Annotated in this window: 53 protein-coding genes, 4 tRNA genes and 1 other RNA gene (1 of these 58 running past the window's edge); 43 read left to right on the top strand and 15 right to left on the bottom strand. The window is 54.0% G+C overall.

The annotated features are described in order from the left end of the window. From rffA to DFO57_RS17300, 10 genes are all read left to right on the top strand, one after another. A protein-coding gene (gene rffA, locus DFO57_RS17345; RefSeq protein WP_015701298.1) for a dTDP-4-amino-4,6-dideoxygalactose transaminase crosses the window boundary here: on the top strand, positions 1-693 show its 3' portion. The gene continues 438 nt to the left of window position 1, outside the view; the window shows 693 of its 1,131 coding nt (coding positions 439-1,131); its start codon lies beyond the left edge, outside the window; its stop codon occupies positions 691-693. Continuing rightward, positions 693-1,943, top strand: a complete 1,251-nt coding sequence (gene wzxE / locus DFO57_RS17340) for a lipid III flippase WzxE (RefSeq protein WP_029570844.1) — start codon at positions 693-695, stop codon at positions 1,941-1,943. Before rffA ends, wzxE begins: the two co-directional genes overlap by 1 nt. Continuing rightward, complete coding sequence (locus DFO57_RS17335) at positions 1,940-3,007, top strand: TDP-N-acetylfucosamine:lipid II N-acetylfucosaminyltransferase (protein ID WP_015701296.1); 1,068 nt, start codon at positions 1,940-1,942, stop codon at positions 3,005-3,007. Before wzxE ends, DFO57_RS17335 begins: the two co-directional genes overlap by 4 nt. Continuing rightward, entirely contained in the window at positions 3,004-4,347 is a 1,344-nt protein-coding gene (gene wzyE, locus DFO57_RS17330; RefSeq protein ID WP_014606994.1) for an ECA oligosaccharide polymerase, read from the top strand. The genes DFO57_RS17335 and wzyE overlap by 4 nt, the downstream gene beginning before the upstream one ends. 36 nt (positions 4,348-4,383) lie before the next feature. Next, positions 4,384-5,124 carry a lipopolysaccharide N-acetylmannosaminouronosyltransferase gene (gene wecG / locus DFO57_RS17325; RefSeq protein ID WP_078829277.1) on the top strand — a complete coding sequence of 247 codons (741 nt, stop codon included), beginning with the start codon at positions 4,384-4,386 and terminating at the stop codon, positions 5,122-5,124. A 158-nt stretch (positions 5,125-5,282) separates the two neighbouring features. Continuing rightward, positions 5,283-5,359, top strand: a tRNA-Arg gene (locus DFO57_RS17320). 95 nt (positions 5,360-5,454) lie between these two features. Next, positions 5,455-5,530 (top strand) — tRNA-His (locus tag DFO57_RS17315). A gap of 16 nt (positions 5,531-5,546) precedes the next feature. After that, positions 5,547-5,633 (top strand) — tRNA-Leu (locus DFO57_RS17310). Positions 5,634-5,654: 21 nt separating this feature from the next. Further along, positions 5,655-5,731, top strand: a tRNA-Pro gene (locus DFO57_RS17305). 32 nt (positions 5,732-5,763) lie between these two features. Beyond that, positions 5,764-5,893: non-coding RNA, RtT sRNA (locus DFO57_RS17300), on the top strand. A gap of 687 nt (positions 5,894-6,580) precedes the next feature. Here the strand turns inward: DFO57_RS17300 and hemY are convergent. From hemY to hemC, 4 genes are read right to left on the bottom strand one after another with little or no spacing between them, the layout of a single operon-like run. Continuing rightward, positions 6,581-7,777 (bottom strand): protoheme IX biogenesis protein HemY, encoded by a 1,197-nt coding sequence (gene hemY / locus DFO57_RS17295; RefSeq protein WP_014606992.1) that lies wholly within the window; start codon positions 7,775-7,777, stop codon positions 6,581-6,583. Between the two features lie 2 nt (positions 7,778-7,779). Continuing rightward, positions 7,780-8,913: a uroporphyrinogen-III C-methyltransferase gene (hemX, locus tag DFO57_RS17290; protein WP_014595008.1), complete on the bottom strand. Its 1,134-nt coding sequence runs from the start codon at positions 8,911-8,913 to the stop codon at positions 7,780-7,782. A 24-nt stretch (positions 8,914-8,937) separates the two neighbouring features. Then, positions 8,938-9,666 (bottom strand): uroporphyrinogen-III synthase, encoded by a 729-nt coding sequence (gene hemD, locus DFO57_RS17285; RefSeq protein ID WP_014595009.1) that lies wholly within the window; start codon positions 9,664-9,666, stop codon positions 8,938-8,940. Then, positions 9,663-10,604 (bottom strand): hydroxymethylbilane synthase, encoded by a 942-nt coding sequence (gene hemC / locus DFO57_RS17280; RefSeq protein ID WP_110015564.1) that lies wholly within the window; start codon positions 10,602-10,604, stop codon positions 9,663-9,665. The genes hemD and hemC overlap by 4 nt, the downstream gene beginning before the upstream one ends. A 313-nt stretch (positions 10,605-10,917) precedes the next feature. Here hemC and DFO57_RS17275 point away from each other — a divergent pair, with 313 nt between their 5' ends. The 10 genes from DFO57_RS17275 (at position 10,918) to DFO57_RS17235 (ending at position 21,610) form a co-directional block, all read left to right on the top strand. Then, a complete protein-coding gene (locus DFO57_RS17275) occupies positions 10,918-13,476 on the top strand; it encodes a class I adenylate cyclase (RefSeq protein ID WP_019106245.1) in 2,559 nt (852 codons plus the stop codon). 136 nt (positions 13,477-13,612) lie between these two features. Beyond that, a complete protein-coding gene (locus DFO57_RS17270; RefSeq protein WP_013024069.1) occupies positions 13,613-13,828 on the top strand; it encodes a lipoprotein in 216 nt (71 codons plus the stop codon). A gap of 29 nt (positions 13,829-13,857) precedes the next feature. Then, a complete protein-coding gene (dapF, locus tag DFO57_RS17265) occupies positions 13,858-14,682 on the top strand; it encodes a diaminopimelate epimerase (protein ID WP_015701292.1) in 825 nt (274 codons plus the stop codon). Beyond that, positions 14,679-15,383, top strand: coding sequence for a DUF484 domain-containing protein (locus DFO57_RS17260; protein ID WP_013024071.1), 705 nt, complete (start codon positions 14,679-14,681; stop codon positions 15,381-15,383). The genes dapF and DFO57_RS17260 overlap by 4 nt, the downstream gene beginning before the upstream one ends. After that, positions 15,380-16,285 carry a tyrosine recombinase XerC gene (gene xerC / locus DFO57_RS17255; RefSeq protein ID WP_014595012.1) on the top strand — a complete coding sequence of 302 codons (906 nt, stop codon included), beginning with the start codon at positions 15,380-15,382 and terminating at the stop codon, positions 16,283-16,285. Before DFO57_RS17260 ends, xerC begins: the two co-directional genes overlap by 4 nt. Further along, positions 16,282-16,998, top strand: coding sequence for a 5-amino-6-(5-phospho-D-ribitylamino)uracil phosphatase YigB (gene yigB, locus DFO57_RS17250; RefSeq protein WP_014595013.1), 717 nt, complete (start codon positions 16,282-16,284; stop codon positions 16,996-16,998). Before xerC ends, yigB begins: the two co-directional genes overlap by 4 nt. Positions 16,999-17,052: 54 nt before the next feature. After that, positions 17,053-19,215 carry a DNA helicase II gene (gene uvrD / locus DFO57_RS17245; RefSeq protein WP_110015545.1) on the top strand — a complete coding sequence of 721 codons (2,163 nt, stop codon included), beginning with the start codon at positions 17,053-17,055 and terminating at the stop codon, positions 19,213-19,215. 67 nt (positions 19,216-19,282) lie between these two features. Beyond that, on the top strand, positions 19,283-19,339 hold the full coding sequence (gene ysgD, locus DFO57_RS23100; protein WP_349887138.1) for a YsgD/CorL family protein: 57 nt from the start codon (positions 19,283-19,285) through the stop codon (positions 19,337-19,339). A gap of 167 nt (positions 19,340-19,506) precedes the next feature. Beyond that, complete coding sequence (gene corA / locus DFO57_RS17240) at positions 19,507-20,460, top strand: magnesium/cobalt transporter CorA (protein ID WP_014606985.1); 954 nt, start codon at positions 19,507-19,509, stop codon at positions 20,458-20,460. Between the two features lie 97 nt (positions 20,461-20,557). Continuing rightward, a complete protein-coding gene (locus DFO57_RS17235) occupies positions 20,558-21,610 on the top strand; it encodes an AbrB family transcriptional regulator (protein WP_024471029.1) in 1,053 nt (350 codons plus the stop codon). Here the strand turns inward: DFO57_RS17235 and rarD are convergent. Further along, positions 21,581-22,480 (bottom strand): EamA family transporter RarD, encoded by a 900-nt coding sequence (gene rarD / locus DFO57_RS17230; protein ID WP_029569335.1) that lies wholly within the window; start codon positions 22,478-22,480, stop codon positions 21,581-21,583. The genes DFO57_RS17235 and rarD overlap by 30 nt on opposite strands. A gap of 120 nt (positions 22,481-22,600) precedes the next feature. Beyond that, positions 22,601-22,978 carry a helix-turn-helix domain-containing protein gene (locus tag DFO57_RS17225; protein WP_013024078.1) on the bottom strand — a complete coding sequence of 126 codons (378 nt, stop codon included), beginning with the start codon at positions 22,976-22,978 and terminating at the stop codon, positions 22,601-22,603. 234 nt (positions 22,979-23,212) lie between these two features. Here DFO57_RS17225 and DFO57_RS17220 point away from each other — a divergent pair, with 234 nt between their 5' ends. Then, positions 23,213-23,686, top strand: coding sequence for an ester cyclase (locus DFO57_RS17220; protein WP_014595017.1), 474 nt, complete (start codon positions 23,213-23,215; stop codon positions 23,684-23,686). 57 nt (positions 23,687-23,743) lie between these two features. Here DFO57_RS17220 and DFO57_RS17215 read toward each other — a convergent pair whose 3' ends face one another. Next, positions 23,744-24,214 carry a thioesterase family protein gene (locus DFO57_RS17215; protein WP_014595018.1) on the bottom strand — a complete coding sequence of 157 codons (471 nt, stop codon included), beginning with the start codon at positions 24,212-24,214 and terminating at the stop codon, positions 23,744-23,746. 190 nt (positions 24,215-24,404) lie between these two features. On the opposite strand from DFO57_RS17215, the gene pldA reads away from it, so the two are divergent. Genes pldA through rhtC form a run of 3 tightly spaced genes read left to right on the top strand, consistent with a single transcriptional unit; the run spans position 24,405 to position 27,766 of the window. After that, a complete protein-coding gene (gene pldA, locus DFO57_RS17210) occupies positions 24,405-25,280 on the top strand; it encodes a phospholipase A (RefSeq protein WP_014606982.1) in 876 nt (291 codons plus the stop codon). A gap of 23 nt (positions 25,281-25,303) precedes the next feature. Then, positions 25,304-27,130 (top strand): ATP-dependent DNA helicase RecQ, encoded by a 1,827-nt coding sequence (gene recQ, locus DFO57_RS17205; protein WP_013024082.1) that lies wholly within the window; start codon positions 25,304-25,306, stop codon positions 27,128-27,130. A gap of 12 nt (positions 27,131-27,142) precedes the next feature. Then, the gene (gene rhtC, locus DFO57_RS17200) at positions 27,143-27,766 is read left to right on the top strand and encodes a threonine export protein RhtC (RefSeq protein ID WP_013024083.1); all 624 of its coding nucleotides are present in this window, start codon (positions 27,143-27,145) and stop codon (positions 27,764-27,766) included. A gap of 76 nt (positions 27,767-27,842) precedes the next feature. Here the strand turns inward: rhtC and rhtB are convergent, their stop codons facing one another. After that, a complete protein-coding gene (gene rhtB, locus DFO57_RS17195) occupies positions 27,843-28,466 on the bottom strand; it encodes a homoserine/homoserine lactone efflux protein (protein WP_013024084.1) in 624 nt (207 codons plus the stop codon). A 114-nt stretch (positions 28,467-28,580) separates the two neighbouring features. On the opposite strand from rhtB, the gene pldB reads away from it, so the two are divergent. Then, positions 28,581-29,573 (top strand): lysophospholipase L2, encoded by a 993-nt coding sequence (gene pldB / locus DFO57_RS17190; RefSeq protein ID WP_014595021.1) that lies wholly within the window; start codon positions 28,581-28,583, stop codon positions 29,571-29,573. Positions 29,574-29,627: 54 nt separating this feature from the next. Then, positions 29,628-30,428, top strand: coding sequence for a sugar/pyridoxal phosphate phosphatase YigL (yigL, locus tag DFO57_RS17185; protein ID WP_013024086.1), 801 nt, complete (start codon positions 29,628-29,630; stop codon positions 30,426-30,428). Between the two features lie 40 nt (positions 30,429-30,468). Here the strand turns inward: yigL and glpT are convergent, their stop codons facing one another. Beyond that, the gene (gene glpT, locus DFO57_RS17180; protein ID WP_029569337.1) at positions 30,469-31,809 is read right to left on the bottom strand and encodes a glycerol-3-phosphate transporter; all 1,341 of its coding nucleotides are present in this window, start codon (positions 31,807-31,809) and stop codon (positions 30,469-30,471) included. A gap of 352 nt (positions 31,810-32,161) precedes the next feature. On the opposite strand from glpT, the gene DFO57_RS17170 reads away from it, so the two are divergent. After that, on the top strand, positions 32,162-33,022 hold the full coding sequence (locus tag DFO57_RS17170; RefSeq protein WP_029569338.1) for a carboxylate/amino acid/amine transporter: 861 nt from the start codon (positions 32,162-32,164) through the stop codon (positions 33,020-33,022). Between the two features lie 142 nt (positions 33,023-33,164). On the opposite strand, the gene DFO57_RS17165 is transcribed toward DFO57_RS17170, so the two are convergent. Beyond that, entirely contained in the window at positions 33,165-33,644 is a 480-nt protein-coding gene (locus tag DFO57_RS17165; RefSeq protein ID WP_013024089.1) for a DUF1456 family protein, read from the bottom strand. Positions 33,645-33,716: 72 nt separating this feature from the next. Next, positions 33,717-34,646: an HTH-type transcriptional regulator MetR gene (gene metR / locus DFO57_RS17160; RefSeq protein ID WP_022623771.1), complete on the bottom strand. Its 930-nt coding sequence runs from the start codon at positions 34,644-34,646 to the stop codon at positions 33,717-33,719. 138 nt (positions 34,647-34,784) lie between these two features. On the opposite strand from metR, the gene metE reads away from it, so the two are divergent. After that, complete coding sequence (gene metE, locus DFO57_RS17155) at positions 34,785-37,055, top strand: 5-methyltetrahydropteroyltriglutamate--homocysteine S-methyltransferase (RefSeq protein ID WP_029569339.1); 2,271 nt, start codon at positions 34,785-34,787, stop codon at positions 37,053-37,055. A 63-nt stretch (positions 37,056-37,118) separates the two neighbouring features. Here metE and DFO57_RS17150 read toward each other — a convergent pair whose 3' ends face one another. After that, positions 37,119-37,955 (bottom strand): dienelactone hydrolase family protein, encoded by an 837-nt coding sequence (locus DFO57_RS17150; protein WP_013024092.1) that lies wholly within the window; start codon positions 37,953-37,955, stop codon positions 37,119-37,121. A 303-nt stretch (positions 37,956-38,258) separates the two neighbouring features. On the opposite strand from DFO57_RS17150, the gene udp reads away from it, so the two are divergent. From udp to tatD, 9 genes are all read left to right on the top strand, one after another. Next, complete coding sequence (gene udp, locus DFO57_RS17145) at positions 38,259-39,020, top strand: uridine phosphorylase (protein ID WP_014606979.1); 762 nt, start codon at positions 38,259-38,261, stop codon at positions 39,018-39,020. 155 nt (positions 39,021-39,175) lie between these two features. Then, positions 39,176-40,675, top strand: a complete 1,500-nt coding sequence (rmuC, locus tag DFO57_RS17140; protein ID WP_029569341.1) for a DNA recombination protein RmuC — start codon at positions 39,176-39,178, stop codon at positions 40,673-40,675. Between the two features lie 76 nt (positions 40,676-40,751). Next, on the top strand, positions 40,752-41,510 hold the full coding sequence (gene ubiE, locus DFO57_RS17135) for a bifunctional demethylmenaquinone methyltransferase/2-methoxy-6-polyprenyl-1,4-benzoquinol methylase UbiE (RefSeq protein WP_029569342.1): 759 nt from the start codon (positions 40,752-40,754) through the stop codon (positions 41,508-41,510). 11 nt (positions 41,511-41,521) lie between these two features. Beyond that, positions 41,522-42,127, top strand: a complete 606-nt coding sequence (locus DFO57_RS17130) for an SCP2 domain-containing protein (protein WP_026021046.1) — start codon at positions 41,522-41,524, stop codon at positions 42,125-42,127. Next, a complete protein-coding gene (ubiB, locus tag DFO57_RS17125) occupies positions 42,124-43,761 on the top strand; it encodes a ubiquinone biosynthesis regulatory protein kinase UbiB (RefSeq protein WP_014606977.1) in 1,638 nt (545 codons plus the stop codon). Before DFO57_RS17130 ends, ubiB begins: the two co-directional genes overlap by 4 nt. Positions 43,762-43,870: 109 nt before the next feature. Next, positions 43,871-44,125, top strand: a complete 255-nt coding sequence (gene tatA, locus DFO57_RS17120) for a Sec-independent protein translocase subunit TatA (RefSeq protein ID WP_013024098.1) — start codon at positions 43,871-43,873, stop codon at positions 44,123-44,125. 3 nt (positions 44,126-44,128) lie between these two features. Then, positions 44,129-44,761: a Sec-independent protein translocase protein TatB gene (tatB, locus tag DFO57_RS17115; protein ID WP_029569343.1), complete on the top strand. Its 633-nt coding sequence runs from the start codon at positions 44,129-44,131 to the stop codon at positions 44,759-44,761. Beyond that, positions 44,761-45,519, top strand: coding sequence for a Sec-independent protein translocase subunit TatC (gene tatC / locus DFO57_RS17110; RefSeq protein ID WP_013024100.1), 759 nt, complete (start codon positions 44,761-44,763; stop codon positions 45,517-45,519). Before tatB ends, tatC begins: the two co-directional genes overlap by 1 nt. Before the next feature lie 99 nt (positions 45,520-45,618). Beyond that, positions 45,619-46,401 (top strand): 3'-5' ssDNA/RNA exonuclease TatD, encoded by a 783-nt coding sequence (gene tatD / locus DFO57_RS17105; protein ID WP_029569344.1) that lies wholly within the window; start codon positions 45,619-45,621, stop codon positions 46,399-46,401. Here tatD and rfaH read toward each other — a convergent pair. After that, on the bottom strand, positions 46,398-46,886 hold the full coding sequence (gene rfaH / locus DFO57_RS17100) for a transcription/translation regulatory transformer protein RfaH (RefSeq protein WP_014606974.1): 489 nt from the start codon (positions 46,884-46,886) through the stop codon (positions 46,398-46,400). The two genes, tatD and rfaH, sit on opposite strands and share 4 nt — an antisense overlap. Before the next feature lie 301 nt (positions 46,887-47,187). Here rfaH and ubiD point away from each other — a divergent pair, with 301 nt between their 5' ends. Then, positions 47,188-48,672, top strand: coding sequence for a 4-hydroxy-3-polyprenylbenzoate decarboxylase (gene ubiD / locus DFO57_RS17095; RefSeq protein ID WP_013024103.1), 1,485 nt, complete (start codon positions 47,188-47,190; stop codon positions 48,670-48,672). A 42-nt stretch (positions 48,673-48,714) separates the two neighbouring features. After that, positions 48,715-49,416 carry an NAD(P)H-flavin reductase gene (fre, locus tag DFO57_RS17090; RefSeq protein WP_014595029.1) on the top strand — a complete coding sequence of 234 codons (702 nt, stop codon included), beginning with the start codon at positions 48,715-48,717 and terminating at the stop codon, positions 49,414-49,416. A 66-nt stretch (positions 49,417-49,482) separates the two neighbouring features. On the opposite strand, the gene fadA is transcribed toward fre, so the two are convergent. Further along, entirely contained in the window at positions 49,483-50,646 is a 1,164-nt protein-coding gene (gene fadA, locus DFO57_RS17085) for an acetyl-CoA C-acyltransferase FadA (RefSeq protein ID WP_029569346.1), read from the bottom strand. 11 nt (positions 50,647-50,657) lie between these two features. Further along, positions 50,658-52,841: a fatty acid oxidation complex subunit alpha FadB gene (gene fadB / locus DFO57_RS17080; RefSeq protein WP_029569347.1), complete on the bottom strand. Its 2,184-nt coding sequence runs from the start codon at positions 52,839-52,841 to the stop codon at positions 50,658-50,660. 185 nt (positions 52,842-53,026) lie between these two features. Here fadB and pepQ point away from each other — a divergent pair, with 185 nt between their 5' ends. Genes pepQ through hemG form a run of 4 tightly spaced genes read left to right on the top strand, consistent with a single transcriptional unit; the run spans position 53,027 to position 57,013 of the window. Then, positions 53,027-54,358 (top strand): Xaa-Pro dipeptidase, encoded by a 1,332-nt coding sequence (gene pepQ / locus DFO57_RS17075; RefSeq protein ID WP_013024107.1) that lies wholly within the window; start codon positions 53,027-53,029, stop codon positions 54,356-54,358. Next, a complete protein-coding gene (locus DFO57_RS17070) occupies positions 54,358-54,975 on the top strand; it encodes an IMPACT family protein (protein ID WP_013024108.1) in 618 nt (205 codons plus the stop codon). Before pepQ ends, DFO57_RS17070 begins: the two co-directional genes overlap by 1 nt. 31 nt (positions 54,976-55,006) lie before the next feature. Then, complete coding sequence (trkH, locus tag DFO57_RS17065) at positions 55,007-56,458, top strand: Trk system potassium transporter TrkH (RefSeq protein ID WP_013024109.1); 1,452 nt, start codon at positions 55,007-55,009, stop codon at positions 56,456-56,458. A gap of 18 nt (positions 56,459-56,476) precedes the next feature. Next, positions 56,477-57,013, top strand: coding sequence for a menaquinone-dependent protoporphyrinogen IX dehydrogenase (gene hemG, locus DFO57_RS17060; protein WP_014606970.1), 537 nt, complete (start codon positions 56,477-56,479; stop codon positions 57,011-57,013). The last annotated feature ends 334 nt before the right edge of the window (positions 57,014-57,347 follow it).

Genomic DNA, 57,347 nt, shown 5'->3' with positions numbered 1-57,347 from the left:
CTGTTTGTTATTGAGGATGCTGCGCAGGGCGTGATGTCAGCGTACAAAGGCCGGGCATTAGGCACCATTGGTCATATCGGCTGTTTCAGCTTCCACGAAACCAAGAATTACACCGCAGGTGGAGAAGGCGGCGCGACGTTAATTAACGATGCCAGCCTGGTAGAACGCGCAGAAATTATTCGCGAAAAGGGCACCAATCGCAGTCAGTTTTTCCGGGGACAGGTAGATAAATATACCTGGCGCGATATGGGGTCCAGCTTTCTGATGGCTGACCTGCAGGCGGCCTATCTCTGGGCGCAGCTGGAGTCCTCTGAACGAATTAATCAACAGCGCTTGCGCTTGTGGCAACGTTACTACGATGCCCTGAAGCCGCTGGCGGAAAACGGCAAGATTACATTGCCTTCCATCCCGGCTGATTGTCAGCACAACGCCCATATGTTTTATATAAAGCTGCGTGATGAGAAGCATCGTCAGGCCCTGATCAACTGGCTTAAAGAGGCCGAAATCCTGGCCGTTTTCCATTATATCCCTTTGCACAGTTCGCCCGCGGGCCAGCGTTTTTCACGTTTTGCCGGTGAGGACCGTTTTACTACAGCAGAGAGTGAGCGCTTATTACGTTTACCGCTGTTTTATAATCTGTCGGATAACAATCAGAGCACCGTGATCGGCTCGCTACTGAGCTTTTTTTCCTGATGTCATTAGCCAAAGCATCGTTATGGACCGCCTCATCGACGATAGTAAAAATTGCGGTTGGGCTGCTGGTCGTCAAGTTACTGGCCATCAGCTTTGGTCCGGAAGGCGTGGGCCAGGCCGGTAACTTTCGCCAGCTCATCACCGTGCTGGGCGTGCTGGCCGGAGCGGGTATCTTTAACGGCGTTACCACATATGTTGCACAATATCAGCAGCAGCCCCGGCAACTCCGCGCGCTAATCGGCACCGCCTCGGCAATGGTAACGGGCTTCTCAGCGCTACTGGCGCTGGTCTTTTTATTGGCTGCGGCTCCCATCAGCACTGCGCTGTTTGGTCACGATCGCTATCAAAACGTGATACGTATCGTTGCCTTTCTTCAGTTTGGTATCGCGTGGGCAAACCTGCTTCTGGCGTTCATAAAAGGCTACCGTGATGCGCGCGGTAATGCGCTGGCCCTGATTTGCGGTAGCATAACGGGCGTGCTCGGTTACGTGCTGTGTTGGTGGCTGGGGGGCTATGCGGGCGCATTGACCGGGCTGGCTTTGGTACCCGCGTTACTCGTTTTTCCAGCGCTGGTGATACTGAAACGTCGTGTCCCGCTCCCCTTAGGCTGGCTGCGGCCCACCTGGCAGCCGGAAATGGCGCGTCATCTGGCAAAATACACGATTATGGCGCTGATCACCGCCGTCACCCTGCCGGTTGCCTGGGTGATGATGCGAAATCAACTGGCGGCCAGTAACGGCTGGGCGCAGGTAGGATTATGGCAGGGCGTAACCAGTATATCTGATGCTTATCTGCAGTTTATCACCGCGACCTTTAGCGTCTGGCTACTGCCGACACTGGCCCGGTTAGATAACAAAAAGGATATTGCGCGTGAGATCGGCCGGGCGTTACGCTTTGTGTTACCGGCGGTCGCGGCGGCCAGCCTGAGCGTGTGGATGATGCGTGATATCGCCATCAGCCTGTTGTTCTCCGCGGCATTTCACGACATGCGGGATTTGTTTGTCTGGCAACTCTGTGGCGATGTTTTCAAAGTCGGCGCCTACGTTTTCGGCTATCTGGTCATCGCGAAAGCCTCATTACGCTTTTATGTGCTGACCGAAATCAGTCAGTTTATTTTGCTGACGCTGTTCTCGCGCTGGCTTATCCCGTTACAGGGGGCCAGTGGGGCAGCGCAAGCCTATATGTTCACCTACGTTACCTATTTCGCGCTCTGCTGTGGCGCATTTATTCTTTACTGCCGAAAAAAATGACTTTAATTCACGTTTTGGGATCCAATATTCCCCATCACAATCTGACGGTGTTGCGTTTTTTTAACGACGTGATGAGCATCGAGCAGCCTGTTTCTGCACCGCGTCACTTTATGGTGGTGACATCGCAGCCTGAAAACCTCACCGGTTTTGGCGCTTTGCACATTGAAACCTTTAGCAGTAAGAAAGCGCTGGCTGAGGCGCTGTTGCAGCGGGCGAAAAATCGCGACCAACGCTTCTTTTGCCACGGGCAGTTTAACCCCTGGCTTTGGCTGGCGTTGCTGAGCGGCAGGTTACGCCGTTCTCAACTGTTCTGGCACGTCTGGGGAGCGGATTTGTATGAAGATTCACGCAGCCTGAAGTTCCGGCTGTTTTATTTCCTGCGCCGTGCTGCGCAGGGGCGCATTGCACACCTGTTCGCCACCCAGGGCGATCTGTATCACTACCAGCAACGCCACAAGTCTGTACCGCAGTCTTTACTGTATTTCCCTACAAAGTTACCTGCAGTCGCCATTACGCCCCATCCAGACAAGACGTTTACCGTGCTGCTGGGTAATTCTGGTGACGCCAGTAACCGCCATATTGAGGGGCTTGCAGCGATCAAGGCTCAGTTTGGCGAAGATGTGCGCATTGACGTGCCGCTGGGTTATCCGCCTGACAATGATGAGTATATCGGACAGATTCAGAACGCCGCCGACAGACTCTTTCCGCAGGGGCAGGTAAGGTTACTGCGGGATAATCTTGCTTTTGACGACTATCTGGCGCTGTTGGCACGCTGCCATTTGGGCTATTTTATGTTCGAACGGCAGCAGGGCGTGGGAACGCTATGTTTGCTGATTCAGGCTAATGTGCCTTTCGTCCTGACGCGTAAAAATCCGTTCTGGCGGGATGTTACCGCGCAGCAGCTTCCTGTCTTGTTCAACGACGATGCGCTGACGCCTGATATCGTCGCAGAGGCGCGTCGGCAACTTGTGGGATGCGATAAACAGCGCATTGCTTTCCTGGCCCCAGGCTATCTGGAAGGCTGGCGAACAGCGTTGCGCCTTTGCGAAGGAGAGCCCTCATGAGTCTTATGGCATTTAGTGGTCTGCTGATCGTGTATGTGCTGTCACTGGTGACCATTGTGACCCTGAACATGCGCGAACTTAAACAGGAACGATTTAACTTCCACCTGTTTTTTACCTTATTGTTTTTACTGACCTTCTACTTCGGTTTCCCGCTAACCAGTATTCTGGTCTTTCGGTTTGATACGCAGGTGGTTTCGGCGGATTTTCTGCTGCAGGCGATGCTGTCGGCCACGGCGTTTTATGCTATTTACTTTGTCAGTTACAAGGTGCGCCTCAGGCCGGCATCCGCAGCGCCGGCCCGGCCCTGGCTACAAATGAACCGGGTCGAAACGCATCTGACCGGTGGGCTACTGGCGCTGGTGGCGGTTGCAACCGTAACGGTGTTCTTTATCCATAACGGATTTTTGTTATTCCGGCTGACGGCCTATAACCAGATCTTTTCCAGTGAAGTGTCTGGCGTTGCACTGAAGCGGTTCTTTTATTTCTTCATCCCGGCGATGCTGATTCCCTATTTCTTGCATCCCACGCGCCGTAACTGGCTGCTGTTTCTCATCATCACGGTCAGCTTTGGCTTACTGACCTACGCGCTGGTTGGTGGCACGCGTGCCAATATCATTATCGCTTTTGCGTTATTTCTGTTTATCGGTATTACACGTGGCTGGATCACATTGTGGATGCTGGCCGCTGCGGGCGTGATGGCGATTGGGGGAATGTTCTGGCTGGCGCTGCGTCGCTACAATCTGGCTGTCATGGGCGACGAGGCTTTTTACACCTTTCTGTACCTGACGCGCGATACGTTTTCGCCATGGGAAAACCTGGCTTTGCTGCTGGAGAATTACCATAAGATAGACTTTCAGGGCTTAGCGCCCATGTGGCGCGATTTCTATGTGTTTATCCCAACCTGGCTGTGGCCCGATCGTCCTCTGTCAGTACTGAACAGCGCTAATTACTTTACCTGGGATGTACTGAACAACCATTCCGGACTGGCGATTTCGCCTACCTTAATCGGTTCGCTACTGGTGATGGGCGGCGTCTGGGCCATTCCGCCAGGCGCTGTGGCCGTTGGGCTGATCATTAAAGCTTTCGACACGCTCTATAAGCGCGGACGCAATGAATCGAATCGTTATACCGGGGCGATTCTGCAAAGCTTTTGTTTCGGTGCCGTATTCAACATGATTGTGCTGGCGCGCGAGGGGCTGGATGCGTTTGGCTCACGTGTTGTGTTTTTCTGTATTATTTTTGCCGCCTGTCTGGGGATGGCGAAATTGCTTTTCTGGTTACTGGATCATGTCGGCCTGATTCGCAGCCGACGTGAGCGGGCGCTTCATAGCCCATCCTGATTAACCTCTGGGATCTAAGGGAAGAATTAAAAAGAGATGAGTACAGTTTCCGAAACGCCACGCTATGTGATTCGCGGCATCACGCTGTACGGCTTTGACAGCATGGCTTCTTTTGTGGATTTCCTGATGCCGCATTCCGCTGTCCGGAGCGGCACGCTGGTGGCCATCAATGCGGAAAAAGTGCTGAATGCCGAACAGGATGCAGCGCTGCGTGCTCAAATTCAGCAGGCTGAATTCAAATATCCGGATGGCATCAGCATTGTACGCTCTGTTCGCAAGAAATATCCGCAGGCCTCAGTACAGCGGATTGCAGGGGCCGATCTGTGGGAAGCCTTAATGGAACGTGCCGGACGCAACGGAACGCCGGTGTTTTTGATCGGCGGTCGGCAGGCAGTGTTGGACGAAACCTGCGATAAACTGCGTCGTCAGTGGAACGTGAATATTGTGGGTGCACAGGATGGCTATTTTGTCCCGGCGGAACGCGATGCACTGTTTGCCAGGGTTGCGGCCAGCGGAGCCAGGCTGGTAACGGTAGCGATGGGCTCTCCGCGTCAGGAACTTTTAATGGCCGAGTGTCAGAAGCACTGGCCTGATGCGTTGTATATGGGCGTAGGTGGTACCTATGACGTGTTTACCGGTCATGTAAAGCGCGCGCCTGTAATCTGGCAGAAGCTTGGACTGGAATGGTTTTATCGCTTAATCAAACAGCCCAGTCGCCTACGCAGGCAGTTGAAGCTGGTGAAATATTTGCGTTATCACTGGCGTGGCGATCTGTAAGATCGCTGATTAACGCCAGGTTTTTCGCACGAGTAACGGCATAAATGCGTTAATTGTCGACGAAATGCACAAAGCGTAATCAAACGCGCTATTTTCTTTAAAAAGCACTAGACAGCGTGGGCGCTTATCTCTAGTATGCACATCCGCAACGGCGCTACGCGCCCGTAGCTCAGCTGGATAGAGCGCTGCCCTCCGGAGGCAGAGGTCTCAGGTTCGAATCCTGTCGGGCGCGCCATTTAGTTTGTGCGTAAGAGCTTCGGTGGTTTGAGTACCGCGTTAGTAACAAAGATTTAAATGCTGTGGGTTTGACTTGCAACATTCAGTACAGTGGTGGCTATAGCTCAGTTGGTAGAGCCCTGGATTGTGATTCCAGTTGTCGTGGGTTCGAGTCCCATTAGCCACCCCAGATTTTGCTGGGATACGCGAAGGTGGCGGAATTGGTAGACGCGCTAGCTTCAGGTGTTAGTGTCTTAACGGACGTGAGGGTTCAAGTCCCTCTCTTCGCACCAGGCAAAACAAAATAAAAAAATCGGCGAGTAGCGCAGCTTGGTAGCGCAACTGGTTTGGGACCAGTGGGTCGGAGGTTCGAATCCTCTCTCGCCGACCATTTTTAGAAACCTGTCTGCAAAGACAGGTTTTTTTTCGCCTGAATAAAAGTGGATGAGAACCTCCGAAGGAGGGTTGCGCCGAGCGCAGCGAGACAACGTTGCGAACGCAACGGCCCGAAGGGCGCGTCCCGCAGGGGCGCGTAATCCTCTCTCGCCGACCATTTTTAGAAACCTGTCTGCAAAGACAGGTTTTTTTTCGCCTGAATAAAAGAGGGTGAGCACCGCCGAAGGCGGTTTGCGCTGGCCGTCAGCGAGACAACGTTGCGCAGGCAGTGTCGTCTTTCAGGGGCGAAAATCCGCTCAGACGGGCACGTCATTTCTCCCGGAAGTGAGTCAGAGCGGAGTCATAGTAATGGCTGTCGCAAAAATGAGACGCTTAAATTACTGTTTTAACACGGATTGACAAGTCTTTACCTTGTTTGTCGCCTGTATGCGACATCCATTGTCTGGTTTGTCGTAATAACACGACGCTCATCGCAAAGAGAAAGAACCCCAAAAAAAGCATTAAGATATAAGTGACTGATTTATAAAAATAATTAAAATAATAATAACAACTGGCATGGATTATGCAATAATTAACGCGTAGATGCTCATTCCACCTCTTATGTTTGCTTCGGCTACATAAACCTGGGAATGACGCAGAGCCAATTTTGGGTACCTGTTGTCTGCCTGCCTGTATCGCGAAAGTCTTACAGGGTTATCAGACACCACGTTGAGTCGGGTACCTCTCGGTTGTCTAACCGACCTGATCTTACACCTGCTTTTAGCAGGTGTTTTTTTTTGCCTGAAAGCGCAGACACAAAAAAACCGGGCGAGCCCGGTTTTTTACTTAACGCGATGCTGTGCTATCAGGCATCAGGGTTATTTTTCAGCGTCAGCAACAGGCCTTCACGACGCATTTTTGCCGCCTCTTCCGGACGGCGAAGGCGATCGTAAACGTCCGCCAGCCACGCGTAGTCAAAGGCGTCAGGGCGCTGAGCCAGTGCCTGCTGAAGTGCTTCCGCTGCCTGCTGCCATTCACCGTGGCGCATTAACAACTGCCCCAGGGTACTGTGCAACAGGGGCGTCGCGCCATGCTGTTTGATTTGCTGACGTAAGGCTTTTTCCAGTGCCTCTGGGTTGCCGCTCTTAATACGTGGCATCAGCAGCACCAGACGATCATCGTAATGACGTTTAAGCCCATCCAGCAAGATGTCCTGCGCGGTATCGTGGTCGTCACACTCAATCAAATGGTCAATCATCGCTACCTGCAATGATGTCTCATGGCGAGTTTTACGGCTCAGATTGCCCCACCAGCGCTTCAGTCCCTCGCTGCCCTGATCGGCCATCGCCTGGTTCATCAGGCCCAGCCAGGCCTGTTGCTGCAGCAGGGTGCGTTGCTCTTCTGTCCCGACCTCGGATTTTTCCATGGCGGGAAGAATATCCAGCAGTGCGCTCCAGGCGCTGGTGCGGACATATGCCTGCTCAGCCAGACGAAGTACTTCCGGATGACGAGGCGCGACTTCGAGCAGGCGATCGATGCTGTGGCGCGCTGCATGATCTTCATGACGCGCCAATTGAATGCGGGTACGGGTAATTTCGACCGGAATCACATCATTGCCAGCCAGCTCAGCCGCCCGTTCTAGGTGCTGGTTGGCCCGCATTTCATCTCCACGCTGTTGTGCGGCTTCTGCAGCTAGCAGGTAGTTAGCGACAGGCACATCAGCATGCTCTGCGTCTTTAGACAGCAGTTTTTCTACCTGTCTGAAATCCCCTTCCGCCAGTTTCATCAGGGCATTTTGCGTATGGCGCTGGGCACGACGACGCTTACGGCCAGTGAACCAGCCGCGGGTACGCGCGCCGGTGCGAAATAAACGGCGCAGTATCCATTCCACAGCCAGGATCACAAGCAGGCTAATAATCAGGATGATGGACAGGCCCGTCACGCTGGTTTCAACGTTCCAGTTGTCGGTCTGAATCAGCACGTAGCCCTGATGACCCGCAATCATCGGCCCCAGTACAATGCCGGCAATCAGCAGAACAAAGAGGATAAATACCTTAAGCATGATTAGCCTCCCTGCTGATTAGCGGCGGCAGAAGGCTGTGCCATCAGATTACGAACGCGGGTTTGCATCAGCTTTTCAAGCAGCGGCTGGCTCTCCAGGCTGTCGGGCAGATCCATATTGATGTTCTGCTGGCTTAATTCATCCAACTGGGCCAGAAACGCTTTGGTTGAGGCATCATTGGTGTCATACCACGCGCGTACCCATGTTGAGACGGTTTCAAGCGACTGCTTGTAAATCTCTTCCTGGTGACGTGGTACGGCCTGAGCAGCGATGAGCAGGCGCGAGCGGATGTTCTCACGCAGATAAACATCCTGATTCGGTGCCAGCAGCGGCTGTGCGGTATTATCGCGACGGCGGATGGTAATAAAGTCATCCATAAAGTTATGCCAGCTCTTCACCAGATTCTGACGCCATTCACGAATGGAACTGGAAAGTTCACCGCTGTCGCTGTCCATAGGCGCATCATCGCTGTCGTTATCTGCCAGCCGCAGATTATCCACACCGTTTGATAACTGATTAAGTTTCAAAATGATGCCGTCATAATCCACCTGGGAGATGGCGGAGAGCGTACTGATATCCTGAGTTAACGCACGACGCACGTTCATGACGCTGGGATCGTTCATGTCTGCCAGGCTGGCATCTGCACTTTTCAGCAGCGCTGCAGCGGTGGTCACGTCCTGATCGCTCCACAATTTACGTCCGGCCAGCTTCACCAGGTAGTCAGCCTGGGCCACTAACCAACTGCGCACGTCATTACCTGAAATTGAAGCCATTTTTTCACGCAGCGTTTCCAGCTCTTTGGCCGATGCCGCCTGCTGTGACTGAGCGGTCTCTAATGCTTTTTCTGTCGCGCTCAACTGTTGGGCCAGCTGCTGTTTGTCGCTGTTTGCCTGTTTCTGCAGCGTGGACAGCTGATCACTCAGTTCCTGGTTGGTTTGTGCCTGCAGTTCGGCCTGGTGTTTATCGTTCAGGTATAACCCTGCGCCAATCGCCAGTGCGATGACAATCGCGACTGCTCCCAGCACCATGCCACCATTATTGCGATTGCGCGGTGATTTTTCCTGGGTAGAAGAGGGGCGATCAACCGCTGGTGTGGTTTCGTCAACCACGGCGGAGGTGTCTTTTTGTTCCGTCATATCTGGCACATCCCATTGTTAAGTTCAACATAACGCGCGCAACAGCGCATCGTTATCGGCACCATCGGCTACCTGAATAGTCTGCCAACCAAGATCGGCGGCCAGGGAAGCCAAACGTTCGCTGACGACGACTAGTCGACAGCGGAGCAGCCATTCCTCACGATCGACCTCGGGGAACAGCGAATACAGCTGATGCAGCATCTCACCGCTGGTCACGACCAGCGTGTGAATATTACGATCGCGCCAGCGACGGCCTTCGATGGCGCCGTCATAGTGTTTTTGGCAACGTTGATAGCACTCTGCATAGGTGACCTGCGCGCCACGTGCCACCAGCGTTTCTGACAGCAGCTCGCGGCCCTGATTCCCTCGAAGGATAAGCGCATGCTTACCCGCTATTTGCTGCAATGTCGCCAGTTTTATCAACTCTTCGCTGGTTTCATGCGCGTGAGGGTAGGTCACCTGCAGGCCGCTGATCGTATGAAAAGCCAAAGCGGTGCTGCGACCAATTGCATAATAGTCTACGTCAGCGGGCCATGCTTTGATGGCGTGCTGTGCAAAGTGAATAACCTGCTGCGAAAGGAGGAAAACGAGATCGCCGCGTTTCAACGTGGCAAGGGTGGCCGGTAACTGCAGGAGATCGTTACCCGGCGCGAATTCTATCAGCGGCAGGCTCCACGCCTGTTTACCCTGGGCGTGCAGGCGCGAGACCAACTCCGCCGCTGCGGGTTCCGGGCGCGTCACCAGAATCGTCATACGGGAGGTTGCCCCTGATAAACGTCGCGCAGAATTTCACGTGCGCCACCGTTGAGCAGCTCGTCTGCCAGCGAAATGCCCATTTGCTCTGCCTGATCGCGAGGCCCACGGCGTTCACCGCTCACCATGACGCTCCCATCGGGTGCACCCACCAGACCTCGAAGCCAGAGTTCGTCGCCTTCAAGTACGGCAAAGCTGCCAATCGGAACCTGGCAGCCGCCTTCAAGTCGGGTATTCATGGCGCGTTCCGCTTTCACACAGACCGCCGTATCATCGTGATTCAATGCCTGTAACAGCGCAATTAACGTGCTGTCGTCTAACCGACATTCGATGCCAACTGCGCCCTGACCCACGGCGGGTAAGGAAATATCCGCAGGCAGCGGTTGGCGAATACGATCGGCCAGGCCAAGTCGATTCAACCCGGCGGCGGCAAGAATAATGGCGTCATATTCGCCAGCATCAAGCTTACTTAATCTTGTGCCCACGTTCCCGCGTAGCGAGCGAATCACCAGATCGGGACGTCGCGCGCTAATCTGGCACTGACGCCGCAGGCTTGACGTTCCAATGACAGCGCCCTGTGGAAGTTCATCAATTGACGCGTAGTGATTGGAGACAAACGCATCGCGCGGATCGTCCCGCAGGCAAATCGTGACCAGGCCCAGGCCTTCCGGAAATGCCACGGGCACATCTTTCATCGAATGTACGGCCAGATCGGCACGGTTTTCTAACATTGCCTGCTCGAGCTCTTTAACGAACAGCCCTTTCCCCCCCACTTTCGCGAGCGGTGTATCAAGAATGATATCGCCCTTTGTCACCATAGGTACCAGCTCCACGCGCAGGCCAGGATGGGCACTGATCAATCGTTGCTGTACATATTGTGCTTGCCACAGGGCAAGTGGGCTTTGTCGTGTAGCAATTCTGAAAATTTTGTTTAACATGCCGTTAACCATTTAGATCGTTCATCGAATATCCTATCATCGTTGAGGGAATGCTGTCAGTTTCAACGGATTGAAAAGAACCGCCTGCGGATTAAACCTGATATATCAGACAGTAATCTCAGGCCAGGCGCAGAGTGAGCGAAAAGTAGACGAAACCGTGCTAAAATGCAGGTAGCGTAACTTTCTTTACGGTCAATCCAGCGAGTGATAGATTGATCACGTTTCCAGCAATTATCTGCACGACATCTCTCTTATTAAGCGGCAGAGACTGGAAACAGGGTGCTTAAACTCCAGGACAACCAGGCGAAACGTCTTGTACCTCTATATTGAGACACTAAAACAGAGACTGGATGCAATTAACCAGCTGCGCGTTGATCGCGCACTCGCTGCCATGGGGCCCGCTTTTCAGCGAGTCTACAGTCTGCTTCCGATCTTACTACATTATCAACATCCGCTGATGCCGGGTTACCTCGAAGGTAGCGTTCCCCACGGCATCAACGTCTTCACGCCTGATGAAAACCAACTGCAGCTGCTTGCAGAGTTAACGGGCAAACAGGAACTCTCCCTGGTCGAAGCCCCTAAAGGTGAACTGCCTATCACTGGCATCTACTCAATGGGCAGCACCTCTTCCGTTGGGCAAAACAGCGTGTCCGATTTGGATATCTGGGTTTGCCATCAATCCTGGCTGGATAATGAAGAGCGCCTGAATCTGCAGCGTAAATGTGCGCTGCTGCAAAAATGGTGTGCCTCGCAGGCCATCGAAGTCAGCTTTTTCCTCATTGATGAAAACCGCTTCCGCCACAACGAAAGCGGCAATCTTGGTGGTGAAGACTGCGGTTCTACCCAACATATTTTGCTGCTGGATGAGTTCTACCGCACGGCGGTAAGAATGGCCGGTAAACGTATTCTGTGGAATATGGTGCCAGGCGAAGAAGAGCATCACTATGATGACTACGTGATGTCGCTGTATGCGAAAGGCGTGCTCACGCCAAACGAGTGGCTGGATTTGGGCGGCCTCAGCACGTTATCAGCAGAAGAGTATTTCGGTGCCAGCCTGTGGCAGCTGTATAAAAGTATCGATTCGCCCTATAAAGCGGTGTTGAAAACGCTGCTGCTGGAAGCTTATAGCTGGGAATACCCGGATACCAAACTGCTCGCGATGGATATCAAGCAGCGTCTGCACGACGGAGAAATCGTCTGCTTTGGCCTTGATCCTTACTGTATGATGCTGGAACGCGTTACACGCTATCTCACCAGTATTGACGATCAGCCCCGCCTTGATTTGGTTCGCCGCTGCTTCTATTTAAAAGTTTGCGAAAAACTCAGCAGTGACGATCACCCGCAGCGTAGCGGCTGGCGCCGTGAGATCCTGTCGCAGCTGGTTAAAGCCTGGGGCTGGGACGACGAAAAGATTGCTATTCTGGACAACCGTGCCGAATGGAAAATCGAGCGCGTGCGCGAAGCGCACAATGAGTTGCTGGATGCGATGATGCAAAGCTATCGCAACCTTATCCGCTTTGCTCGTCGCAACAATTTAAGCGTCAGCGCCAGCCCGCAGGATATCGGCGTGCTGACCCGTAAATTGTACGCCGCCTTTGAGGCCTTGCCGGGCAAGGTGACGCTGGTTAATCCGCAGATTTCTCCCGATCTGTCCGAATCCAATCTGACCTTCATTCACGTGCCGCCGGGCCGTGCCAACCGGCCAGGCTGGTATCTGTATAACCAGTCGCCGGACATGAGCTCAATCATCAGCCATCAGCCGCTGGAATATAACCGCTATCTTAACAAGCTGGTCGCCTGGGCCTGGTTCAACGGACTGCTGACCAGCAAAACGCGGCTGCACATTAAGGGCAATGAGCTATGCGATCTGGCGCGCCTGCAGGAACTGGTCGACGATGTCTCCAGCCATTTCCCGCTGCGTCTGCCTGCGCCCACGCCCAAGGCGCTCTACAGCCCGTGTGAAATCCGCCATCTGGCCATCATTGTTAACCTTGAGCACGATCCCACCTCGGCGTTTCGTAACCAGGTGGTGCATTTCGATTTCCGCAAACTCGATGTGTTCAGCTTTGGTCAGCAGCAGCAGTGTTTAATCGGCAGTATCGACCTGCTGTACCGTAACTCGTGGAATGAGGTGCGTACGCTGCACTTCAGTGGCGAACAGGCGATGATCGAAGGCCTGAAAACCATCCTGGGTAAAATGCATCAGGACGCTTCCCCGCCTGATACCGTTGAGGTGTTCTGCTACAGCCAGCATTTACGTGGATTGATTCGTACCCGCGTACAGCAGCTGGTGTCAGAGTGCATCGAACTGCGCCTTTCCAGTACGCGTCAGGAGCCAGGGCGGTTCAAAGCACTGCGTATGGCGGGCCAGACCTGGGGGTTGTTCTTTGAACGCATGGGCGTATCGGTTCAGAAGCTGGAAAACGCCGTTGAGTTTTATGGCGCCATTTCCAACAACAAGCTTCACGGCCTGTCGATTAAAGTCGAGTCTAATCAGACGCCACTGCCGCCTGTGGTTAACGGCTATGCCAGCGAAGGGATCATTCAGTTCTTTTTTGAAGATACTACCGACGATCGCGGTTTCAACATTTATATTCTGGATGAAAGTAACCGCGTCGAGGTCTATCACCATTGTGAAGGCAGCAAGGAAGAGCTGGTGCGGGACGTCAGCCGTTTTTACTCCTCGTCGCACGACCGTTTTACCTATGGCTCAAGTTTTATCAATTTTAACCTGCCGCAGTTCTATCAAATCGTGAACACAGGTGAACGTTATCAGGTCATTCCATTCAGAAATCAGGTCCTCACCGATCTCTGTGCCTCGCAGCCTGATAACGACAATAACGATTATCAGCCACGCTATCAGGTACATTGAGTTCGGTAAGCCCGCAATGATGCTATCTTCAGGGCTTGCCACAGCGCTCACGTGATTAGCTGGCATTTCCTGTTGCTTTTCCAACTTCAACTGCGATGATAAGCATCCAGGTCACAGGACATGAAGAGCATAAAGAATGAAGAAAGCGATAAGCCTGTTAGCAATGACAATGGCATTAACAAGCCTTGCAGGCTGTGGATTAAAAGGACCGCTCTACTTCCCGCCGCAGGACACGCCAAAACAAGCTGCGCCAACGTCAGCACCCACGCAAAAACAGAAAGCCGACGCGTCTAAAGCGGATGTAGGTGGTCTGGTGACGGGTGGTTCAAGCTCAAGCTCACAAATGAAATAACACTTATGGCGCATCCGGCGGAGCAAAAAATGCAGTTCTCCAAAATGCACGGTCTCGGCAATGATTTCATGGTTGTGGATGCCGTAACGCAAAATGTCTTTTTTTCGCCGGAATTGATCCGCCGGCTGTCCGATCGCCATCTCGGGATTGGCTTCGATCAGCTGCTGGTCGTTGAGCCGCCTTACGATCCCGATCTCGACTTTCACTACCGCATTTTTAATGCAGACGGGAGTGAAGTCGCGCAGTGTGGGAATGGCGCCCGCTGCTTCGCCCGTTTTGTTCAGTTAAAAGGGCTGACGAATAAAAGCGATATTCGCGTGAGCACCCAGGCTGGTCGCATGGTTCTGAGCGTGACACCAGACGATCTGGTACGTGTGAATATGGGCGAGCCAAATTTCGAACCCCAGCAGGTGCCTTTCCGCGCCAATAAAGCCGAAAACCTTTACCTGTTACGCGTGGCGGAACAAACGGTGATGTTTGGTGCCGTCTCCATGGGCAACCCTCACTGCGTAATCCAGGTGGAAAGCACGAAAACGGCCCAGGTTGAGCTTCTGGGACCGGTCCTGGAAAGCCATGAGCGTTTTCCGGAGCGCGTCAATGTGGGCTTTATGGAAATTATCAGCCCTGAACACATCCGGCTGCGTGTTTATGAACGCGGTGCAGGGGAAACCCAGGCGTGCGGTAGCGGTGCCTGTGCGGCGGTTGCCTGCGGTATCCAGCAGGGTATTTTAAGTCAGAAAGTACGCGTTGATTTACCAGGCGGCACGTTACATATCGCCTGGAAAGGCGTCGGACAGCCGCTCTACATGACCGGTCCGGCCACACATGTCTACGATGGGTTTATTCACTTATGAAAAATATCGAAGAGCAGGTGGAAAATACTGTCCTGCTGGACGATCAGGCCGTCAGTGATTATCTGCGTCAGAATCCTGATTTCTTTATGCGCAACGCCCGTCAGGTGGAACAGATGGCGGTACCGCACCCGGTTCGCGGCAGCGTATCGCTGGTGGAATGGCACATGGCGCGCCAGCGCAATCACATCCAGCGTCTGGAAGAAGAAATTACGCTGCTGATGGAGCAGGCGACCGCAAATCAACAGTTATTCTCACGTCTGCTTTCACTGCAAAGTCACCTGGCCGCCGCCAGCTCACTCCAGGATATGCTTAATCGCCTGCATCGCTGGGCGCGCGATCTCGGACTGGCGGGAGCCAATATCCGCTTGTTTAACGACAAGTGGCGACTGGGTGCGCCGTCTGACTTTGTGCAGCTTGGCCTGGCCCGTCAGGCTTTCGAACCGTTACGCATTCAGCGCTTCGGTAATGAGCAGCACTATCTGGGGAATATCAATGGCCCGGAGCTGCTGCTGCTGCTGCCTCAGGCAAAGGCCATTGGTTCAGTCGCCATGTCCCTGATGGGTGATGAGGGCGAGCTTGGCATCATTATCTTCAGTAGCCGTGACAGCCTGCACTATCAGTCGGGCATGGGCACCTTACTGCTTCAGCACCTTTCGCAGATGATACCTGCGCTGCTGGAACGCTGGGTGGAGCGCGCATGAGCAGCGTGTTGCAGGAGACCGTTGACGGCTTTCTGCGCCACCTGAAGGTTGAACGCCAGCTCAGCCCGCTTACCCTGAGCAGCTACGCGCGTCAGCTTGCCGCACTGGTGACAATTGCCGATGAGATGAAAATCAGCGCGTGGTCACAGCTCGATCCCGCCATGGTGCGGAGCATGGCGGCCCGCAGCCGTCGTGCAGGTCTGGCTGCAAGTAGTCTGGCATTACGTCTTTCCGCATTACGCAGTTTCCTTGACTGGCAGGTGAGCCGCGACATGCTGGCGGCTAATCCGGCGAAAGGGATCGCCACGCCGCGCAACGGTCGTCATCTACCGAAAAATATCGATGTTGATGACGTTAACCAGTTGCTGGAGATTGATCTCACCGATCCGCTGGCGATCCGCGATCGTACGATGCTGGAAGTGATGTACGGCGGAGGGTTACGTCTTTCCGAGCTGGTCAATATGGACTGCCGCCATGTCGATCTTGAGGCGGGAGAGGTTTGGGTTTTAGGTAAAGGCAGCAAGGAGCGGCGCGTGCCGATCGGTCGCACCGCCGTCAGCTGGATCCAGCAGTGGTTGCCGCTACGCACCGCGTTTAACCCTGGGGATGATGCGCTGTTTCTCTCCAGCCGTGGCTCTCGTATCTCTGCGCGCAACGTCCAGAAACGCTTTGCCGAGTGGGGAATTAAGCAGGGTATTTCCAGTCATATACATCCCCATAAGCTGCGCCACTCTTTTGCCACCCATTTGTTGGAGTCGAGTGGCGATCTGCGCGCGGTGCAGGAATTACTGGGCCATGCGAATCTGTCGACCACCCAAATTTACACCCATCTTGATTTCCAGCATCTGGCATCGGTGTACGATGCTGCGCATCCCCGCGCCAAACGAGGAAAGAGTGAATGAAGTTTTATCGCCCTCTGCGTGACATCAAAGCGATCACTTTCGATCTAGACGACACGCTCTACGACAACTATCCGGTGATCCGTAAAACTACGGAAGCCTCTCATGCTGCGCTGCAGGCTTTCCACCCGGCGCTGCGAGCCATAACGCCGGAAGACGTAGCCGCCTCGCGCAGTCAGTTACGTGCAAGCGAACCTGAGATCTACCATGATGTCTCTGAGTGGCGTCGGCGTTCAGTAGAACATGTCATGTGCCAGGCCGGGTTAACGCCATCCGAAGCCGCGGCGGGCGCGACGCAGGTTATGGATGTGTTCCATCAGTGGCGCAGCCAGGTCGATATGCCTGCTGAAACCCATGACACGCTGAACGCCCTGGCGAAGAAAGTGCCGCTGGTGGCGATCACCAATGGCAACGCGCAGCCTGAAAAACTCGGGCTGGCACACTACTTCCAGTTTTCACTCCGGGCGGGGCCAGACGGGCGCGCTAAGCCGTGGCTGGATATGTACCAGCTGGCCGCGCAACGTCTTAATATCGCCCCGGAACACATTCTGCACGTTGGCGACGATCTCACCACCGATGTGGCAGGCGCGATTCGTTTTGGCATGCAGGCCTGCTGGATTAACCTTCGTGAGGGTAATCTCATGCAGATCGAGGATGCCCGTCTGCTGCCACACGTTGAAATTTCCCAGTTGGCATCACTCACCTCGCTGTTATAATGGCTGTAAATTTATCCAGTCTTGTGCTTCGCATTTTCTGACTTATTGGTGCTTATGGACGTTTCTGAACTGCTCGACGGTTTGAATGACAAACAGCGCGAGGCCGTTGCGGCGCCGCGCAGTAACCTGCTGGTGCTGGCGGGCGCGGGCAGCGGAAAAACACGCGTTCTGGTGCACCGCATCGCCTGGCTGCTGTCGGTAGAAAACTGCTCGCCGTACTCCATTATGGCCGTGACCTTTACCAACAAGGCAGCCGCAGAGATGCGCCACCGTATTGAGCAGCTCATTGGTACCAGCCAGGGGGGAATGTGGATAGGCACGTTCCACGGTCTGGCACACCGCCTGCTGCGCGCGCATCATCTTGACGCAGGCCTGCCGCAGGATTTCCAGATCCTCGACAGTGAAGACCAGCTGCGCCTGCTCAAGCGCCTGATTAAGGCGATGAACCTGGATGAGAAGCAGTGGCCAGCGCGCCAGGGCATGTGGTACATCAACGGCAAGAAAGATGAAGGTTTGCGGCCCAAGCATATTGAAAGCTACGGCAATCCGGTCGAACAAACCTGGCTGCGGATATACCAGGCCTACCAGGAAGCCTGCGATCGCGCCGGGCTGGTCGACTTTGCTGAACTGTTGCTGCGTGCTCACGAGCTGTGGTTAAACAAACCCCATATCCTGAATCATTACCGTGAGCGCTTCAGTAACATTCTGGTGGATGAGTTTCAGGATACCAACAATATTCAGTACGCCTGGATTCGCATGCTGGCGGGCGACAGCGGCAAAGTGATTATCGTGGGTGACGACGATCAGTCAATTTATGGCTGGCGCGGTGCGCAGGTCGAAAACATTCAGCGCTTTTTAAAGGATTTTCCCGGCGCGGATACCATTCGCCTGGAGCAAAACTACCGCTCGACCAACAACATTTTGAAGTCAGCGAATGCCCTGATCGCCAATAACAACGGCCGACTGGGGAAAGAACTGTGGACTGACGGCAGCGATGGTGAGCCCATTTCGGTTTACTGCGCCTTTAACGAGCTGGATGAATCCCGCTTTGTGGTCAACCGTATCAAGGCCTGGATGGAAAACGGCAATGTGCTGGCGGATTGCGCCATCCTGTATCGCAGCAATGCCCAATCGCGTGTGCTGGAAGAAGCCCTGCTACAGGCCAGCATGCCGTACCGTATCTATGGCGGTATGCGCTTTTTCGAACGTCAGGAAATCAAGGACGCGCTGGCTTATCTGCGACTGATGGCCAACCGCAACGATGACGCCGCCTTTGAGCGCGTGGTGAATACGCCAACGCGCGGTGTGGGCGACCGTACGCTGGATGTGGTGCGTCAGACGGCTCGGGAAAAGCAGATGACCTTATGGCAGGCAACGCGCGAGCTGCTTCAGTCGCGCGCCCTGGCCGGTCGTGCGGCCTCTGCGCTGCAACGCTTCTGTGAGTTAGTGGATTCGCTGGCAAGCGAAACCGTGGATATGCCGCTGCACGTGCAGACCGACAGAGTCATCAAGGATTCTGGCCTGTGGATCATGTACGAGCAGGAAAAGGGTGAAAAGGGCCAGGCCCGTATCGAAAACCTGGAAGAACTGGTGACGGCAACGCGCCAGTTCAGCTACCAGGATGAAGACGAAGATTTGATGCCGCTGCAGGCATTCCTTTCTCATGCGGCTCTCGAAGCCGGGGAAGGCCAGGCGGACAAATGGCAGGATGCGGTGCAGCTGATGACGTTGCACTCCGCGAAAGGCCTGGAGTTTAGCCAGGTGTTTATTGTCGGGATGGAAGAGGGCATGTTCCCGAGCCAGATGGCGCTGGATGAAGGCGGGCGACTGGAAGAAGAGCGTCGCCTGGCTTACGTCGGCGTCACGCGTGCCATGATGAAGCTGACCCTGACCTATGCGGAAACCCGCCGTCTTTACGGTAAAGAAGTCTACCATCGACCTTCACGTTTTATTGGCGAACTGCCTGAAGCCTGTATTGAAGAAGTCCGTTTACGCGCCAGTGTGACGCGACCGGTCAGTCATCAGCGCATGGGCACACCGATCAGCAAAAACGACACGGGATTCGCCCTAGGGCAACGCGTTCGCCACGCCAAATTTGGTGAAGGCACTATTGTGAATCTCGAAGGCAGCGGAGAACACAGCCGCTTGCAGGTGGCGTTTCAGGGCCAGGGGATCAAGTGGCTGGTGGCCGCCTACGCTAAACTGGAAACCGTCTAGGCGCTGGTTGACGACTTTTTCGTCTCAGCGTAACATGCGCGCACTATTATCATGAGAGGACAATGCCTTGGACACGCCCAGTCGATGCTGGCTCATTAACCTGGTTTTCAGGAATAACATCTAAGGCTATCTCATTACGCTGGTAGCCTTAGCGGTTATCAGCGACCTCCCTTTTTAATCCGTCGCACGAGTCAGCACTGATTTATCCTTTATCCGTGTTCAGGTTCGCGGGTCTGCATTCAGACCGGCCGACAGCGTTGTCCCATAAAGTCTGCAATGGGGAGTCTTGCTATGCTGAGCGCATTTAAACTTGATAACAGTCGCCTGACGCGTCTGGAACTGGAAGATGAAAGCGATAAACTGACCACGTCAGTGTGGGTTGACCTGGTCGAGCCTGAAGAAGGCGAGCGCGACCGCGTGCAATCTGAACTGGGCCAGAGCCTGGCAACGCGCCCTGAACTGGAAGATATCGAAGCCTCGGCGCGTTTCTTCGAAGATGAAGACGGCCTGCACATTCACTCCTTCTTCTTTTTTGAAGATGCCGAAGATCACGCCGGTAACTCCACCGTTGCGTTTACCATCCGCGAAGGGCGTTTATATACGCTGCGCGAGCGCGAGCTTCCCGCTTTTCGTCTTTATCGAATGCGTGCCCGTAACCAGACATTGATCGATGGCAACGCCTATGAGCTGCTGCTTGATCTGTTCGAGACGAAAATCGAACAACTGGCAGATGAAATTGAGAACATTTACAGCGCACTGGAAAAGCTCAGCCGCGTCATCATGGAAGGCCAGCAGGGTGAGGAATACGACCAGGCACTCTCGCGTTTAGCCGAGCTGGAAGATATCGGCTGGAAGGTGCGCTTGTGTCTGATGGATACGCAGCGTGCGCTTAATTTTCTGGTCCGAAAAGCCCGTTTGCCGGGTAATCAGCTGGAGCAGGCGCGCGAGATCCTGCGCGATATCGAATCTCTGCTGCCCCACAATGAGTCGCTGTTTCAAAAGGTCAACTTTCTGATGCAGGCGGCGATGGGCTTTATCAACATAGAGCAGAACCGCATCATCAAGATCTTCTCGGTGGTATCCGTGGTTTTCCTGCCACCGACGCTGGTGGCATCCAGCTACGGCATGAACTTTGAGTTTATGCCTGAACTGAAGTGGAGCTTTGGCTATCCTGGCGCCATTTGCCTGATGATGCTTGCAGGCCTGGCACCTTATCTCTATTTCAAGCGTAAAAACTGGCTTTAATCATCAGCACGGGCTGTTAATACGGCCCATTTTGCTGGCCTGCCGCCTTAATTCTGCTACTCTAGCCGCTCAATTTTCATAATTGATTAATCATTCTATGGACGCTCTTTCGTTGCGCTGGCAATGGCTGCTGCTGTTAGTGTCATCTGTATTACTTGGCGCAATCTTCCAGTATTTTCACGTGCCGGCCGCCCTGTTGCTGGGACCCATGATCGTTGGCGTGGTCATGGGCCTGTCCGGTGCCACACTGCGTATTAACAAGCGGTTATTTCTGCTGTCGCAGGCGGTGCTGGGCTGCATGATTGCGCAAAGCCTGTCACCTTCTATCCTGACGCCGCTGCTGCAGGACTGGCCAGTCGTGTTAGCGGTCCTGCTGCTGACGCTGGCCGCCAGCGGGCTGTCGGGTTTTCTGCTGGTGCGTTTCAGCCAGCTTCCGGGCCCGACGGGCGCATGGGGATCTTCCCCTGGTGGTGCCTCTGCGATGGTCGCGATGGCGGGCGAATTTGGCGCGGACGTCCGGCTGGTTGCGTTCATGCAGTATCTGCGGGTGCTGTTTGTGGCGGGCGCGGCGGCCATGGTGGCGCGGATCGGGCTGGGCGATGGCGGTCATGCCGGCTCGCTGGTGTGGTTTCCGGCGCTTAACAGCGGTTTCCTGGTGACAATGTGCCTGGTGGTTTGCAGCGCATGGCTTGGCCCATGGCTGCGTATCCCATCTGGCGCGTTACTGATACCTGCGCTGATCGGTGCAACCCTGCATTCAACCGGTACGGCGGTGCTTCAGATGCCAGAATGGCTGCTTGCCCTGGCGTACGCCATGATTGGCTGGAGCGTGGGGTTACGTTTCACCCGGCCGATCTTCAGGCTGGCGTTAAGCACGCTGCCGCAGATGCTGCTGTCCATTTTTGGCCTGATGCTGCTGTGCGGTGGGCTGGCATGGATGTTAACCCGCGTGTTGCATATTGACCTGATGACGGCGTATCTCGCCACCAGCCCAGGCGGGCTGGACACGGTGGCGATTATCGCTGCCGGAAGCCGGGTAGATATGGCTTTTGTGATGGCGATGCAGACCCTGCGATTATTCACCATCTTACTGACCGGGCCGGCAATGGCGCGCTTTCTTTCACGCTTTGCGCATTCGGCTCCGCGCTGAAAACGTCACGGCATCCAGAATAAAGACCAGCAGAGCCAGCCAGATAAAACCAAAGGTTACCATTTTATCTGGCGTAACGGTTTCACCATAAAACAGCACCGCCAGCAAGAACATCAGCGTAGGGCCCAGATACTGAAAGAAGCCCACCGTTGACAGGCGCAGTCGGGTACAAGCCGCGGCGAAGAACATCAGCGGAATCGTGGTGACTATGCCTGCGGCGATCAGTAACAGGTTCAGGCTCATGGGGTTCGCGCTAAGGTGGCTGGTGCTGCTGTCAGCAAAGCCAAACAGATAGAGCGCGGCCAGCGGAAACAGCCACAGCGTCTCTATCAGCATGCCGCTCTGAGCATCGACCTGGATTTTCTTCCTCATCAGGCCATAAAACGCAAAGCTGAACGCCAGCCCTAAGGCAATCACCGGCACTGAGCCAAATTTCCACAGTTGCAGAAGCACGCCGCCAGCCGCCAGGGCGACCGCCAGCCACTGCAGGCGACGGAAACGTTCACGCAGGAAAATCATGCCAAACACAACGTTAATCAACGGGTTGATAAAATAGCCCAGGCTGGCTTCAAGCATATGCTGATTGTTCACCGCCCAGATAAACAGCAACCAGTTTCCCCCTACCGTTACCGCCGTAAGGGCCAGTAGCAGCACTTTTTTTGGCTGGCGCAGCACGCTTCTGACCTGTCCCCAACTGCGACTCAGGGTAATCAGTAACACCATGAACAGTGCTGACCAGATCACCCTGTGGGTCATGATTTCAGTCGCCGGTACGGCCTTCACTAATTTGAAGTAGGCGGGCGCAATGCCCCAAATAAAGTAAGCGCCAAGCGCAAAGCCGATGCCCTGACGGGTGTGCTGGGTATCCATAATTCATCCTGAAATTTCGTACTGTACCGGAGGTCACTGAAATACAGCGGCGTGACAGAGGGCCGCAATGGTAACGCAGTCCTCGTTATCTCTGTAGCCCGATCTGGCGATAATGCTGGGTCAGTCTTTCTCCTGCTCCAGCGCGCGCTGGCGAGAAAGGCAGATGGCCTGATGATTGTTATCTGCCCATGCAATTAATTGCTGCATGGGTTCGAGAAATGAACGGCCTAAATCCGTCAGGCTGTACTCAACGCGCGGCGGCACTTCCGGATAAAGTGTGCGCAGGATATAGCCATCCATTTCCAGCCGTTTCAGACTGCGTGACAGCACCTGACGGGCAACATCGCCAATATGACGGTGAAGTTCATTGAAACGTAAGGTCTGTTCGGCCAGCGCTTCGAGAATCAATAAACTCCATTTGTCGCCTATCCGGTCAAGCACATCCCGGATGGGGCACGGTTGTTGATACGTAAAGGTTGCGGGTGAAGATTTGGGCATCGGGTCGGTTCCTGTGCATCGCTAAGCGTCACTTTCAGGTGATTAAGTCACTCTGGTGTGACTTCTTGTTATCCATTTTGCGCGAATGTAACATCCGTCACGACGTCAGTCTATTTTTGTGACCAGGTGTCCGAGCGAAACCCTGTATCGCATTCGACAGACGTCAGGCAATCCCTGTGTACTCAAAATCTGGTGCCTCGCGACCAGCGCTATGACGAACGATCAAGGAGAATAATGATGGTAGCTTTTCTGAAAACCCTGTTGCTGGCGGCAGGTATCCTGACCGCGGGTGCAGTTTACGCGGCACAACCTGGCGAAGGCCGCGATATCAAGGTGGAAGAGGCCAATCGTGCACTGGTGATCCATTTCTATGATCAATTTTTTAATCACCACAAGGTCGCTGAAGCGGCCCGGGTTATCGCGGATAATTACCGTCAGCACAATCCCGGCGTGCCAAACGGCAAGGCACCGCTTGTTAACTTTTTTACCGACTATTTCAGGAAAAACCCGCAGTCAAAAGCACGCATCGTCCGAAGTGCGACCGATGGCGATTTGGTCTGGCTGCATGTTCACTCCACCAACGGTGAACACGATCGTGGCCAGGCCGTTACGGATATTTTTCGCGTGAAAAACGGCAAAATTGTCGAGCACTGGGATGTGATTCAGGCTGTACCGGCGACGTCGGCGAACACCAATACTATGTTTTGATTCAGGCAGGATAACGCGTGGCAGTACTCAAACGCTGCCACGCGTTCAGTTCTGTGATCAACCTGTCAGATAGGTGGCTGTGGCGGTCGCGATGTAAACGCCCTGATCATTGTGTAACTCCACCCGCGCCACAGAGACTTTATTGCCGGCACGCAGTAAACGACTGGTGGCGATAAAACGCTCGCCGCGACCGGGACGCAGATAGTCTACCCGCATATCAATCGTTCCCATGCGAGACAGTCGCTGGCGGAGCATTTCCTCACTGATTGTTTCCTCACGCGTCAAGGCATGACTGACGCACACCATGCCTGCCGCCACGTCCAGTACGGCGGCGGTGACCCCACCGTGGAGAATCTGTTGAGCGGCATTTCCGACCAGCATGGTTTTGTTCACAAAACTGATTTCAGCGTAGTCGGCGTCAAGGTGATCCAGTTCCAGACCAAGTGCCTGGTTAAACGGCATATGATAAATAAAAATTTCACCGACCAGGCGGCGAGCGTCCTGCTGAGTCAATAGCACGGATGACATGGTGTTTAGTCCTGAACAGCTGACAAATGAACTGTAGATGTTAATGAGTTGTTTATTCTATGCTTCGCTCGACAGGGTTTCCAGTTTAGGAAATCAGCGCTGATGTTCGCTCACATTTGTGTGTAGAATGTCCTGCTTTTTACAACACCCATTCGCTTTTATGAATACGCAGTTTCCATTGGAGAATCCTATGCGTAAGCATCGCGCCTTGCTGGCGGCAATGTTACTTCCTGCTTTGGCGCAGGCGGACGAAGCCACGATCAAACACGTTCACGATGCACCCCAGGTTCGTGGCAGCATTATTGCCAACCTGCTGGAGCAGCATGACAACCCGTTTGTGCTTTATCCTTACGAAAATAACTATCTGCTTTACACGTACACTAGCGACATTAATAAAGAGGCGATTTCCTCTTATAACTGGGCGCAGAATGCCCGTAAGGACGAAGTGAAATTCCAGCTTAGTCTGGCATTTCCACTGTGGCGCGGCATCCTGGGTGACAACTCCGTGTTAGCCGCGTCCTATACTCAGCGCTCATGGTGGCAGCTATCCAATAAAAAAGAGTCGTCGCCCTTCCGCGAGACAAACTATGAGCCGCAGATTTTCCTGGGCTGGGCGACCGATTATTCGTTTGCCGGCTGGACGCTACGTGATGTTGAAGTGGGCGTGAATCATCAGTCCAATGGCCGTAGCGATCCCACGTCACGCAGCTGGAACCGTGTTTATACCCGCCTGATGGCGCAAAACGGTAATTTCCTCGCAGAGATCAAACCCTGGTTCCGTATTTCTGAGAGCGCCAGCACGGACGATAACCCGGATATTACAAAATACATGGGCTACTATCGGGCGAAAGTGGGCTATGCGATGGGTGACAGCATTTTCAGCGTGGAAGGCAACTATAACTGGAATAGCGGTTACGGCGGCGCTACGCTGGGCTGGAGTTATCCCATCACCCAGCACGTGCGTTTTTACACCCAGCTGTTTAGCGGCTATGGTGAATCTCTCATTGACTATAACCACCGTCAGACTCGTTTAGGCGTAGGTGTGACCCTTAACGATTTGTTCTAACCAACCATTAAGTCAGGAATACAGTGGCAACCTCGGCAGTTCTTAATCAGGAAGCGTTGGCGCAGCAGGTATTGCAGGATACCTTCGGCTACCAGCAGTTTCGTCCCGGTCAGCAGACAATCATAAATGAAGCGCTGAGCGGGCGGGATTGCCTGGTGGTGATGCCGACCGGCGGCGGTAAATCACTCTGCTATCAGATTCCGGCGCTGGTGCGCGAGGGGCTGACACTGGTGGTGTCGCCACTCATCTCTCTGATGAAAGATCAGGTGGATCAGCTCCTGGCAAACGGCGTGGCCGCGGCCTGTCTGAACTCGACCATGACGCGCGAGCAGCAGCAGGTTGTCATGGCCGATTGCCGCAACGGGCGCGTGAAGCTGCTCTATATCGCGCCAGAACGTCTGATGATGGACAACTTTCTTGACAGTCTGGCGCACTGGCAGCCCTGTATGCTGGCCGTTGATGAGGCGCACTGTATTTCCCAATGGGGACATGATTTCCGACCGGAATATGGCGCGCTGGGACAGATGCGCCAGCGCTTTCCCGATCTGCCCGTCATGGCGCTGACAGCGACCGCTGACGAAACGACCCGTCTTGATATCATTAACCTGCTGCATATGCAGGATCCGCTGATTCAAATCAGCAGTTTTGACCGCCCCAATATTCGTTACACGCTGGTGGAAAAATTTAAACCCACTGAGCAGCTGCTGCGTTACGTACAGGATCAGCGCGGTAAATGCGGCATTATTTACTGTAACAGCCGGGCAAAAGTTGAGGATACCGCCGCACGTCTGCAAAGCCGGGGGTTAAGCGTTGGGGCATATCATGCCGGAATCGACAGCGCCCAGCGCGCCCGCGTACAGGAAGCGTTTCAGCGCGACGATTTGCAAATCGTGGTGGCGACCGTGGCATTTGGGATGGGCATCAACAAGCCGAACGTGCGTTTTGTGGTGCACTTTGATATTCCACGCAACATTGAATCCTATTATCAGGAAACAGGACGTGCCGGACGTGACGGCCTGCCGGCAGAAGCCATGATGCTCTACGATCCTGCTGATATGGCCTGGCTGCGCAAATGCCTGGAAGAGAAGCAGCCTGGCCCGCTACAGGATATTGAACGTCACAAGCTGAATGCGATGAATGCTTTTGCCGAAGCGCAGACCTGCCGTCGTTTGGTGCTGCTGAACTACTTTGGTGAAGGACGTCAGCAGCCCTGCGGGAACTGCGATATTTGCCTCGATCCGCCAAAGCGCTATGACGGCCTGGTGGAAGCCCAAAAGGCACTCTCCAGTATTTATCGCGTCGGCCAGCGCTTTGGTATGGGCTACATTGTTGAAGTATTGCGCGGTGCCAATAATCATCGCATCCGCGAACAGGGACACGACAAGCTGCCCGTTTATGGGCTGGGTAAAGAAAACAGCCACGAGCATTGGGTCAGCGTCCTGCGTCAGCTGATTCATCTGGGGCTGGTGACGCAAAACATCGCCATGCATTCTGCGCTGCAGCTAACTGAAGCGGCCCGACCGGTATTGCGCGGTGAAGTTCCGCTGATGCTGGCGGTGCCAAGACTGATTACCGCCAGACCGAAAAGCAGCGGGTCGGCCAAAGTGTATGGCGGCAACTACGACCGCAAGCTGTTTGCCAAGCTGCGTAAACTGCGTAAAGCGATAGCCGACGAAGAGAATATTCCGCCCTACGTTGTGTTTAACGATGCAACCTTGCTGGAGATGGCAGAGCAGATGCCGGTGAGCGCCTCAGAAATGCTCAGCGTGAACGGCGTGGGGCACCGCAAACTGGAACGTTTCGGTAAGCCGTTTTTGCTGATGATTAAAGAACATCTCGATGAAGAGTAAAGAGGAGTTACCATGTTGATTTTGTTCGGCACGATTGCCCTGGTCCATCTTGTTGCCCTGATGAGTCCCGGCCCGGATTTCTTTTTTGTCTCGCAAACCGCCGCCAGCCGTTCGCGCAAAGAAGCGATGTTGGGCGTTCTGGGCATTACCCTGGCGGTCATGATCTGGGCCGCGGTAGCGTTGATGGGCCTGCATCTGATTTTGCAAAAGATGGCCTGGCTACACCAAATCATCATGGTCGGTGGCGGACTCTATCTACTATGGATGGGTTGGCAGTTAATTGGCTCAGCCCGTCAGCGCCACAAACAGCCCGTGCAGCAGGAACCTGTCGTCGAACTGCCCAGGAAAGGCATGAGCTTTATTAAAGGCCTGCTGACCAACCTGTCGAATCCCAAAGCGGTTATCTACTTTGGTAGCGTCTTTTCCTTGTTTATCGGTAACGATGTGGGGGGGCTGGAACGTTGGGGGCTGTTCGTCCTGATAAGCGTTGAAACCTTCGCCTGGTTTTCTCTGGTCGCGGCTGTTTTTGCCCTGCCGTGGATGCGGGATAAGTATCAACGTGCTGCGAAGTGGGTAGACGGTGTTGCGGGCGTGCTGTTTGCCGGTTTTGGCATTCATCTGATCCTGTCGCGCTGATAGCGGGTTACCGGACACGTCAGTCGTTACGGCAAGCCGCCGACAGCGTCACTGTCGTGCGGCAGCCTCCGCCGGGTCAGGCGATACGTCTGGCGCTGGCCAGCAGTCCTCCAATCGCGATGAATAAGCCGCCGAAAATGCGGTTCATTAGCTTCATCTGCCTGGGCCCTTTGATCCATCCTGCAATGCGCGTGGCTAATGTGGCATAGCCAATCATGACGATGATATCCACCAGAACGGTTGTGACGCCCAGCACCAGATACTGCAGCATCAGCGGCTGGTGAGGCAGGATAAACTGGGGAAACAGCGCCGCCAGAAACACAATGCTTTTGGGATTCGTCAGGTTCACCATTACCGCCCGCTTGAACAGGCGACGACGCGGCATGGCTTTCGACATAGCGTTGAGGTCAATCGCGCCCGCAGTGCGCCACTGTTGGATGCCCAACCAGACCAGATAGCCTGCACCGGCCCACTTTAAAATCTCAAATGCCAGCAGCGACTGGGAAAAAAGCGCCCCAAGACCGATCCCCACCAGGGCGATATGCAGGGCAAGACCAACCTGCAGGCCTGAAATAGACGCGACCGCACCACGATAACCGTGGCTGATGCCCGTGCTCATGGTGTTAATGGCACCAGAGCCGGGTGAAAGGCTAAGAATTGTGGTGGTAAGAAGATAAGTCAGCCACCATTCGATGGTCATGGGTTGTACTCCCTGTCACGTCTGAAGTGTGACACAATACGCCAGAATGCTGCGCAGGGCTATGGACATCATGCGGCCGTTCAGACTCTTTTTTTCCGGCAATCAGGAGGGCGGATGAAGCAACACAGAGCAAGCTGGCTGCAACGCGAAAAGGCCTTCGCTGCCTTCGCGACCGGCCCACTGCTTGATTTCTGGCACAGCCGTGAAGAGTGTGAATTTACCGGCGTTGAGAATCTGACCTTACGTTACGTTCGGTTCATTTCACCGCAACACAAGCGCGTGATTGTAATCGTTCCCGGGCGCATTGAGAGCTACGTTAAATATCCCGAGCTGGCCTACGATCTGTTTCACTGTGGGTTCGATGTGATCGTGCTCGATCACCGTGGTCAGGGGCGATCCGATCGGCTGCTGGATGATTCGCATCTTGGACATGTGGTGGAGTTTTCCCACTATGTCGATGACCTTGAAACGCTCTATCTGAAAGAGATTGTGAGCCGTCATTATCAACAACGTTATGCGTTGGCGCATTCAATGGGGGGCGCAATTCTGGCCCTGTTCCTGGCGCGTCAGCCTGGCGCGTTTCACGCTGCGGCTCTGGTTGCGCCGATGTTTGGCATCGCGCTGCCGTTACCCTCTTTTCTGGCGCATAAGATCCTCGACTGGGCAGAGAAACGACCTGCCGTTCGCGATGGCTATGCATTAGGCACGGGGCGCTGGCGGGCTCATCCCTTTGGCATTAACCGTCTGACGCACAGTCATGAACGTTATCGTCGCAGCCTGCGTTTTTATGCGGACGACCCGGCGATTCGTGTTGGCGGTCCCACCTATCACTGGGTACGGGAAGGCATTCATGCTGGACGCAACATATTCAGTCAGGTTGATAAAATAACGACGCCGCTACTGCTGCTACAGGCAAGCGAAGACAGCGTGGTGGATAACCGCTCACAAGATCTGTTTTGCGCCGCCATGGCGGCAGCCGGTCATCCCTGTGAGGGCGATAAGCCCCAGGTTATTAAAGGTGCACGCCACGAGATTCTGTTTGAAAAAGACAGCATGCGCGCCGAAGCATTGAATGGGATCGTCGATTTCTTTTTATCGCATCACTAGTTATCCGTTTACATTACCGGCTACGGCCAACCGACACAGATACCCGAGGTTTTCATGTACCACATTGTTGTGTCCGACCTGGACGGCACACTGCTCTCTCCCGAACACCGCCTCACGCCTGATGCCCGAGAAACGTTGCAGCAGCTGGTGGCAAAAGGCATTCACTTTATTTTCGCCACGGGCCGCCATCACATTGATGTTGGACAAATGCGCGACAAGCTGGGGATTCCGGCGTATATGATTACGTCAAACGGTGCCCGTGTGCATAATCCAGCCGGCGAACTGATTTTTAGCCATAACCTGGATTGGGATATCGCCCAGGACCTGTTCGGCCTGCAGTACCATCATCCGGAAGTGCTGACCCATGTTTATCGTGACGATGAGTGGTTTGTCAGCCGTTGCAGTCCGGCAGAGAAAGATTATTTTCGCGAATCTGATTTTCATTATCAGGTTTATGAACCGGGCATATTGCCCACTGACGGCATCAGCAAAGTCTTTTTCACCTGCGAAGAGCCTGAACACCTTATTCCAATGGAGCTGGCGATTGAAGCGCGTTGGGGAGACAGGGTCAACGTCAGTTTTTCACTGCCCACCTGTCTGGAAGTGATGGCGGGCGGCGTCTCAAAAGGCCACGCGCTCGAATCTGTGGCAAAACAGTTAGGCTTTACGCTGAAAGATTGTATTGCCTTTGGTGATGGTATGAACGACGTTGAAATGCTGAGTATGGCGGGCAAGGGCTGCATTATGGCTAATGCGCATCAGCGTCTGAAAGATACCTTGCCAGAGCTAGAAGTGATTGGCAGCAATGTTGAGGATGCCGTGCCGGCGACGCTCAGAAAGTTGTATTTATCGTAGTGCGCCGGAGCAGAAGGCCGGTTAACCGGCCTTCTGACGGCTAGGCCAGTTTTTGCTTGTGTTTATGCTCGCTGACCATAGTGAGCAGCAACAAAATCACTGCCAGCACACAGCCCACAATCATGACTAAAAATCCGCCATCCCAGCCAAAATAGTCCACCGTGTAACCCACAATGGCGCTGGCTGCAACCGATCCTCCCAGATAACCGAACAGCCCGGTAAAGCCCGCGGCCGTCCCGGCGGCTTTTTTCGGCGCCAGCTCCAGCGCGTGGAGTCCTATCAGCATCACCGGCCCGTAGATCAGGAAGCCAATAATAATCATACAGGCCATGTCCACACCGGGATGACCCGGCGGATTTAACCAGTAAACCACCGTTGCGATGGTCACCAGCGTCATAAAGAACACGCCCGTCGCGCCACGGTTTCCGCGAAACACCTTATCGGACATCCAGCCGCACAGTAGCGTGCCAGGGATCCCCGCATACTCATAGAAGAAGTAAGCCCAGGATGACTTATCCAGCGTGAAGTGTTTCACCTCTTTGAGGTAAGTCGGTGACCAGTCCAGAATGCCGTAACGCAGCAGATAAACAAACACGTTTGCCAGGGCGATATACCAAAGTAATTTATTCGGCAGAACATACTTCATGAAGATTTGTTTCGCCGTGAACTCTTCTTCATGGCTTTCGTTGTAGTCAGCCGGATAATCGTTTTTGTAGGCCTCGATGGGCGGCAGACCGCAGGACTGCGGCGTATCCCGCATCAGGGCAAAGGCCAGGATGGCGATGACAATGGCGCCAAAGGCCGGCATATAAAGGGCCGCCCTCCAGTCGTTAAACCAGGCCATTCCCAGCAGAAACAGCAGGGGAGGAATGCCGCCGCCGACGTTATGGGCACAGTTCCACACCGAGACAATGCCGCCGCGTTCCTTTTGCGACCACCAGTGCACCATAGTGCGTCCGCAGGGTGGCCAGCCCATTCCCTGAAACCAGCCACAAATAAACAACAGCACAAACATCACCATGATGCTGGAGGTCGCCCAGGGAACAAACCCCATGAACAGCATCACGAAAGCGGCCAGGATCAATCCTGCGGGTAAAAAGACCCGTGGATTAGAGCGGTCGGACACCGAGCCCATAATAAACTTGGAAAAGCCGTAAGCGATGGAGATACCGGAAAGCGCAAACCCCAGATCGCCTCGTGAGAAACCCTGTTCAACCAGATAAGGCATGGCCAGGGCAAAATTCTTTCTGACGAGGTAGTAAGCCGCATAGCCAAAGAAAATACCGATAAAGATTTGCCAGCGCAGGCGGCGGTAGAGTGGATCGATACGATCCTCTGCCACCTGAGGCTGGTGTGGTGCAGGTTTAAAAATACTTAACATTAGGGTGGCCCTCCGGGCGCATTATGGTTTTGATTCCCCAGCAGGTTGGGTCGAAAGAAAAAAGGGTGCTCGCAATGCACCATTTCGCGCAGAGAATAGACAGAGGCGGACTGGGTTACTGTGATGAATGACAAATTTGTTACAGTTTTATTACAGTAAAGCGCGAAAATGCCAGGCAGATGCGCTTTTTCGCCCATTTTTAACCTCATGCATGCTCTCCTGAGCGGATAAACGTCGGGCTGAGGAGGTGTTGCCTGATTGCCTGGTAAATAACCAGATGTCAACCAGATAATGCAGCTCTGATTCAGGACATTGTTTACACTGACGCTCTGTTTATTTCGGGGTTGTTACCGTGCTTTTATTGATTGTTACTACCATTCTGTGGGCATTCTCCTTTAGCCTGATCGGTGAATACCTTGCCGGGCAAGTGGACAGCTGGTTTTCAGTGCTGATGCGCCTGGCGCTGGCGGCCATTGTGTTTCTGCCGTTCCTGCGCTGGCGCGGCTATCGGCCTTCGACGCTCTTGCTCTATATGCTGGTAGGGATGTTGCAGCTGGGCATTATGTATTTGCTGAGTTTTGAAGCCTATCTGTATCTGAGCGTGTCAGAATTCCTGCTGTTCACCGTGATGACGCCGCTGTATGTCACCTTAATCTACGACCTGATAAGCCGAAGGCCCCTGCGCGTGGGCTACATTTTCAGTGCGCTGCTGGCCGTTGCTGGCGCGGCAATCATTCGTTATGACAAAGTCAGCGATAACTTCTGGTTTGGTCTGCTGCTGGTCCAGTTGGCGAATATCTGCTTCGCGGCGGGGATGGTGGGCTACAAACGTTTGCAGGAAACCCGTCCAATGCCGCAACATACGGCGTTTTCATGGTTTTATCTGGGCGCGGTTCTGATTGCGATCGTTGCCTGGGCAGCCTGGGGCAATCCCCATAAATTGCCTACCACGACGCTGCAATGGGGCATTCTGGTCTGGCTGGGCGTCGCGGCTTCGGGGCTGGGCTACTTTATGTGGAACTACGGCGCGACGCAGGTCGATGCCGGCACGTTGGGCATTATGAATAACATGCACGTTCCGGCCGGCTTATTGGTGAACCTGGCGATATGGCAGCAAAAACCGCACTGGCCAAGCTTTATCGCAGGAGCCATCGTGATTATGGCGTCGCTGTGGGTCCATAAGCGCTGGGTGGTAGACAACAGCGCAAGATAGTCCGTGGCGGGCCTTGCCAGCGAGTAAACCGTTGCGGGAGAAATGCAGGGCATCTGGGCTGGAAACAGGCTGTGAACGCCCCTGAGCCTGACCGGAAGCAGACCGCATGACAGCGAGCTGCTTCCGGTCAGGGCGTTTCTGATTAAGCGGGTTTACCTGTGGCGGGGCGATGAATCATCGTCAGCCCTTTAAGAAAATTACGCAGAATCTGGTCACCGCACTCGCGGTAGTTTTTATGATCCGGTTTGCGGAAGATTGCGCCAATCTCAGCCTGAGAGACCGTAAAGTTGGCTTTTTTCAGCACGTCAGGAATGTCGGTAGTTTTCAAATCAAACGCGATGCGCAGCTTTTTCATAAAGATATTGTTGTTCATCTTGCGCTCGATGGAGGGCGCAGGCGCGTCTTCACTTTTTCCGCGGCGATGAAAAATTAAACCGTTAAGAAAATATCCCATCACCACATCGGGGCAGGGGCGAAACGCCGCATCCTCATCTTTCTTCAGCCAACTGGTAATGTCCGCCTGAGCCACTTCACATTCAGCCAGCGCAAAAATCGCCACCATTTTGGCATCGTTCAGATCGAGCATATAGCGCACGCTGCGCAGAATATCGTTGTTAGTCATGGTGAGATCTTCTCATGGTAAATCGACAGGCTGCGCATTATAGGGGATTTTGCCTGCTATCGCGCAGCTTTGTCACTCACGCGATAAAACCTTCGCAGGATGCGCGGCGTCCCTGACAAAGGGCAAATGCTCGCAGGCATGCTGACGGGCAAAACGCATAAACGCTTCCAGTACCGGCTGGCGCTGTTCACCGTCGCGTACAGCGGCGTAAAGACGACTCCATAACCCTTCGCCCAGCGTTTTGGTGATCACCAGGCCCTGTTTTTCAAAACTTTCAACGACCCAGTGCGGCAGCGCAGCAATCCCCATGCGCGCCGAGACCATTTGAATCATCAGCAGCGTGTTATCGACATTCTTGAGCGCCGGACTGATCCCCGCAGGTTGCAGAAAGTGGCGCCAGATATCCAGGCGCTGGCGCTGTACCGGATAAATCATTAGCACTTCATCCGCCAGGTCTTCAGGTGAAATGTGTTCAACCTGCGCCAGAGGGTGATCTGGCGCCAGTACCAGGCGGACTTCGAAATCAAACATAGGTGAATAGAACAAGCCTGAGCGCGGCAGGATATCCGACGTCAATACAATATCCAGTTCGCCCTGCTGCAGCGCGGGCTGCGGATCAAAGGTTACGCCCGATTTAAAATCCATCATCACCTGGGGCCAGCTCTGACGAAACTTATCTAAAGCCGGTGTCAGCCACTGAATGCAACTGTGGCATTCGATCGCGACGCGCAGCGTGGTCTGATGCGGTTCGTGGCAGGCCTGAAGCGCCTGCTGAATTTGCGGCAGTATCTGCTCTGCCAGCTGCAATAAAATTTCGCCCTGCGGGGTAAAACGCAGTGGCTGACTTTTACGAACAAACAAACGAAATCCCAGCCGCTGTTCCAGATCGCTGAACTGATGTGATAACGCCGACTGTGTCTGATGAAGCTGAGCCGCAGCAGCAGCCAGCGAGCCCGTATTCTGCAGAGCCTGAAGCGTCCGGAGGTGTTTGAATTCGATCATGAGAGTCCTTCACATCGAAGCTGAATAATTTGCGCTTGAGCAACATACAGTACCCGCAGAATATAGCGGTGTAAACATCTGGACGGCTAAACATCTTTGGCGACCCGCCAAAGCCGAAGACTTTCTGGAGAATAGTGAATGACTATCTTAAATCATACTCTCGGTTTTCCACGTATTGGTCTGCGTCGCGAGCTGAAAAAAGCACTTGAAAGCTACTGGGCTGGCAACAGCACGCAGGAAGAATTACAGGCGGTGGGTCGCGAACTGCGTGCGCGCCACTGGCAACAACAAAAAGCGGCCGGCGTCGATAAAGTGCCGGTGGGCGATTTTGCCTGGTACGATCATATTCTGACGACCAGCCTGATGCTGGGCAACGTGCCTGCTCGCCATCGAAATCAGGACGGATCGATTGATCTGGATACGCTGTTCCGCCTGAGCCGGGGGCGTGCACCGACGGGTGAGCCGGCCGCGGCGGCAGAAATGACAAAATGGTTCAACACGAACTATCACTACATCGTGCCAGAATTCACGCAAGGCCAGTCGTTTTCTTTAACCTGGACCCAACTGCTGGATGAAGTGGACGAGGCGCTGGCGCTGGGTCATAACGTTAAGCCTGTGTTGTCAGGACCGTTAACCTACCTCTGGCTGGGTAAGGTAAAAGGAGAACCCTTTAATCGTCTGTCACTACTGAACGATATTCTGCCCGTTTATCAGCGGGTCCTGACCGAACTGAACGCGCGCGGCGTTGAGTGGGTACAGATTGATGAACCCGTCCTGGCGCTGGAACTGCCACAGGAATGGCGCGAGGCCTTCAAAGCGGCTTACGCTGCGTTAAACGGGCAGGTCAACCTGCTGCTGACCACCTACTTCGACAGTATCGGCCAGAATCTGGATATTATCCGCACGTTGCCAGTGCAGGGCCTGCATGTGGATCTGGTGCAGGGGCAAGATGATATCCAGCAGGTGAACCAACAACTGCCCGCAGACTGGGTGTTATCTGTCGGCGTGATCAATGGCCGCAACGTCTGGCGTGCCGATCTCAGCCGTTGGTTTGAGCGTCTGCAGCCGCTGATCGCCTCACGTGAACACCTGTGGATTGGCACATCCTGCTCGTTGCTGCACAGCCCCATTGATCTGAGTGTGGAGACCCGTCTGGACGAGGAGGTGAAAAGCTGGTTTGCCTTTGCCTTGCAAAAATGTGATGAGCTGTCGCTACTGAGTACGGCGCTTCGCCGCAACGATCCCGCATCGCTGAAGGAATGGAGCGCACCGGTTCAGGCACGTGCGCATTCCCGCCGCGTCCACAACGCGGCTGTCGCACTGCGTCTGACAAATTTTCAGGCCAAAGACACCGAACGTGCCAGCCCTTACGCCGGGCGTGCCAGCACACAACGTCAGCGTTTCAACCTGCCCGCCTGGCCAACCACCACCATCGGTTCCTTCCCGCAGACCACTGAAATTCGTGGATTACGACTCGACTTCAAAAAAGGCGCGATTGATCGCGCGCATTACCGTACCGGTATCGCGGAACACATTAAGCAGGCGATAGCTGAGCAGGAGCGTTTGGGACTGGACGTGCTGGTTCACGGCGAGGCGGAACGCAACGATATGGTGGAATACTTTGGCGAGAACCTGGACGGCTTCGTCTTTACACAAAATGGTTGGGTACAAAGCTACGGTTCACGTTGTGTTAAACCGCCGGTCATTATTGGTGACGTCAGCCGTCCTGAAGCCATTACCGTGGCGTGGGCAACCTATGCGCAGTCCCTGACTGACAAGCCGGTAAAAGGTATGTTGACCGGCCCGGTGACCATTCTCTGTTGGTCATTCCCGCGGGAGGATGTATCACGTGAAACGATCGCCAAACAGATTGCACTGGCGCTGCGGGATGAAGTTGCGGATCTGGAACACGCCGGCATTGGCATTATTCAGATTGATGAGCCTGCATTGCGTGAAGGATTGCCGCTGCATCAGTCCGACTGGGCAGATTATCTGCGCTGGGCCGTGGAGGCGTTTCGGTTAACCGCCGCTGTCGCGAAAGACGAGACGCAGATTCACACGCATATGTGTTACTGCGAGTTTAACGACATTATGGCATCCATTGCGGCACTGGATGCGGATGTGATTACCATCGAAACCTCACGTTCCGATATGGATTTGCTGGATGCATTCAACGCATTTGAGTATCCGAATGAAATCGGGCCCGGCGTGTACGATATTCACTCCCCCAATGTACCCGACGTCGAGTGGATAGAAAATCTGTTACGCAAGGCCGCACAACGTATCCCTGAGGAACGTCTGTGGGTGAATCCGGACTGCGGCCTGAAAACCCGCGGCTGGCGCGAAACCCGACAGGCGCTGGCTAACATGGTCAAAGCGGCAAGAAACCTGCGGGGCGAAACCGCCTGATTTCCTGGTGTTGTGTCAATACGTTGTCAGTATGTTGGGGCGCCTGAACGCCCCTTTTTTCAGTCACTTCGCGGGGGCAACACCGTATTGCGCAAACCAGGCTAACATGCGCGCCCAGCCATCGGTGGCCGATTCGGCGTGATAGCTTGGACGATAGTCGGCGTTAAAAGCATGTCCGGCCTCGGGATAAACAATGATCTCAGCTTTGGCATTGGCCGCGTGCAGTGCCTGGCGCATCTGCTCGACGCTCTCCAGCGGAATGCCGTCATCCTGACCTCCATACAACCCCAGCACGGGCGCGTTCAGATCAACGGCGATATCGATAGGATGTTTTTGCTGCTTCATGGTTTTTTCACCCACCAGGCGACCATACCAGGCTACGGCGGCGCGCAGTTGCGGGTTGTGCGCGGCATAAAGCCAGCTGATGCGTCCGCCCCAGCAGAAACCGGTAATCCCCATGCGGCGAATATCTCCCCCGTTACGGGCAGCCCAGTTCGCCGCGTGATCGAGATCTGCCAGCACCTGGCTGTCGGGCACTTTACTGACCAGCTCTTTGAACAGGGTAGGGATGTCGTTGTAATCGTTGGGATCGCCTTCACGGAAGTACAGTTCTGGCGCGACGGCCAGATAGCCCTCCAGCGCCAGCCGACGGCAAATGTCGCGAATATGTTCGTGAACGCCAAAAATTTCCTGTACCACCAGCACGACCGGCAACGGACCTTCTGCTGACTGCGGCTTCGCATAAAACGCCGGCAGGTTTTCACCCTGGCTCGGAATGGAGGTTTCCCCCGCATGGATGTTGGCGCTGTCGGTAATAATGGTGGTCGCTGCTGTGGGCTGAACTGCCGGAGCAAACGCGCCTGCAGCTGATTTTTGTGTCATATTATCTTCGGTTTTCATCGTTCTCTCCGTGCAAGCATAGGCGCAATCACGTAACTATAGCCTGGCCACCCATGACAGGTACCGGGCATTGAGTAACAGAGCTGTTAACCAATAAAATTACACTTCTCTTTAACATTCCCGCGATAGCTTCCACATCACCATATGTAGCAATACGCAAGGCGAGAGATGGATGTGTGATCTAAATCACCTTATTTTTCTTTGGGAATGTAACTTTCATTTTCTTAAGTGAATTTAGTCACATATTTACCTCGCCCGGTGACGTAAAGTGGCGTAAAAATTTTCCTTAACCCGGAGTCTGATATGACACAGTCTGACGTATTCCATCTTGGCCTGACTAAAGCTGACCTGCAGGGGGCAACGCTGGCCATTGTTCCTGGCGATCCAGAGCGCGTGAAAAAGATTGCCGGACTGATGGAAGATGCACAGCATCTTGCTTCCCATCGCGAGTTCACCACCTGGCTGGCGAAGCTGGATGGCAAACCGGTTGTTGTGTGTTCGACAGGTATTGGCGGACCTTCTACATCGATTGCCGTTGAGGAACTGGCACAGCTTGGCGTGCGTACGTTCCTGCGCGTGGGAACCACTGGGGCGATTCAGCCCCATATCAACGTCGGCGATGTTTTGGTCACCACAGCATCAGTGCGCCTGGACGGTGCCAGCCTGCATTTCGCCCCCATGGCGTTTCCGGCAGTGGCGGACTTTACCTGTACGACGGCATTAGTCGCGGCGGCGGAAGCCTGTGGCGCTAAAACCCATATCGGTATTACGGCCTCTTCTGACACCTTTTACCCGGGTCAGGAACGATACGATACCTTTTCAGGCCGTGTCGTAAAAAGCTTCCAGGGCTCTATGCAGGAGTGGCAGCAGATGGGCGTGTTGAACTACGAGATGGAGTCGGCGACCCTGTTAACCATGTGTGCCAGCCAGGGGCTGAGAGCCGGGATGGTAGCGGGCGTTATCGTCAACCGCACCCAAAAAGAGATTCCGGATGCCGTCACGATGAAGCAGACGGAAAGCGACGCGGTGAAAATCGTGGTGGAAGCCGCGCGCCGTTTACTGTAATTCCCCTGTTTTAACAGACAGGCCCGTGATCGGGCCTGTCTGTCCTGCCACTCACAAGCCTTTGCGTCGCCTCTTCCAACGCCAGCAAATATATCTGGACATTCATACAGTGCGAATTTACCTTTTCCTTCATTAGCCTGACCAGCGGGGAAAATATGGATCAGCACATCATTATCTACATCTGCCTGGCGCTTGCCGGCCTTGGTGTGGGCTGGATACTGGCGCAAATGCGGGTCGGCCATCAGCTGGCCAGCTTTTCTACAGAACGTCGCCTGCTAAACGAGGGGCAACAGCGTCAGCAGCTGCATATCGACCAGCTCCAGCAAGAGGTGCAGCAGCGTGAACAGGAGCTGAGACAGCTTCATGGTGCGTTAAGCGGGGCCAATGAGCGCCTGCAACAGCTCGACTACTGGCGCAACGAGAGCGAACAACTCACCCGTGAACTTCGTAATCAGCTCGAAGTGAACAGCGCGCAGGAAGCAGAGCTGCGCGAGGTCACGATTCGTCTGGAAGAAACCCGCTTTGCAGCAGAAGAAAAACAGCGACTGCTGACAAACAGCGAGCAGCGACTCAGCGCGCAGTTTGAAAATCTGGCCAACCGTATTTTTGAAAACAGTGGACGTCGGGTTGATGAGCAGAATCGTCAAAGTCTTAACAGCCTGATAGGGCCGCTCCGGGAGCAGCTTGACGGGTTTCGCCGCCAGGTGAATGAAAGCTTCGGTGCCGAAGCCCGTGAGCGCCACACGCTCACTCACGAGATTCGTCAGCTGCAGCAGTTGAATGCCCAGATGGCTCAGGAGGCGCTTAACCTCACGAAGGCGCTTAAAGGCGACAATAAAATTCAGGGCAACTGGGGCGAAGTGGTACTGAGCCGGGTGCTGGAAGCTTCTGGGCTGCGTGAAGGCTATGAGTACGACATTCAGGTCAGCATGCAGAATGAACAGCAAAGCCGGATGCAGCCGGATGTGATTGTTCGCCTGCCACAGGGAAAAGATGTGGTTATCGACGCTAAAATGACGCTGGTGGCCTACGAGCGTTATTTTAATGCCGATGACGATGTGGAACGCGAGCAGGCTATTCAGGAACATGTCAGCGCCATGCGCGGGCACATTCGCCTGCTGGGCCGCAAAGATTATCAACAATTGCCCGGTTTACGCTCGCTGGATTATGTGTTGATGTTTATTCCTGTTGAGCCGGCCTTCCTGTTGGCTATCGATCGTCAGCCCGAACTCATCAGTGAAGCCCTGCAGCAGAACATCATGCTGGTCAGCCCAACTACGCTGCTGGTGGCGCTGCGGACGATTAATAATCTCTGGCGCTATGAGCACCAGAGTCGTAATGCACAGCGCATTGCAGAGCGGGCCTCCAGACTGTATGACAAAATGCGGCTGTTTGTAGACGATATGAGCGGGATTGGTCACAGCCTTGATAAGGCGCAGAACAGCTATCGCGAGGCGATGAAGAAACTGGCAGAGGGGCGGGGCAACCTTATCGCCCAGGCTGAAGGTTTTCGCGATCTGGGTGTAGAAGTAAAACGCGCCATTAACCCGCACCTGGTTGAACAAGCTATGCCTGAGAATGAGCACGACAGTGAGCAAAATGACAAGGACAACGCAGACGAAAGTCATGAGCGGATTCGGCACCTCCGCGAATAAGCAGGTCACCAGCGTGCCTGACCTCTATGACTCTGATACACTTCAGTGAGTATTGTTTGTGGAGCAGGTAAAACCGATGGCAGATGAATCACAGCAGGAAACTACCCATTTTGGCTTTCAGACGGTCGCCAAAAGCGAGAAAGCCGGTAAAGTCGCGGACGTGTTTCACTCCGTAGCGGCAAAATATGACCTGATGAACGATTTAATGTCGTTTGGCGTCCATCGAGTCTGGAAGCGTTTTACCATTGACAGCAGCGGCGTGCGCCGTGGTCAGCGCGTGCTGGATCTGGCGGGTGGAACCGGCGATCTTACCGCGAAATTTTCGCGCCTGGTGGGTGAAACCGGTCAGGTTGTGCTGGCTGACATTAACAGCTCAATGCTGAAAATGGGCCGGGAAAAACTGCGTAATCTGGGCGTGGTAGGCAACGTCAGCTATGTGCAGGCCAACGCCGAAGCATTGCCGTTTCCTGATAACTATTTTGACTGCATCACTATTTCGTTCGGTCTGCGTAACGTGACTGAAAAAGAGAAGGCACTGGCCTCAATGTTCCGCGTGCTGAAGCCAGGTGGACGTTTACTGGTGCTGGAGTTTTCTAAACCTGTTATCGAACCCCTTAGCAAAGCTTACGATGCTTACTCGTTCCATATTTTGCCCCGTATTGGGCAACTGGTCGCCCAGGACGCAGAAAGCTATCGCTACCTTGCTGAGTCAATTCGCATGCATCCCGATCAGGAAACCCTGAAAGCGATGATGAATGACGTGGGATTCGAAAACACGACCTATTCCAACATGACGGGTGGGATTGTGGCGCTGCATCGTGGGTTTAAATTTTAACCATTATGGCGATGACCTTAACACCTGTAATGACCGCCGGTATTGAAACGGCGTTAAACCGCATACTGTATCGCGATCGTAGCCTGAAAAGCGCACGTCAGCGCCTGGTCGGCAAGGTACTGATGCTGCGTTTAAGTGAGCTATCCTGGCCGCTGGTGCTGGTGTTCAGTGAGCAGCAGCTTGACGTGCTCAGTGACTGGCAGGACAGCAGTGACTGCACGGTCATTACCCAGCTTAAGTCCCTGCCAAAGTTACGCGATCGCCAGCAGCTGACGACCTTGATTCGTAGCGGTGAGCTGCAGGTTGAAGGTGACTTGCAGGTGGTTCAGCAGTTTTCTGCGCTGATGGATTTGGCCGAGCTGGATCCCGCTGAATACCTTGCTCCCTGGATCGGTGATATCGCCGCTCAGGGGATGAGCCAGGGCGCGCAGCGTGCATGGCGTTTTTTCAAAGCAGAAACGCAACGGCGTCAGGACTATCTTGGTCAGGCATTAACCGAAGAGTGGCGGGTTGCGCCGGGCGCCCTGGAATTTGCCTGGTTCTCTGAGGAGGTTAGCGCGATGGAACGTTCGCTTGAGGCGCTTGATGCGCGTCTGGCACAGCTGGAGGCGAAATGAGTTTTGGAGAGATCCGCCGGTTATATTTTATTATTAAGGTGTTTTTGACTTACGGCCTTGATGAACTGATTCCGCAGATGCGCCTGACTCTTCCGCTCAGGCTATGGCGACGCTGCATTTTCTGGATCCCCAACCAGCACAAGCAAGAACTCCTTGGCGTGCGTTTGCGTATGGCGATGGAGCAGTTGGGCCCGGTGTGGATCAAGTTTGGTCAGATGCTGTCGACGCGCCGTGACCTGTTTCCCCCGGTGATTGCCGATGAGCTGGCTGTCCTGCAGGACCGCGTTGCCCCCTTTGATGGCGTTAAAGCGAAAGCGCAGATCGAAGCCTCAATGGGCGCACCGATTGAATCCTGGTTTGATGACTTCAATATCATTCCACTGGCCTCGGCCTCTATCGCTCAGGTACATACCGCAACCCTGAAATCCAATGGCAAGAACGTCGTTATCAAGGTAATCCGCCCGGATATCCTGCCGGTCATCAAAGCGGACATGAAACTCATCTACCGCATTGCCCGCTGGGTGCCACGATTGCTGCCGGATGGCCGCCGTCTGCGCCCGGTTGAAGTGGTACGGGATTATGAGAAGACCCTGCTTGATGAATTAAACCTGTTGCGTGAAGCCGCCAATGCCATTCAGCTTCGCCGCAACTTTGAAAACAGCCGCATGCTGTATGTGCCAGAGGTCTATTCGGACTATTGCAGTGAATCCATGATGGTAATGGAGCGCATTTACGGCATTCCCATTTCTGATGTGGCGACGCTGGAGCAGCACGGCGTCAACATGAAGCTGTTAGCAGAACGCGGTGTGCAGGTATTCTTTACCCAGGTTTTCCGCGACAGCTTCTTTCATGCCGACATGCATCCGGGCAATATCTTTGTCAGTTACGATCATCCTGAAGATCCTCAGTATATCGGCATTGACTGCGGTATCGTCGGTTCGCTGAATAAAGAAGATAAGCGCTATCTGGCCGAGAACTTTATTGCCTTCTTCAATCGCGATTACCGCAAAGTGGCGGAACTGCATGTCGATTCGGGCTGGGTGCCTGCCGATACCAACGTTGAAGACTTCGAGTTCGCTATCCGTACCGTATGCGAGCCCATTTTTGAGAAACCGCTGGCAGAAATCTCGTTTGGGCATGTGCTGCTGAACCTGTTTAACACGGCGCGTCGCTTCAATATGGAAGTCCAGCCGCAGCTGGTGCTGTTGCAAAAAACCTTGCTTTACGTTGAAGGCATCGGTCGCCAGCTCTATCCACAACTGGACCTTTGGAAAACGGCAAAACCCTTCCTTGAGGACTGGATTAAGGATCAAATCGGGATTCCGGCGATTATCCGTGCGGTAAAGGAAAAAGCCCCTTACTGGGCAGAAAAACTGCCAGAACTGCCAGAATTGTTTTACGACAGTATGCGGCAGCATAAGCAATTACGCCTCAGCGTGGATAAACTCGCGAACGATTTAAGTGTCCAACGTTCACGTCAGCAGCAGGCGCGTTACCTGTTTGGCGTAGGCGCGACGCTGTTGATTAGCGGAACGGCGGTGCTCCTCAGCAGGCCTGAGTGGGACCTGTTTCCAGCGGCATTAATGGCGGCGGGCTTTGTCAGTTGGTTAATCGGCTGGCGTAAGACAAACTGATTGTCACCTGCGCCAGAAACGCGGTAATGTCGCTGATTCGGACCCGAATAAACACGGGTTTCGTGGTGCATGACCCCGCAGTTTTTAACAATAAAATCGAGGCTATCTCATGGGCGGTATTAGTATTTGGCAGTTGTTAATTATTGCCGTGATTGTGGTTCTTCTGTTCGGTACCAACAAATTACGTAATCTGGGTTCGGATTTGGGTTCTTCTATCCGTGGGTTTAAGAAAGCCATGAGCGACGAAGACGATAAAAAGGATCAACCGAAAGAGCAGGATGCTGATTTCCATGCCAAAACGCTGGCGGATAAACAGCCAACGTCGGCTCAGAAAGATGACGTCAAGAACGACAAGCAGGTGTAAGCCGTGTTCGATATTGGTTTTGGTGAATTGGTATTGGTGTTCGTGATCGGGCTGATCGTTCTTGGCCCGCAACGTCTGCCCCTTGCGGTAAAAACGGTCATGGGCTGGATCAGAGCGATCCGCTCGCTGGCCGCCAATGTCCAGAGTGAGCTGGCGCAAGAACTCAAGCTTCAGGAGCTGCAAGACAGCCTGAAAAAGGTGGAAGAAGCCGGCCGGGGCACGCTGTCCCCCGAGCTTAAGGAATCCATGGAAGAGCTGCGGAAAACGGCTGATTCAATGAAACGCTCGGTCAAGCAGAGCATTGATATTGAAAGAGACGAAGACGAAGCCAATACCATCCATTCTCCTCACCCTGCATCGACCACCGAAACGCTGCACCCCGTTACACCTGCCGCCAGCGAACATCAGGCGCAGGCACCTGTGCAGGCTCCGCTGGCGACGTCTGAACCTGCGGCTTCTCAACCGGCCGACAGCCGCGTTGAGCCCTCCCCGGTTCAGCCGCGACCTGCCTCAGGGCATGCCAGTGCACCGGCACAGTCGCCTGCTCATGCCGATGCACAAACTGCGGCTAAGCCCGTTAGCGCTGTGCCGTCGGCAGGTTCAGTTTCTACTCCTTCTGCAAGTGATGAGCGATAATGGCCGTTGAAGATACCCAACCCCTGATCAGCCATTTGATTGAGCTGCGTAAGCGTCTGCTGAACTGTATTGTTGCCGTGTTAGTCATCTTTCTGGCGCTGATTTACTTTGCCAATGATATCTACCATGCGGTGGCGTCGCCGCTCATTAATCAGATGCCCGCGGGCGCCAGCATGATCGCCACGGATGTCGCGTCACCGTTTTTTACCCCGATCAAGCTGACCATGATCGTATCGGTATTCCTTGCCGTTCCGGTTATCCTCTACCAGGTCTGGGCCTTTGTCGCGCCAGCCCTCTATCGCCACGAACGCAAGTTGGTCATGCCGTTGCTGTTCTCCAGTACGTTGCTGTTTTACGTGGGCGTCGCTTTTGCTTACTTCATCGTCTTTCCGCTGGCCTTTGGTTTTTTCGCCAAAACCGCGCCCCAGGGCGTCACTATTGCAACGGACATTACCAACTATCTTGATTTCGTGATGACGCTGTTCATGGCCTTTGGCGTGGCATTTGAAGTGCCGGTCGCGATTGTGCTGCTCTGCTGGACGGGCATTACCAACCCCGATGATTTGAAAAAGAAACGCCCCTATATTCTGGTTGGCGCGTTCGTTGTTGGGATGCTGCTCACACCACCAGACGTTTTTTCCCAAACTTTGCTCGCTATTCCGATGTACTGCCTGTTTGAAGTCGGCGTATTCTTCTCACGTTACTATGTGGGAAAAGGCCGCCAGGCAGAGGATGAGGAACATAACGCCGATTCCTGATGTCTGATTGGGCACAACCCGCAAGGCGGGAGAGGAAAGTCAAAAACCGCCGCCAGGCGGTTTTTGTTTAGGGTGTTATTGATAAAGAGTGGAAAAAATATGTTTGATATCGGTGTAAACCTGACCAGCACGCAGTTCGCCTCCGATCGGGAAAAGGTGATCTCACGCGCGCGCGAAGCGGGCGTCACCGGCATGTTGATTACCGGCACCAACGCACTTGAAAGTCAGCAGGCGCAGAAACTGGCTGAGGCCCATCAGGATTATTGTTGGTCAACCGCTGGCGTGCATCCCCATCATGCCAGCGAATGGTCAGCGGACGTTGCTAACACGCTGCGCCGTCTGGCACAGAAAAAAGACGTAGTGGCAATAGGTGAATGCGGTCTGGATTTTAATCGTAACCTGTCCGCTCACCAGCAGCAGGAGTATGCGTTTGACGCTCAGTTGGCACTGGCGGCAGAGCTTAATATGCCGGTGTTTCTTCACTGCCGGGAAGCCCACGAGCGCTTTGCGGCAGTTCTTGAACCCTGGCTGCCCAAATTGCCTGCTGCAGTGATTCACTGCTTTACCGGCACGCGCGAGGAGCTAACCGCTTGCCTGGACATGGGGCTGTCGGTAGGGATTACGGGCTGGGTATGCGATGAGCGTCGAGGTATCGCGTTGCGTGGGATGCTGCCACTGATTCCGGCAGAGCGGTTATTACTGGAAACGGATGCACCTTACCTTCTGCCGCGTGATATGCGTCCCCGTCCCACGTCGAGACGAAATGAACCCTGCTTCTTGCCGCATATCCTGCAGCAGGTCGCAAACTGGCGCGGGGAGAATGTCGAGATGCTGGCACGTCAGGTGGATCACAATGCGCGTAAACTGTTCGGGCTGATTTAGGCTTTACGGAACTGCCGGTTATCCACGCTGCGTACGACCTGCTTGTTGAGCAGATTCAGCAACAGAATTGAGCGTGCTTCGCCATCCGGTTCAGAGAATATCGCACGCAAGCCCTCGAACGTGCCTTCGGTGATGATCACTTCATCACCGTTTTGCGGCGTTTCGGGATCGAGCAACGTCTGGGGGACGTCGGTTTGCAAGGCATCAATCACCAGGGCGGGCACGGTTGCCGGTGTTGTACCAAAGCGCACAAAATGGCTGACGCCACGCGTACTGCTTATGGTCGTGGTATGAATGGCTTCCGGATCAAATTCGATAAACAGATAGTTTGGAAACAGCGGCTCACTAACGGTCGTCCGCTTACCGCGCACGATCTTCTCCATCGCGATCATTGGACTCAGGCATTTTACCTCTTGCCGCTCAAGATGCTCTTTCGCACGCAATAGCTGCCCACGTTTGCAATAGAGTAAATACCAGGATTCCATAACTGCTCCCAATGAATGGACGCTAAGAATAGCAAACCTCCAGCCAGAGTTATAGCGCATTGGGGCCTGTAACGCGGCGTTGCCTGGAAAATAAACTAAGATTGTTCTGAATGATCAGTGCCACCGCATAAAGTGAGTAAACGTGAGTCATTCGCAACCCACGGGGCAATAACGATCGCCGTACCCAGCCTGACCGTTGTAAGTTACAGGCCAGGTAAAAGATGGGGCGCATAAAGCTCAACACATCCCCACAATCAGCCCTATAATGGCCCATTCACTCTGGCCGGAAAGTTGAAGCCGCATGAAATATCAGGATTTAAGAGACTTTATTGCGCTGCTTGAACAGCGTGGTGAACTGAAGCGTATATCGCACGAGATCGACCCCGAACTGGAAATGACGGAAATTGCTGACCGCACCTTACGTGCAGGCGGCCCGGCATTATTGTTTGAGAACCCTAAGGGTTACGACATGCCCGTTCTGTGCAACCTGTTTGGCACGCCAAAGCGCGTGGCGATGGGTATGGGGCAGGAAGAGGTTAGCGCACTGCGAGAAGTGGGCGAACTGCTGGCCTTTCTCAAAGAACCCGAGCCGCCAAAAGGCTTCCGTGACCTGTTCAGCAAAATGCCGCAGTTTAAGCAGGTGCTGAATATGCCCACCAAAAGGTTGCGCAATGCACCCTGTCAGGAAGAGGTCTTCAGCGGCGATGAGGTCGATCTAACGCGGATTCCGGTCATGAAATGCTGGCCAGGCGATGCAGCACCCTTAATTACCTGGGGGCTCACGGTAACCCGCGGTCCGCATAAAGAGCGACAAAACCTGGGCATTTATCGCCAGCAGGTGATTGGTAAAAACCGTCTTATCATGCGCTGGCTTTCTCATCGCGGCGGGGCACTTGATTATCTGGAGTGGACGAAAGCCCATCCTGGCGAGCGTTTCCCGGTATCTGTTGCGCTGGGTGCCGATCCGGCGACAATTCTTGGCGCGGTGACCCCGGTACCGGACACGCTGTCAGAATATGCCTTTGCGGGCCTGCTGCGGGGGAATAAAACCGAAGTGGTCAAATGTATTTCCAACGATCTGGAAGTGCCTGCCAGCGCGGAAATCGTGCTGGAAGGCTACATTGAACCCGGCGATATGGCCCCGGAAGGCCCCTATGGCGACCATACGGGCTACTATAATGAAGTCGATAGCTTCCCGGTTTTTACCGTAACGCATATTACTCAGCGGCATCAGCCTATTTATCACTCGACCTACACCGGACGTCCGCCAGATGAGCCAGCTGTCCTTGGCGTGGCGTTAAATGAAGTGCTGGTGCCGATTCTGATTAAGCAGTTCCCGGAAATCGTCGACTTTTATTTACCACCCGAAGGATGCTCCTACCGGCTGGCGGTCGTCACGATTAAAAAACAGTATGCCGGTCATGCCAAGCGCGTAATGTTTGGCGTTTGGTCGTTTCTTAGACAGTTCATGTACACCAAATTTGTTATTGTGTGTGACGACGATGTTAATGCCCGTGACTGGAACGACGTCATCTGGGCAATTACTACGCGTATGGACCCGGCGCGCGATACCGTATTGGTAGAAAACACGCCAATCGATTATCTTGATTTTGCGTCACCGGTGTCAGGACTGGGTTCTAAAATGGGCCTGGATGCGACGAATAAATGGCCGGGCGAGACACAACGAGAGTGGGGCACGCCGATTGTTAAAGATCCGGCAGTCACTGCGCGTATCGACGCTATCTGGGATGACCTCGGTATTTTTAAACAGCCATCACAGCGTTGATGGCGCGCAATAACCATAAAGACGACCCGACAGAGGGAACGCATGACAACGTTAAGCTGTAAAGTAACTTCAGTTGAAGCGATTACCGACACGGTGTATCGCGTTCGCCTGATTCCGGAAGCGGAATTTAGCTTTCGTGCAGGACAGTATCTTATGGTAGTGATGGATGAGCGCGATAAGCGTCCGTTTTCTGTAGCCTCTACGCCAATGGAAACCGAAATCATTGAGCTGCATATCGGCGCGTCGGAGCTTAACCTGTATGCGATGGCCGTGATGGATCGCATCCAGCAAGACGGGCAAATCGTTGTTGATATTCCCCACGGCGACGCATGGTTGCGCGAAGAGAGTGATAAACCGTTAATCCTGATTGCGGGCGGCACGGGCTTTTCCTATGCGCGCTCAATCTTACTGACGGCGCTTGCCCAACAGCCTGATCGAGACATTGCGATTTACTGGGGCGGCCGTGAGCTGAAACACCTGTACGATATGGATGAACTGGACGCGCTGGCCATTAAGCATCCTAATCTCAAAGTAATTCCGGTAGTAGAACAGCCTGAAGCAGGCTGGCAGGGTCGTTCTGGCACCGTATTAACGGCCGTCATGCAGGACTTTACTACGCTGAGTGAGCATGAGATTTATATCGCCGGGCGCTTTGAAATGGCAAAAATTGCGCGCGATCGCTTCTGTTCTGAGCGTGGCGCAGTGGAATCACAGATGTATGGCGATGCCTTTGCCTTTATCTGATTTCGCGCAGCAAGAAAAAACCCGCCCCTGACAGGCGGGTAAATCCCACAATAACGTCCCAACGTATCAAACGCGTTCGATAACGGTGGCGATGCCCTGACCCAGGCCAATACACATTGACGCCAGACCAAACTGCGCATCGCGGCGTTCCATAATATTCAGCAACGTCGTACTGATGCGTGCGCCTGAACAGCCCAGTGGATGACCCAGTGCGATAGCACCGCCATTTAAGTTCACCTTCTCATCCAGTTTGTCTGACAGGCCCAAATCCTTAATGCAGGGCAGAACCTGCGCTGCAAAAGCTTCGTTGAGCTCGAAGATGTCAATGTCGTTCACGCTCAGCCCAGCGCGTTTCAACGCCAGCTTGCTGGCGGGCACCGGACCGTAGCCCATGATTGAGGGATCGCAGCCCACCACCGCCATACTTTTAATACGGGCGCGGGGTTTCAGCCCCAGCTCCCGTGCGCGGCTTTCACTCATAATCAGCATGGCGGCTGCCCCATCTGACAGGGCTGAGGATGTGCCTGCGGTCACCGTCCCGGTCACGGGATCAAATGCAGGTCGCAGTGCCGCAAGGCCTTCCAGGCTGGTATCTTCACGGATCACTTCATCAAAGTCATAGCGTTTCAGCACGCCGTCGGCGTCGTGGCCGTGTATCGCAACAATTTCATTTGCGAAATCGCCGCGCTGTGTCGCCTGCCAGGCACGTTGATGGGAGCGCAAAGCGAATGCATCCTGCTGCTCGCGGCTAATGTGGTGCATGCGCGCCAGCATCTCTGCGGTTAATCCCATCATTCCTGCCGCTTTCGCAACGGTACGCCCTAAGCCGGGATGAAAATCAACGCCATGGTTCATGGGTACATGTCCCATGTGCTCCACACCACCGATCAAACAGGCATGTGCATCTCCCACCATAATGGCGCGTGCGGCATCGTGTAGGGCCTGCATTGAGGATCCACACAGACGGTTGACCGTTGTGGCGGGTACGACATGCGGGATTTCGGCCAGCAGCGCGGCGTTGCGGGCAATATTAAAGCCTTGCTCCAGCGTTTGCTGTACGCAGCCCCAGACGATGTCATCCAGGGTGGCAGCATTGACTGCCGGATGCCGACTTAACAGTTCACGCATAACGTGCGCTGACAGGTCTTCAGCACGTACGTGACGAAAGGCACCGCCTTTCGAGCGGCCCATTGGCGTGCGCACTGCGTCAATAATGACTACATTTTCCATTTTTTATCACCTCAGGCGCTTCTGAACGCGGCTTCATCAATCGGTTTGACGGCGGGATACCAGCTTTCATGTTGGCGCGCTTTTTCTGACAGCAGGGCAGGCAGCTCATACAGGCCGCCCAGTGCCGTATAGCGTTTCGCCTGATCCACGACATTACTGTTACCCAGCGTGTCGAGATAACGGAAAGCCCCACCACGGAATGGCGGGAATCCCAGGCCGTACACCAGCGCCATGTCTGCCTCGGCAGGTGAAGCAATAATCTTCTCTTCCAGACAGCGGACAACTTCATTCAGCATTGGCAGCATCATGCGGTTCAGGATTTCTTCATCACTGAAGATCCGCTTAGGCTGGCAGGCAGGTTCAAGCAGCGCATCGACCTCGGGATCAGAGACTTTTTTAGGTTTCCCTTTTTTGTCTTCTTCCCAACGCCAGAAGCCTTTACCGTTTTTCTGACCAAAGCGTTTTGCTTCAAACAGAATATCGATAGCATCGCGATAGTCCTTTTTCATACGCTGTGGGAAACCATCCGCCATCACGCTTTGTGCATGATGTGCGGTATCAATCCCCACGACATCCAGCAGCCAGGAAGGGCCCATCGGCCAGCCAAACTGTTTTTCCATCACTTTATCGATTTGGCGGAAATCCGCACCATCGCGCAACAACATGCCGAACGCGGCAAAGTAAGGGAACAGAACACGGTTTACGAAGAAGCCTGGGCAGTCATTCACCACGACAGGGGTTTTGCCCATCTTGCTGGCCCATGCCACGACTTTACCCAACGTCGCTTCACTGGTTTTCTCTCCGCGAACCACTTCTACCAGCGGCATACGGGGAACCGGATTAAAGAAGTGCATACCGCAAAAGTTTTCGGGACGCTGCAGTGCCTGCGCCAGCTGGCTGATGGGGATCGTAGAGGTATTCGAGGCCAGGATGGCATCACTGCGCATATGCTTTTCTGTTTCAGCCAGCACACTGGCTTTGATCTGCGGGTTTTCCACCACGGCTTCGACCACGACATCGGCCTGATCAAATCCGGCATAATCCAGCGTGGGTTGAATGGTGGCAATGACGGCAGCCAGCTTATTCCCGTCTATCTTACCTCGCTCCAGCTGCTTGTTCAGAAGCTTACTGGCTTCGTTCATGCCCAGGGTCAGCGCCTGCGGATGAATATCCTTCATCTTGACCGGCACACCTTTCCACGCCGACTGATAGCTGATGCCGCCACCCATAATCCCGGCGCCCAGCACGGCAGCCTGCTTCGGCGCACCATTTTCGCTGCTGCGTTTTTTTGCCAGCCCTTTAATGTACTGATCGTTGAGGAAAATTCCGACGAGCGCGCGGGCCACATCCGATTGCGCCAACGGAACAAACGCCGCCGTTTCCAGTTTTAACGCATCGTCACGTCCTAATGCGGCTGCGGCCTCGATCGTCTTCACGGCGGTGAGCGGCGCAGGATAATGTTTTCCGGCCGTTTGCATGACCATGCCTTTAGCGATTGTAAAGCTCATTGCGGCCTCGACAGGGCTCAGCTTTAACGGGGCTAATTTAGGGGCGCGACGTGCCCGCCAACTGCCATCACTGGCTGCCGCTTTAAGCATCGTCAGCGCTGCATCGCGCAGTTTATCAGGGCTGACAACTGCATCGACCAGACCCAGCCTGAGCGCAGCCATACCATCAATATCTTTACCTGCCGCAATGATTTCCAGCGCGCTGTCAGCACCCAACAGGCGAGGCAGGCGAACGCTGCCGCCAAAACCCGGCATGATGCCCAGCTTGGTTTCAGGTAAGCCCAGGCGGGCGGTCGGCGTGGCAACCCGTAAGTCCGTCGCCAGAACACATTCACAGCCACCACCCAGCGCGTAGCCATCGATCGAGGCGATGGTGGGAACGGGTAAATCTTCCAGACGATTAAAAATACTGTTTGCGAAGGTCAGCCACTGGCTCAGCTTTTCCGTTGGCGCGTCAAAAAGCGCAAGGAATTCGGTGATGTCAGCCCCAACGATAAAGGCGGGTTTGGCTGAGCTCAGAAGCACGCCGTGCAGATCGGCGTGTTGCTCCAGCACAGCAATCGCTTCGCCGAGGCTGGCAACGGTTTGTGTATCCAGCTTATTAACGGAGCCGGGGGCATCAAACACCAGCTCGACAATGCCGTCGTCCAACTGATTAAGAGTGAGGTTAGCGCCTTGGTAGAGCATGTACGTCTCCTGAAACCGCGAAAGGTGATCTGGTCATACCAGATGATCGTGAGTTTGGGAGCGATGTTAATTTTTTGCAAACAGCTCTTTGTTTATTTGCTAACAAGATCACAGCCTCCCTGAACCCGGCATCCGTATTTCGGCTGTGATAAACTGCGGCTTTTCCGGACACTGGAGAGGCGGCAATGGATTCATTAAAAAGCTTGTATCACGCGCATATTACGACCTTGCAACAACGTGCTCAGCAGGTATTGGCACGTCATAAACTGGATGCCATGCTGATCCATTCCGGCGAGTTGCTCACCGTGTTTCTGGACGATCATACTTATCCGTTTAAGGTTAACCCGCAATTTAAGGCCTGGGTGCCCGTAACCCAGGTGCCAAACTGTTGGTTGTGGATTGACGGTGTGAACAAACCGAAGTTGTGGTTTTACTCTCCGGTGGATTACTGGCATAACGTTGAACCGCTTCCGCACAGTTTCTGGACCGATGACGTTGAGATTATCGGCCTGGCAAACGCGAATGCCATCGGCGATCTTCTGCCAGCCCAACGTGAAAACGTCGCCTACATTGGCCCGGTGATCGAACGTGCGGCGCAATTAGGGATTAAGGCGGGAAATATTAATCCAAAAGGCGTGATCGATTTCCTGCATTACCATCGCAGCATAAAAACCGATTACGAGCTCAGCTGTATGCGTCAGGCGCAAAAAATTGCCGTGGCCGGGCATCGTGCGGCGAAAGAGGCCTTTTCTGCCGGCCTGAGTGAATTTGATATCAATCAGGCTTACCTGACGGCAACCGGACATCGCGATACCGATGTGCCCTATGGCAATATTATCGCCCTGAATGAGCATGCCGCCGTGTTGCACTACACCAAACTGGACCATCAGCCACCGGCTAAGCGTTACAGTTTTTTGATTGATGCCGGAGCGGAATATCAAGGCTATGCCGCCGATCTGACGCGCAGTTATGCCGCACAAAGCGGCACGCTGTATGCCAAAATGGTTGAAGCGATGAATACGGAAGAGCTGGCGTTGATTGCTACGCTGAAAGCGGGCGTGCGCTACACCGATTATCATCTGCAAATGCATCAACGTATTGCGAAATTGCTGACGAAGTTTGATTTGGTCCACGGGATAAGCGAAGAGGCGCTGGTAGCCGAGGATTTGACCGGCCCCTTTATGCCACACGGTTTAGGCCACCCGCTGGGCTTGCAGGTCCACGATGTCGCGGGCTTTATGCAGGATGAAACCGGTACGCACCTGGCCGCGCCAGAGCAATATCCTTATCTGCGCTGCACCCGGGTTATCCAGCCTGGGATGGTGTTAACCATTGAGCCAGGCTTCTATATTATTGATTCACTGCTGGCCCCGCTGCGAGAAGGCAAATTCAGCGCGCATTTTAACTGGCAGGCACTGGATGCGCTTAAGCCTTATGGCGGTATCCGCATTGAGGACAACGTGATTATCCATGCGAACCGCGTCGAAAACATGACGCGCGACCTGCATCTTGCCTGATGGAGGCGTTTGATATTCCTGCGCAGGCGCTCAGCGTCAGCGAGGAGACGATCAAAAAAAGCCGGTTTATTACGCTGCTGGCTCACACCTGTGGCGTGGACGCGGCGCGGGCTTTTGTCCAGCAGGTAAAGCAGGATCATCCCACTGCCCGTCATCATTGCTGGGCCTGGGTAGCAGGTGCGCCCAACGACTCACAGCAGTTGGGCTTTTCCGATGACGGTGAGCCTTCCGGGACGGCAGGTAAACCCATGCTCGCGCAGTTAATGGGTGCCGATATCGGAGAAATTACGGCAGTGGTCGTGCGCTACTACGGCGGCATTATGTTGGGGACGGGGGGCCTGGTTAAGGCTTATGGCGGCGGTGTCCAACAAGGATTGAAACAGCTTGAGCGCCAGCGAAAAGTTCCGGTAAAACTGTTCACGTTACAGTGCGATTACGCCCAGTTGAGCGATATTGAGCGCCTGGTGCAGCGCTTTGAAGGGAGCATTTCTGAAAGTCAGTATCTTGACCGTATCACTATGACGCTGGCATTGCCTTATGGACATATTGATGGATTTAAGCAAAACCTGTCAGACTTCAGCCGGGGTGCGTTAACGCTTCTTCCGCTTACACCATGATGTTCTTCTCTTTAATTAAAGGAACGGCTTAATGCACTTTCGCGCCATTACCCGCATTGTCGGTCTGCTGGTGATCCTCTTCTCGGTAACGATGATTTTACCCGGCCTCGTTGCGCTGATTTATCGGGATGGCGCGGGCCGCGCCTTCAGCCAGACGTTTATGATGGCCCTGGTGATTGGTTCGTTATTGTGGTGGCCAAACCGCAAGAAGAAAACGGAACTCAAGCCGCGCGAAGGGTTTCTGATAGTCGTATTGTTCTGGACCGTGCTGGGCAGCGTCGGTGCCATGCCCTTTATCTTTGCTGAACAGCCGCACCTGTCCGTTACGGACGCGTTTTTTGAATCCTTTTCCGGATTAACTACCACGGGCGCAACGACGCTGGTGGGGCTGGACTCCTTGCCTAAAGCCATTTTGTTCTATCGTCAGATGCTGCAGTGGCTTGGCGGCATGGGGATCATTGTGCTGGCAGTTGCGATTCTGCCGATTCTGGGCGTCGGTGGCATGCAGTTGTATCGTGCTGAAATGCCTGGCCCATTGAAAGACAACAAAATGCGCCCGCGCATTGCAGAAACGGCCAAGACGCTCTGGCTCATCTATGTGTTACTGACGATTGCCTGCGCGCTGGCCCTGTGGTTTGCCGGGATGCCTGCCTTTGATGCAATCGGCCACAGTTTTTCAACTATCGCCATTGGCGGTTTTTCAACGCATGATGCCAGTATCGGCTATTTCCAGAGTGGAACGATCAACACCATCGTGGCGGTGTTCCTGCTGATCTCCGGTTGTAACTACGGCCTACACTTCTCATTACTCAGCAACCGCAATCTGCGAGCCTACTGGCGCGATCCCGAGTTCCGGATGTTTATCGGGGTGCAGCTGACGCTGGTGCTGATTTGCACCATCGTCTTGTGGCTCCACAATGTGTATGACAGTGGCTGGCAAACGCTGAACCAGGCCTTTTTCCAGGTGGTATCCATGGCAACCACTGCGGGATTCACCACGGACAGTATTGCGCGCTGGCCGCTGTTTCTACCGGTGTTGCTGTTGTGTTCTGCATTTATTGGCGGCTGTGCGGGTTCTACGGGCGGCGGTTTAAAAGTGATTCGTATTCTGCTGCTGTGCAAACAGGGTAACCGTGAGCTTAAGCGGCTTGTCCATCCCAATGCGGTTTACACCATCAAACTGGGCAATCGTGCGCTGCCGGAACGTATCCTTGAAGCCGTATGGGGATTCTTTTCGGCATACGCGTTGGTGTTCCTGATCAGCATGCTGGCCATTATTGCTACCGGCGTTGATGATTTTTCTGCGTTTGCTGCGGTTGCGGCAACGTTAAACAATCTTGGCCCGGGCCTGGGCGTAGTTGCCGATAACTTCACCTCAATGAACGATGTAGCTAAGTGGATTTTGATTTCTACTATGCTGTTTGGTCGCCTTGAGGTTTTCACGTTGCTGGTGTTGTTCACGCCGACCTTCTGGCGGGAATAACGAATAAGGATGAACATAATGAAAGCGTTAATTCTCTTTTCCACCCGCGATGGTCAGACGCAAAAAATAGCCTCGGCTATTGCTGATGAGATTAAGGGCCAGCAATCTTGCGATGTCATCAATATCCAGGATGCAAAGACACTCGACTGGCAGCAGTACGATCGGGTGTTGATTGGTGCTTCAATCCGCTATGGTCATTTCCAGCCTGTCGTAAACGAATTTGTTAAGCACAACCTGCTTGCACTGCAGCAGCGCGTAAGCGGCTTTTTCTCCGTTAACCTGACGGCGCGCAAGCCTGAGAAGCGCTCGCCGGAAACGAATGCTTATACCGTCAAGTTTTTAGCACAGTCGCCCTGGCAGCCTGATTGCTGCGCCGTCTTTGCTGGCGCACTCTATTATCCGCGCTATCGTTGGTTTGACCGGGTCATGATTCAATTCATTATGCGGATGACTGGCGGTGAAACGGATGCATCTAAAGAAGTGGAATACACGGACTGGCAACAGGTGCAGCGTTTTGCCAGGGATTTTGCACAGTTACCAGGCAAATCGTACTGAAATAACGCGATTTGGCGAAATTTGAGACGAACAGTAATCTTTTTGCAATTAACCCTTGTCAGGCCGCGCGAACTCCCTATAATGCGCCTCCATCGACACGGCACAACGGCTTACGGAATGCGGTGTTGAGAGGGTCAGGCAACTGAACCGCCGGAGAAAAACTTCTGAAAAAGAGGTTGACTCTGAAGGAGGAAAGCGTAATATACGCCACCTCGCGACAGACGGTTAACCCGCTGTTCGCACTGCTCTTTAACAATTTATCAGACAATCTGTGTGGGCACTCGCAGGATTGATATCAGCGTCTCCGGACGTAAAAAATATCAAAGCCTCACGA

Source organism: Pantoea sp. AG702, assembly GCF_003182295.1.
Classification (GTDB): domain Bacteria; phylum Pseudomonadota; class Gammaproteobacteria; order Enterobacterales; family Enterobacteriaceae; genus Pantoea; species Pantoea ananatis.
The sequence above is the reverse complement of the archived record's forward strand: the minus strand, read 5'-3'. Positions and strand labels throughout refer to the sequence as shown.

What these genes read in the sequence shown, in the direction of transcription:
- wecG (WP_078829277.1), top strand. Translation starts at nt 4,384, where the DNA reads ATGAGTACAGTTTCCGAAACGCCACGCTATGTGATTCGCGGCATCACG.
- DFO57_RS17150 (WP_013024092.1), bottom strand. Translation starts at nt 37,955, where the DNA reads ATGAAAACCGAAGATAATATGACACAAAAATCAGCTGCAGGCGCGTTT.
- hemD (WP_014595009.1), bottom strand. Translation starts at nt 9,666, where the DNA reads ATGACGATTCTGGTGACGCGCCCGGAACCCGCAGCGGCGGAGTTGGTC.
- hemY (WP_014606992.1), bottom strand. Translation starts at nt 7,777, where the DNA reads ATGCTTAAGGTATTTATCCTCTTTGTTCTGCTGATTGCCGGCATTGTA.
- glpT (WP_029569337.1), bottom strand. Translation starts at nt 31,809, where the DNA reads ATGTTAAGTATTTTTAAACCTGCACCACACCAGCCTCAGGTGGCAGAG.
- yigB (WP_014595013.1), top strand. Translation starts at nt 16,282, where the DNA reads ATGAAGTTTTATCGCCCTCTGCGTGACATCAAAGCGATCACTTTCGAT.
- DFO57_RS17335 (WP_015701296.1), top strand. Translation starts at nt 1,940, where the DNA reads ATGACTTTAATTCACGTTTTGGGATCCAATATTCCCCATCACAATCTG.
- DFO57_RS17165 (WP_013024089.1), bottom strand. Translation starts at nt 33,644, where the DNA reads ATGACTAACAACGATATTCTGCGCAGCGTGCGCTATATGCTCGATCTG.
- metR (WP_022623771.1), bottom strand. Translation starts at nt 34,646, where the DNA reads ATGATCGAATTCAAACACCTCCGGACGCTTCAGGCTCTGCAGAATACG.
- DFO57_RS17270 (WP_013024069.1), top strand. Translation starts at nt 13,613, where the DNA reads ATGAAGAAAGCGATAAGCCTGTTAGCAATGACAATGGCATTAACAAGC.
- fadB (WP_029569347.1), bottom strand. Translation starts at nt 52,841, where the DNA reads ATGCTCTACCAAGGCGCTAACCTCACTCTTAATCAGTTGGACGACGGC.
- ubiE (WP_029569342.1), top strand. Translation starts at nt 40,752, where the DNA reads ATGGCAGATGAATCACAGCAGGAAACTACCCATTTTGGCTTTCAGACG.
- tatD (WP_029569344.1), top strand. Translation starts at nt 45,619, where the DNA reads ATGTTTGATATCGGTGTAAACCTGACCAGCACGCAGTTCGCCTCCGAT.
- rhtB (WP_013024084.1), bottom strand. Translation starts at nt 28,466, where the DNA reads ATGACCATCGAATGGTGGCTGACTTATCTTCTTACCACCACAATTCTT.
- pepQ (WP_013024107.1), top strand. Translation starts at nt 53,027, where the DNA reads ATGGATTCATTAAAAAGCTTGTATCACGCGCATATTACGACCTTGCAA.
- wzyE (WP_014606994.1), top strand. Translation starts at nt 3,004, where the DNA reads ATGAGTCTTATGGCATTTAGTGGTCTGCTGATCGTGTATGTGCTGTCA.
- DFO57_RS17215 (WP_014595018.1), bottom strand. Translation starts at nt 24,214, where the DNA reads ATGTCATCCGTGCTATTGACTCAGCAGGACGCTCGCCGCCTGGTCGGT.
- tatC (WP_013024100.1), top strand. Translation starts at nt 44,761, where the DNA reads ATGGCCGTTGAAGATACCCAACCCCTGATCAGCCATTTGATTGAGCTG.
- hemX (WP_014595008.1), bottom strand. Translation starts at nt 8,913, where the DNA reads ATGACGGAACAAAAAGACACCTCCGCCGTGGTTGACGAAACCACACCA.
- fre (WP_014595029.1), top strand. Translation starts at nt 48,715, where the DNA reads ATGACAACGTTAAGCTGTAAAGTAACTTCAGTTGAAGCGATTACCGAC.
- yigL (WP_013024086.1), top strand. Translation starts at nt 29,628, where the DNA reads ATGTACCACATTGTTGTGTCCGACCTGGACGGCACACTGCTCTCTCCC.
- wzxE (WP_029570844.1), top strand. Translation starts at nt 693, where the DNA reads ATGTCATTAGCCAAAGCATCGTTATGGACCGCCTCATCGACGATAGTA.
- trkH (WP_013024109.1), top strand. Translation starts at nt 55,007, where the DNA reads ATGCACTTTCGCGCCATTACCCGCATTGTCGGTCTGCTGGTGATCCTC.
- DFO57_RS17225 (WP_013024078.1), bottom strand. Translation starts at nt 22,978, where the DNA reads ATGCCCAAATCTTCACCCGCAACCTTTACGTATCAACAACCGTGCCCC.
- metE (WP_029569339.1), top strand. Translation starts at nt 34,785, where the DNA reads ATGACTATCTTAAATCATACTCTCGGTTTTCCACGTATTGGTCTGCGT.
- fadA (WP_029569346.1), bottom strand. Translation starts at nt 50,646, where the DNA reads ATGGAAAATGTAGTCATTATTGACGCAGTGCGCACGCCAATGGGCCGC.
- rmuC (WP_029569341.1), top strand. Translation starts at nt 39,176, where the DNA reads ATGGATCAGCACATCATTATCTACATCTGCCTGGCGCTTGCCGGCCTT.
- tatA (WP_013024098.1), top strand. Translation starts at nt 43,871, where the DNA reads ATGGGCGGTATTAGTATTTGGCAGTTGTTAATTATTGCCGTGATTGTG.
- DFO57_RS17220 (WP_014595017.1), top strand. Translation starts at nt 23,213, where the DNA reads ATGATGGTAGCTTTTCTGAAAACCCTGTTGCTGGCGGCAGGTATCCTG.
- DFO57_RS17260 (WP_013024071.1), top strand. Translation starts at nt 14,679, where the DNA reads ATGAAAAATATCGAAGAGCAGGTGGAAAATACTGTCCTGCTGGACGAT.
- rhtC (WP_013024083.1), top strand. Translation starts at nt 27,143, where the DNA reads ATGTTGATTTTGTTCGGCACGATTGCCCTGGTCCATCTTGTTGCCCTG.
- DFO57_RS17070 (WP_013024108.1), top strand. Translation starts at nt 54,358, where the DNA reads ATGGAGGCGTTTGATATTCCTGCGCAGGCGCTCAGCGTCAGCGAGGAG.
- rarD (WP_029569335.1), bottom strand. Translation starts at nt 22,480, where the DNA reads ATGGATACCCAGCACACCCGTCAGGGCATCGGCTTTGCGCTTGGCGCT.
- pldB (WP_014595021.1), top strand. Translation starts at nt 28,581, where the DNA reads ATGAAGCAACACAGAGCAAGCTGGCTGCAACGCGAAAAGGCCTTCGCT.
- rfaH (WP_014606974.1), bottom strand. Translation starts at nt 46,886, where the DNA reads ATGGAATCCTGGTATTTACTCTATTGCAAACGTGGGCAGCTATTGCGT.
- ubiD (WP_013024103.1), top strand. Translation starts at nt 47,188, where the DNA reads ATGAAATATCAGGATTTAAGAGACTTTATTGCGCTGCTTGAACAGCGT.
- pldA (WP_014606982.1), top strand. Translation starts at nt 24,405, where the DNA reads ATGCGTAAGCATCGCGCCTTGCTGGCGGCAATGTTACTTCCTGCTTTG.
- xerC (WP_014595012.1), top strand. Translation starts at nt 15,380, where the DNA reads ATGAGCAGCGTGTTGCAGGAGACCGTTGACGGCTTTCTGCGCCACCTG.
- udp (WP_014606979.1), top strand. Translation starts at nt 38,259, where the DNA reads ATGACACAGTCTGACGTATTCCATCTTGGCCTGACTAAAGCTGACCTG.
- hemG (WP_014606970.1), top strand. Translation starts at nt 56,477, where the DNA reads ATGAAAGCGTTAATTCTCTTTTCCACCCGCGATGGTCAGACGCAAAAA.
- DFO57_RS17130 (WP_026021046.1), top strand. Translation starts at nt 41,522, where the DNA reads ATGACCTTAACACCTGTAATGACCGCCGGTATTGAAACGGCGTTAAAC.
- hemC (WP_110015564.1), bottom strand. Translation starts at nt 10,604, where the DNA reads ATGTTAAACAAAATTTTCAGAATTGCTACACGACAAAGCCCACTTGCC.
- DFO57_RS17235 (WP_024471029.1), top strand. Translation starts at nt 20,558, where the DNA reads ATGGACGCTCTTTCGTTGCGCTGGCAATGGCTGCTGCTGTTAGTGTCA.
- corA (WP_014606985.1), top strand. Translation starts at nt 19,507, where the DNA reads ATGCTGAGCGCATTTAAACTTGATAACAGTCGCCTGACGCGTCTGGAA.
- ubiB (WP_014606977.1), top strand. Translation starts at nt 42,124, where the DNA reads ATGAGTTTTGGAGAGATCCGCCGGTTATATTTTATTATTAAGGTGTTT.
- uvrD (WP_110015545.1), top strand. Translation starts at nt 17,053, where the DNA reads ATGGACGTTTCTGAACTGCTCGACGGTTTGAATGACAAACAGCGCGAG.
- dapF (WP_015701292.1), top strand. Translation starts at nt 13,858, where the DNA reads ATGCAGTTCTCCAAAATGCACGGTCTCGGCAATGATTTCATGGTTGTG.